Origin of the sequence: Virgibacillus sp. Bac330, from assembly GCF_003667845.1 — a bacterium.
GTDB lineage: Bacteria > Bacillota > Bacilli > Bacillales > Amphibacillaceae > Virgibacillus > Virgibacillus chiguensis.
In genome coordinates this window covers 4,208,712-4,266,382 of record NZ_CP033048.1, presented here as the reverse complement: position 1 = coordinate 4,266,382, position 57,671 = coordinate 4,208,712, and the positions used below count along the sequence as shown (strand labels likewise).

Annotated in this window: 56 protein-coding genes, 6 tRNA genes and 2 pseudogenes (2 of these 64 cut by a window edge); 10 read left to right on the top strand and 54 right to left on the bottom strand. The window is 38.1% G+C overall.

Annotated features, from left to right (window positions below; genetic code table 11):
* The 11 genes from D9780_RS20005 to sigW all read right to left on the bottom strand — a co-directional run.
* A protein-coding gene (locus D9780_RS20005) for a PadR family transcriptional regulator (protein ID WP_240458737.1) crosses the window boundary here: on the bottom strand, positions 1–3 show its beginning. 327 nt of this gene lie to the left of the window's left edge; only the first 3 of its 330 coding nucleotides appear in the window; its start codon is at positions 1–3; its stop codon lies beyond the left edge, outside the window.
* A 368-nt stretch (positions 4–371) separates the two neighbouring features.
* Positions 372–2,168 (bottom strand): S9 family peptidase, encoded by a 1,797-nt coding sequence (locus D9780_RS20000; RefSeq protein ID WP_121641280.1) that lies wholly within the window; start codon positions 2,166–2,168, stop codon positions 372–374.
* An 860-nt stretch (positions 2,169–3,028) separates the two neighbouring features.
* Positions 3,029–3,688 (bottom strand): ABC transporter ATP-binding protein, encoded by a 660-nt coding sequence (locus tag D9780_RS19995; RefSeq protein WP_121641279.1) that lies wholly within the window; start codon positions 3,686–3,688, stop codon positions 3,029–3,031.
* Positions 3,685–4,722 carry an ABC transporter permease gene (locus D9780_RS19990; RefSeq protein WP_121641278.1) on the bottom strand — a complete coding sequence of 346 codons (1,038 nt, stop codon included), beginning with the start codon at positions 4,720–4,722 and terminating at the stop codon, positions 3,685–3,687. Before D9780_RS19990 ends, D9780_RS19995 begins: the two co-directional genes overlap by 4 nt.
* Positions 4,723–4,785: 63 nt before the next feature.
* Positions 4,786–6,165, bottom strand: coding sequence for a sensor histidine kinase (locus D9780_RS19985; protein ID WP_121641277.1), 1,380 nt, complete (start codon positions 6,163–6,165; stop codon positions 4,786–4,788).
* Positions 6,165–6,854: a response regulator transcription factor gene (locus tag D9780_RS19980; RefSeq protein WP_205601104.1), complete on the bottom strand. Its 690-nt coding sequence runs from the start codon at positions 6,852–6,854 to the stop codon at positions 6,165–6,167. The genes D9780_RS19985 and D9780_RS19980 overlap by 1 nt, the downstream gene beginning before the upstream one ends.
* A gap of 373 nt (positions 6,855–7,227) precedes the next feature.
* Entirely contained in the window at positions 7,228–8,574 is a 1,347-nt protein-coding gene (gene glmM, locus D9780_RS19975) for a phosphoglucosamine mutase (RefSeq protein WP_121641275.1), read from the bottom strand.
* A 51-nt stretch (positions 8,575–8,625) separates the two neighbouring features.
* Entirely contained in the window at positions 8,626–9,867 is a 1,242-nt protein-coding gene (locus tag D9780_RS19970; protein ID WP_121641274.1) for a CdaR family protein, read from the bottom strand.
* Positions 9,860–10,681 carry a diadenylate cyclase CdaA gene (gene cdaA, locus D9780_RS19965; RefSeq protein WP_077706574.1) on the bottom strand — a complete coding sequence of 274 codons (822 nt, stop codon included), beginning with the start codon at positions 10,679–10,681 and terminating at the stop codon, positions 9,860–9,862. The genes D9780_RS19970 and cdaA overlap by 8 nt, the downstream gene beginning before the upstream one ends.
* A gap of 436 nt (positions 10,682–11,117) precedes the next feature.
* Positions 11,118–11,750 carry an anti-sigma-W factor RsiW gene (gene rsiW, locus D9780_RS19960; protein ID WP_073012394.1) on the bottom strand — a complete coding sequence of 211 codons (633 nt, stop codon included), beginning with the start codon at positions 11,748–11,750 and terminating at the stop codon, positions 11,118–11,120.
* Positions 11,751–11,765: 15 nt separating this feature from the next.
* Complete coding sequence (gene sigW / locus D9780_RS19955) at positions 11,766–12,329, bottom strand: RNA polymerase sigma factor SigW (RefSeq protein ID WP_073012397.1); 564 nt, start codon at positions 12,327–12,329, stop codon at positions 11,766–11,768.
* A gap of 146 nt (positions 12,330–12,475) precedes the next feature.
* Between sigW and D9780_RS19950 the strand changes: the two genes are divergently transcribed.
* Positions 12,476–12,643, top strand: coding sequence for an aspartyl-phosphate phosphatase Spo0E family protein (locus tag D9780_RS19950; protein WP_077706576.1), 168 nt, complete (start codon positions 12,476–12,478; stop codon positions 12,641–12,643).
* Positions 12,644–12,766: 123 nt separating this feature from the next.
* On the opposite strand, the gene rocF is transcribed toward D9780_RS19950, so the two are convergent.
* The 16 genes from rocF to D9780_RS19880 all read right to left on the bottom strand — a co-directional run bounded on the left by rocF (position 12,767) and on the right by D9780_RS19880 (position 24,391).
* The gene (gene rocF / locus D9780_RS19945; RefSeq protein WP_121641273.1) at positions 12,767–13,669 is read right to left on the bottom strand and encodes an arginase; all 903 of its coding nucleotides are present in this window, start codon (positions 13,667–13,669) and stop codon (positions 12,767–12,769) included.
* Between the two features lie 166 nt (positions 13,670–13,835).
* The gene (gene ltrA / locus D9780_RS19940) at positions 13,836–15,098 is read right to left on the bottom strand and encodes a group II intron reverse transcriptase/maturase (protein WP_121638889.1); all 1,263 of its coding nucleotides are present in this window, start codon (positions 15,096–15,098) and stop codon (positions 13,836–13,838) included.
* Between the two features lie 692 nt (positions 15,099–15,790).
* Entirely contained in the window at positions 15,791–15,919 is a 129-nt protein-coding gene (locus D9780_RS21525; protein ID WP_256359882.1) for a hypothetical protein, read from the bottom strand.
* 1 nt (position 15,920) lies between these two features.
* On the bottom strand, positions 15,921–16,691 hold the full coding sequence (gene surE, locus D9780_RS19935; protein WP_121641272.1) for a 5'/3'-nucleotidase SurE: 771 nt from the start codon (positions 16,689–16,691) through the stop codon (positions 15,921–15,923).
* A gap of 4 nt (positions 16,692–16,695) precedes the next feature.
* Positions 16,696–16,821 (bottom strand): PHP domain-containing protein, encoded by a 126-nt coding sequence (locus D9780_RS21520; protein ID WP_256359881.1) that lies wholly within the window; start codon positions 16,819–16,821, stop codon positions 16,696–16,698.
* A 517-nt stretch (positions 16,822–17,338) separates the two neighbouring features.
* A complete protein-coding gene (locus tag D9780_RS19930; RefSeq protein WP_240458736.1) occupies positions 17,339–18,463 on the bottom strand; it encodes a phosphomevalonate kinase in 1,125 nt (374 codons plus the stop codon).
* A 12-nt stretch (positions 18,464–18,475) separates the two neighbouring features.
* Positions 18,476–19,450 (bottom strand): diphosphomevalonate decarboxylase, encoded by a 975-nt coding sequence (gene mvaD, locus D9780_RS19925; RefSeq protein ID WP_121641271.1) that lies wholly within the window; start codon positions 19,448–19,450, stop codon positions 18,476–18,478.
* A 104-nt stretch (positions 19,451–19,554) separates the two neighbouring features.
* Positions 19,555–20,523, bottom strand: a complete 969-nt coding sequence (mvk, locus tag D9780_RS19920; protein ID WP_121641270.1) for a mevalonate kinase — start codon at positions 20,521–20,523, stop codon at positions 19,555–19,557.
* Positions 20,520–21,809: a hydroxymethylglutaryl-CoA reductase, degradative gene (locus D9780_RS19915; RefSeq protein WP_121641269.1), complete on the bottom strand. Its 1,290-nt coding sequence runs from the start codon at positions 21,807–21,809 to the stop codon at positions 20,520–20,522. The genes mvk and D9780_RS19915 overlap by 4 nt, the downstream gene beginning before the upstream one ends.
* Positions 21,810–22,807: 998 nt before the next feature.
* A complete protein-coding gene (locus D9780_RS19910; RefSeq protein WP_162985948.1) occupies positions 22,808–23,581 on the bottom strand; it encodes a DUF2785 domain-containing protein in 774 nt (257 codons plus the stop codon).
* A gap of 203 nt (positions 23,582–23,784) precedes the next feature.
* Positions 23,785–23,860: transfer RNA gene (locus tag D9780_RS19905), tRNA-Lys, on the bottom strand.
* Positions 23,861–23,945: 85 nt separating this feature from the next.
* Positions 23,946–24,020: transfer RNA gene (locus tag D9780_RS19900), tRNA-Gln, on the bottom strand.
* An 11-nt stretch (positions 24,021–24,031) separates the two neighbouring features.
* Positions 24,032–24,116: transfer RNA gene (locus D9780_RS19895), tRNA-Tyr, on the bottom strand.
* Positions 24,117–24,161: 45 nt separating this feature from the next.
* A tRNA-Thr gene (locus tag D9780_RS19890) sits at positions 24,162–24,237 on the bottom strand.
* A 2-nt stretch (positions 24,238–24,239) separates the two neighbouring features.
* Positions 24,240–24,315, bottom strand: a tRNA-Val gene (locus D9780_RS19885).
* Between the two features lies 1 nt (position 24,316).
* Positions 24,317–24,391, bottom strand: a tRNA-Glu gene (locus D9780_RS19880).
* A gap of 317 nt (positions 24,392–24,708) precedes the next feature.
* Between D9780_RS19880 and fabI the strand changes: the two genes are divergently transcribed.
* Positions 24,709–25,485, top strand: coding sequence for an enoyl-ACP reductase FabI (gene fabI / locus D9780_RS19875; RefSeq protein WP_116278756.1), 777 nt, complete (start codon positions 24,709–24,711; stop codon positions 25,483–25,485).
* A 74-nt stretch (positions 25,486–25,559) separates the two neighbouring features.
* Here fabI and D9780_RS21265 read toward each other — a convergent pair whose 3' ends face one another.
* The 14 genes from D9780_RS21265 to D9780_RS19805 form a co-directional block, all read right to left on the bottom strand.
* Positions 25,560–26,480: an N-acetylmuramoyl-L-alanine amidase gene (locus tag D9780_RS21265; RefSeq protein WP_162985947.1), complete on the bottom strand. Its 921-nt coding sequence runs from the start codon at positions 26,478–26,480 to the stop codon at positions 25,560–25,562.
* 66 nt (positions 26,481–26,546) lie between these two features.
* Positions 26,547–26,771 carry a phage holin gene (locus D9780_RS19865; protein ID WP_101932948.1) on the bottom strand — a complete coding sequence of 75 codons (225 nt, stop codon included), beginning with the start codon at positions 26,769–26,771 and terminating at the stop codon, positions 26,547–26,549.
* Positions 26,772–26,790: 19 nt separating this feature from the next.
* A complete protein-coding gene (locus D9780_RS19860; protein ID WP_116278755.1) occupies positions 26,791–27,063 on the bottom strand; it encodes a hypothetical protein in 273 nt (90 codons plus the stop codon).
* 39 nt (positions 27,064–27,102) lie between these two features.
* Positions 27,103–27,489: a hypothetical protein gene (locus D9780_RS19855; protein ID WP_240458735.1), complete on the bottom strand. Its 387-nt coding sequence runs from the start codon at positions 27,487–27,489 to the stop codon at positions 27,103–27,105.
* Positions 27,490–27,542: 53 nt separating this feature from the next.
* Positions 27,543–31,769, bottom strand: a complete 4,227-nt coding sequence (locus tag D9780_RS19850) for a phage tail spike protein (RefSeq protein ID WP_121641266.1) — start codon at positions 31,767–31,769, stop codon at positions 27,543–27,545.
* Between the two features lie 2 nt (positions 31,770–31,771).
* On the bottom strand, positions 31,772–32,104 hold the full coding sequence (locus D9780_RS19845; protein ID WP_121641265.1) for a phage distal tail protein: 333 nt from the start codon (positions 32,102–32,104) through the stop codon (positions 31,772–31,774).
* Positions 32,104–32,577, bottom strand: coding sequence for a coiled-coil domain-containing protein (locus tag D9780_RS19840; RefSeq protein WP_121641264.1), 474 nt, complete (start codon positions 32,575–32,577; stop codon positions 32,104–32,106). Before D9780_RS19840 ends, D9780_RS19845 begins: the two co-directional genes overlap by 1 nt.
* Complete coding sequence (locus D9780_RS19835; protein WP_121641263.1) at positions 32,567–33,112, bottom strand: distal tail protein Dit; 546 nt, start codon at positions 33,110–33,112, stop codon at positions 32,567–32,569. The genes D9780_RS19840 and D9780_RS19835 overlap by 11 nt, the downstream gene beginning before the upstream one ends.
* Before the next feature lie 10 nt (positions 33,113–33,122).
* Complete coding sequence (locus D9780_RS19830) at positions 33,123–34,712, bottom strand: phage tail protein (RefSeq protein WP_121641262.1); 1,590 nt, start codon at positions 34,710–34,712, stop codon at positions 33,123–33,125.
* Entirely contained in the window at positions 34,693–34,989 is a 297-nt protein-coding gene (locus D9780_RS19825) for a hypothetical protein (RefSeq protein WP_205601103.1), read from the bottom strand. The genes D9780_RS19830 and D9780_RS19825 overlap by 20 nt, the downstream gene beginning before the upstream one ends.
* Before the next feature lie 77 nt (positions 34,990–35,066).
* Positions 35,067–35,432, bottom strand: a complete 366-nt coding sequence (locus D9780_RS19820) for a tail assembly chaperone (RefSeq protein ID WP_121641261.1) — start codon at positions 35,430–35,432, stop codon at positions 35,067–35,069.
* 426 nt (positions 35,433–35,858) lie between these two features.
* Positions 35,859–36,380 (bottom strand): phage major tail protein, TP901-1 family, encoded by a 522-nt coding sequence (locus D9780_RS19815; RefSeq protein WP_121641260.1) that lies wholly within the window; start codon positions 36,378–36,380, stop codon positions 35,859–35,861.
* A gap of 345 nt (positions 36,381–36,725) precedes the next feature.
* Entirely contained in the window at positions 36,726–37,142 is a 417-nt protein-coding gene (locus D9780_RS19810; protein WP_116278748.1) for a helix-turn-helix domain-containing protein, read from the bottom strand.
* Entirely contained in the window at positions 37,102–37,290 is a 189-nt protein-coding gene (locus D9780_RS19805) for a hypothetical protein (protein ID WP_073012464.1), read from the bottom strand. The genes D9780_RS19810 and D9780_RS19805 overlap by 41 nt, the downstream gene beginning before the upstream one ends.
* 261 nt (positions 37,291–37,551) lie before the next feature.
* Between D9780_RS19805 and D9780_RS19800 the strand changes: the two genes are divergently transcribed.
* From D9780_RS19800 to D9780_RS19785, 4 genes are all read left to right on the top strand, one after another.
* Entirely contained in the window at positions 37,552–37,959 is a 408-nt protein-coding gene (locus D9780_RS19800; RefSeq protein WP_240458734.1) for a helix-turn-helix domain-containing protein, read from the top strand.
* Between the two features lie 83 nt (positions 37,960–38,042).
* Entirely contained in the window at positions 38,043–38,501 is a 459-nt protein-coding gene (locus D9780_RS19795) for an ImmA/IrrE family metallo-endopeptidase (RefSeq protein ID WP_121641259.1), read from the top strand.
* Positions 38,502–38,878: 377 nt separating this feature from the next.
* Complete coding sequence (locus tag D9780_RS19790; protein ID WP_121641258.1) at positions 38,879–39,673, top strand: ABC transporter ATP-binding protein; 795 nt, start codon at positions 38,879–38,881, stop codon at positions 39,671–39,673.
* Positions 39,663–41,306: a hypothetical protein gene (locus D9780_RS19785; RefSeq protein ID WP_371413676.1), complete on the top strand. Its 1,644-nt coding sequence runs from the start codon at positions 39,663–39,665 to the stop codon at positions 41,304–41,306. Before D9780_RS19790 ends, D9780_RS19785 begins: the two co-directional genes overlap by 11 nt.
* Before the next feature lie 189 nt (positions 41,307–41,495).
* Here the strand turns inward: D9780_RS19785 and D9780_RS19780 are convergent, their stop codons facing one another.
* The 3 genes from D9780_RS19780 to D9780_RS19770 form a co-directional block, all read right to left on the bottom strand.
* Positions 41,496–42,467 (bottom strand): IS30 family transposase, encoded by a 972-nt coding sequence (locus D9780_RS19780; RefSeq protein WP_121641256.1) that lies wholly within the window; start codon positions 42,465–42,467, stop codon positions 41,496–41,498.
* Between the two features lie 531 nt (positions 42,468–42,998).
* A complete protein-coding gene (locus tag D9780_RS19775) occupies positions 42,999–43,700 on the bottom strand; it encodes a Crp/Fnr family transcriptional regulator (protein WP_121641255.1) in 702 nt (233 codons plus the stop codon).
* A 349-nt stretch (positions 43,701–44,049) separates the two neighbouring features.
* Positions 44,050–45,645 carry a heavy metal translocating P-type ATPase gene (locus D9780_RS19770; protein WP_240458733.1) on the bottom strand — a complete coding sequence of 532 codons (1,596 nt, stop codon included), beginning with the start codon at positions 45,643–45,645 and terminating at the stop codon, positions 44,050–44,052.
* A gap of 479 nt (positions 45,646–46,124) precedes the next feature.
* Between D9780_RS19770 and D9780_RS19765 the strand changes: the two are divergent.
* Positions 46,125–47,323, top strand: a pseudogene (locus tag D9780_RS19765) (IS256 family transposase).
* A gap of 163 nt (positions 47,324–47,486) precedes the next feature.
* Here D9780_RS19765 and ltrA (D9780_RS19760) read toward each other — a convergent pair.
* From ltrA (D9780_RS19760) to D9780_RS19740, 5 genes and pseudogenes are all read right to left on the bottom strand, one after another.
* Complete coding sequence (gene ltrA / locus D9780_RS19760; protein ID WP_121638889.1) at positions 47,487–48,749, bottom strand: group II intron reverse transcriptase/maturase; 1,263 nt, start codon at positions 48,747–48,749, stop codon at positions 47,487–47,489.
* Positions 48,750–49,666: 917 nt separating this feature from the next.
* Positions 49,667–49,858 carry a hypothetical protein gene (locus D9780_RS19755; RefSeq protein WP_162985946.1) on the bottom strand — a complete coding sequence of 64 codons (192 nt, stop codon included), beginning with the start codon at positions 49,856–49,858 and terminating at the stop codon, positions 49,667–49,669.
* A gap of 109 nt (positions 49,859–49,967) precedes the next feature.
* Positions 49,968–50,537 carry a hypothetical protein gene (locus D9780_RS19750; protein ID WP_121641252.1) on the bottom strand — a complete coding sequence of 190 codons (570 nt, stop codon included), beginning with the start codon at positions 50,535–50,537 and terminating at the stop codon, positions 49,968–49,970.
* A gap of 122 nt (positions 50,538–50,659) precedes the next feature.
* Positions 50,660–51,136: a hypothetical protein gene (locus D9780_RS19745; RefSeq protein ID WP_121641251.1), complete on the bottom strand. Its 477-nt coding sequence runs from the start codon at positions 51,134–51,136 to the stop codon at positions 50,660–50,662.
* A gap of 414 nt (positions 51,137–51,550) precedes the next feature.
* Positions 51,551–52,442 (bottom strand): annotated as a pseudogene (locus D9780_RS19740) (transposase).
* Positions 52,443–52,650: 208 nt separating this feature from the next.
* On the opposite strand from D9780_RS19740, the gene D9780_RS19735 reads away from it, so the two are divergent.
* On the top strand, positions 52,651–53,115 hold the full coding sequence (locus D9780_RS19735) for a UPF0236 family transposase-like protein (RefSeq protein ID WP_162985945.1): 465 nt from the start codon (positions 52,651–52,653) through the stop codon (positions 53,113–53,115).
* A 272-nt stretch (positions 53,116–53,387) separates the two neighbouring features.
* Here D9780_RS19735 and D9780_RS19730 read toward each other — a convergent pair whose 3' ends face one another.
* The 3 genes from D9780_RS19730 to D9780_RS19720 all read right to left on the bottom strand — a co-directional run bounded on the left by D9780_RS19730 (position 53,388) and on the right by D9780_RS19720 (position 56,235).
* Positions 53,388–53,615, bottom strand: coding sequence for a hypothetical protein (locus tag D9780_RS19730; protein ID WP_121641249.1), 228 nt, complete (start codon positions 53,613–53,615; stop codon positions 53,388–53,390).
* A 609-nt stretch (positions 53,616–54,224) separates the two neighbouring features.
* Positions 54,225–54,599, bottom strand: a complete 375-nt coding sequence (locus D9780_RS19725) for a DUF2750 domain-containing protein (RefSeq protein WP_240458732.1) — start codon at positions 54,597–54,599, stop codon at positions 54,225–54,227.
* 13 nt (positions 54,600–54,612) lie between these two features.
* Positions 54,613–56,235, bottom strand: coding sequence for a T7SS effector LXG polymorphic toxin (locus D9780_RS19720; RefSeq protein WP_121641247.1), 1,623 nt, complete (start codon positions 56,233–56,235; stop codon positions 54,613–54,615).
* A 234-nt stretch (positions 56,236–56,469) separates the two neighbouring features.
* On the opposite strand from D9780_RS19720, the gene D9780_RS19715 reads away from it, so the two are divergent.
* The gene (locus tag D9780_RS19715; protein WP_121641246.1) at positions 56,470–56,655 is read left to right on the top strand and encodes a hypothetical protein; all 186 of its coding nucleotides are present in this window, start codon (positions 56,470–56,472) and stop codon (positions 56,653–56,655) included.
* A 108-nt stretch (positions 56,656–56,763) separates the two neighbouring features.
* Here D9780_RS19715 and D9780_RS19710 read toward each other — a convergent pair whose 3' ends face one another.
* Together D9780_RS19710 and D9780_RS21260 are read right to left on the bottom strand one after the other, a co-directional pair.
* Positions 56,764–57,135 carry a LysM peptidoglycan-binding domain-containing protein gene (locus D9780_RS19710; RefSeq protein ID WP_162985944.1) on the bottom strand — a complete coding sequence of 124 codons (372 nt, stop codon included), beginning with the start codon at positions 57,133–57,135 and terminating at the stop codon, positions 56,764–56,766.
* Positions 57,136–57,185: 50 nt separating this feature from the next.
* Positions 57,186–57,419, bottom strand: coding sequence for a hypothetical protein (locus D9780_RS21260; RefSeq protein ID WP_162985943.1), 234 nt, complete (start codon positions 57,417–57,419; stop codon positions 57,186–57,188).
* 159 nt (positions 57,420–57,578) lie between these two features.
* Here D9780_RS21260 and D9780_RS21745 point away from each other — a divergent pair, with 159 nt between their 5' ends.
* A protein-coding gene (locus D9780_RS21745; protein ID WP_121641244.1) for a tyrosine-type recombinase/integrase crosses the window boundary here: on the top strand, positions 57,579–57,671 show its 5' end (the start). 357 nt of this gene lie beyond the right edge of the window; the window shows 93 of its 450 coding nt (coding positions 1–93); its start codon is at positions 57,579–57,581; its stop codon lies beyond the right edge, outside the window.

Below are 57,671 nucleotides of genomic sequence, written 5' to 3'. Positions count from 1 at the left end.
CACATCATTCACCTTCTACCAACTATATCGCACCTCGACTGTATCGCAATGTGACATAATTGTCAATAGTGATTATATATCTCAGAAACGGGTGCTTAGATCCCTCTAAGCACCCTGCGTGAATGTTTCTTTTTAGGGTAATTTCTTAATTAGATACACAAGCTCTTCAATGTTTTTACGCCTTTAGACTATTCACTACCCCATATTTATTTCCATCGTTTAAATCACAAAAAGCGCAGATTCCCATCTACGCTCTTCGTGTATTCCAAATATAAGGTAGTGTAAGACGCCCATTTTCATCATTAGAAGACGTCAGTCAGGGGATAAAACCATAAAGCGAAGACCCACTCTAATTAAAATTCCACTTCATGCTAGCTATCTCTGTGCTGATCTAAAAAGTCAAGCATACGTTGATACACTTTCATTTCGTTCTCTTTTTTAGAAAAGCCATGTCCTTCATCTTCAAGTACAAGATAGTCAACATCACGACCTTTTTCCTTCAATTTAGCGACAATTTGGTCCGATTCTGCTTTTACGACTCGAGGATCTTTCGCACCTTGGATGACGAGCATTGGCTTTGTCATACCTTCTAAGTACGTAACAGGGGAATCCGTAATGAATCGTTCTTTATCTCGTTCTGGATCGCCAAGCCAACGATCCATTATTGGTTTCCAATGCGGAGGCACCGAGTTTACAAACGTAAATAAGTCAGACGGTCCAAAAATATCTACAACAGCTTTAAAGTACTCAGGATGGCGACCATGCAATAGTAGCGCCATATAACCACCGTAGCTTCCACCAACTAAAAATAATTTTTCTTTCGTAGTAATGTCGTTATCAAATAACCACTTTATTCCTTCCAAACAATCAAGACGCGGTCCTTCTCCCCAGTCTTGTTCGACCATTTTTACAAATGACGCTCCGTATCCAGTACTTCCTCGGAAATTAGGGGCAAATATCGAATAACCACGGTTTAGCAATGCTTGAAACATGGAACGGAATTCTTTTCGTTCTGCCGCTTGCGGTCCACCATGCGGCCAAAAAATAGTATAGCCATTATCATAGTGTGCGTGAGCTTTAAATAATAATGCTTCGATTTCCATTCCATCATAGGACGCGTACGTCACAACCTCAGGCACAACCATTTCTTCACTGGCAACACCGAGAACACGATTATTCGTTAGCATCGTCCAATTTCCATCTTCGTATGTGTACCGATAAATATTCGCCGGTGATGTCGCCGTTCTACCTAACACATAAAGATTGCCTGACTTCGCTACTACCAATTGATCGATCGTGTCCGTTGGCGCATCTATCGTAAGCAGCTCTTTTTCTGTAAGATCATATTGATATAGCTTATCCGTCACCCCTTTTTCTGTTACGAAATAAAAGCATTGTTTTTCCTTGTTCCATTTTAGGAAATTAATACTTTCTTCTTCAACGGCAATAACTTTAGCAAATGTTCTGCTATTCACATCGAACTTGGCTAAATACGTATATTCATCCTCATAATCCGTTAAAAAGAAAATCGTCGTTTCGTCTACAAATACTGGATCCATGACAACATGCACTTTCTCCGTGTCAGGAGTTAACGGGATCTGTTCTGTGCCCACTTTTACAAATCCTATAACATATGTGTTGGCATACGTCTGTGTAAAAACAAACGCCTTTTCTTCTTCAGAAACAGCTTCTAAAAAAGTTGGGCCTACTTCGCCCACATGAAGCAAGGTATCTTTTCCCTCCTGCAAATGGCGAACACGCGTATTTAAAAATGATGCATTTCCTTCCGATGTCATATAATAAATACGCTCACCGTCATCACTCAAGTGCGCAATAAAGTACTTTTCTTCCGAGTCTCCAGTAACAAGCGGCTGTGGCAGCCCTCCTTCTGATGGTATAGCATAAATGTGATGATTTTCATCACCATCCTGATCGAACCCTGCTAACACATAACGATTTTCCGGATCACATTTTAGAAAGCTACACGATTCTTCACGATGAGCAAATAAATATGGGAACGTATTTGGCAAGTCCATCGCCCATACGTTCATTTTTCCATTTAAATTGGAGCTGAATAGAACCCTTTTTTCATTAGGAGTTACAGTAAAATTAGTGATGGCAAACGTGCGAAAGAACTGTTCCACAGTAGGCTTCGGAAATGGTATCATTTTATTTTCTTCCCTTCATTTAAGTTAGACTTAGTAGAATGCAAATGAGAATAAGGCTAGAAAACCTTGGCTTAACGCCTTTCCTTTATGGAGAAAACGGTAGTTTTGCTTATGCTATGTATCTTAGAATCTTCTAATTTTCTGTACCACAAAAGGCCTCCCCTAACTTATGACTTATGAGCATGACGTAAAAGCAATTGAAAAGAAATTGCACTTTGAATTATTACATAGTGGAAGCACTTTATTTCCACCTTCATTAATCTATGTCTCTATGATCTGCTGAAAATGCTATTATTTTTAGACTAGTTTCAAAATTAATCTATGTCAAGTTTTTATACATTTCATGTTACCACCCAGGAAGTCAGAAAAGATCGGATGTTCACCAATTTTAGCGAAAAGCACCATCGTTTGGCATAAACTATAAATTCATAGTACTCGATACGTTTAAATGTATATTACAATTTAATAAATCTGTATGTGCTAATTAGAAGGGGACGATTTTAGGGGAAGAAATAGAAATGATAACGAGAAAGATAAATTTGATGTAGCATTTATTGGTAGTCCTGCTTTTATGATCGTACTAGTAATAATAGGCAGTATGACCTTTAATTACTTTAAATAAACACACTTTTTAAGTAAATCACACGTAATGCCGCCTCGATTCTTTCATCTAACGTATGTTTACTTCTTCTTTTAGACATAGAAAATGCCCCCAATATCGTAGTAAAGAGTTTTTATTATTTCTCTGTCTACCATAGTGGGAGCATATCATGCAACGGGATGGGTTTTCTTTAATGATTTATGAACAGGGTTGCAATTTCATACCTGAGTAACGAAATAAAAGACAGTGCCCCTAGTCGTTAACCCAATTCCACTTTTCCATCGCGAATAGTAATGATTCTGTCAGCATAGCCTAAAACGCGCTCATCATGCGTTACCATAACACCCGCTTTATTACCTTCTTTCACCTCATTAGCGAGTAGCTTGACTACTTCCTGCCCGCGACTAGAGTCGAGGCTTGCTGTCGGCTCGTCCGCCAATATAAGCTTCGGGTCATTCACTAATGCTCTAGCAATAGCTACTCGCTGCCTTTCCCCACCAGAAAGATCATTCGGATAATGATGAATAAGGTGCTCTAAACCAAGATGAGCAAGTATGTCTGTTTTTTGCTGCTTCGGTTTATGAGCAAGAACAGATATAACATTTAATTGATCCTTCACTTTTAAATATGGAAGTAAATGAGCGGCTTGAAAAACAAACCCGATTTTTTCCAACCTGCGCTTCGTTACTTCTTTCTTAGATAGCGTTGCAATATTTTCCCCATCCAGTAAAACCTTACCGCTAGTAGGTGATAATAATGCGCCTGCAATAGATAACAGCGTACTTTTTCCTGATCCTGAAGGACCAACGACTGCTACAAATTCTCCAGCCTGCACCTGTAAAGAAGCATCATTTAAAGCAACATACTCTTTTGGTCCGTCTTGATATACTTTATGGACATGTTCTAATACTAACGTCATGTTGCCACCCCTTCAATCGCTTCTAGTGGATCAATTTGGATCACTTGATAAAGCGATACGACTGCCCCTAACACAGATACCACGATAATAACGATCGCTGGTTGCACAATTGTTGCCATGTTTAAAATAAATGGCATATCAGCTGGGAATAATGCGCCGATTCCAAAGCTAATCGCTGTAGCAATCCCTACACTAACGATAGAAAGAAGAATAACCTGGGTGATTAATCCCGAAATTAAATATGTATTACTCGCACCAAGCGCTTTTAAAACACCGAATTGGTCTCGTTTTTGTAACGTCATTACATAGAAAAACACGGCTAGAACAAATGCAGTAATAACATACAAAAAAATAATCATCATGTTAAGGGAAGCTTGTTCTTGTGAATAACTTGGAATACCAGCTAAAGCATCGTTTTTAGGAATAGTGGAATAAGCACCCTCTGCTGCTGATTCCCCTTTTACCGCTACCGCATTCACTTGTTCCAAATCATCGCTTTTAACAAACACAACTGGTGTATGGCTATAACGTTGCTCTGTTGTAAAACCAGCTACGACATAGGTCGTTTCCTCACCCAACTGTAATTCATCACCTAATTGAATGCCATCCTGCTTTAGACTTTCATCCGCTAGCACTTCATTTTCTTGCTTAGGAGACCTCCCTTCCGTTACTTCCGGAATTAATATACCATCACGTTCTGTCGCAAATAACGCTAGGCTAATTTGCTTGTCTCCACCACCGACTGTTGCATTCATCATTTGGATAGAAAGCGTGTTAGCCTCCTGTTCTTGATCATTCATTATTTCCTTTGCTTGTTGCATTGGAATAAATGAGCTGCCTAACTCGCCTTCTGCTTCCGCTTCTAAGACAAGGGAGTCGGCTGCTAAACCTTGAATAGAAGATGCATTATCTGCAGATAAGCCTTCAGCTAAACCAGATACAATAAAAATAAGACTTACCGTTAACGTTGTAATTAAGCCGATTAAAATATATTTTGTTTTGGCAAAAAAGAGTTCTCTAATGGCCAGAAACATGTTGTTCCCTCCCTTTCTGACCATAGTATAGCTCCTATATATGAACAGAGGATGAACGAATCGTTACACTTGTGGTAGGATGACGACTACCTTCGTCCCTTGACCGAGTTTGCTATCCACCATAATTGTCCCCTTGTGCAACTCCACAATCTTCTTGGCAATCGCTAATCCGAGACCCGTACCTCCTTCTTTCCTCGTTCGAGCCTTATCCACTTTATAAAAACGGTCAAAGATTTGACGCAGATCTTCCTCAGCAATACCAATCCCAGTATCCGACACCACCACTTGCACGTCCGCTTTTCGCTTTTGTACATGGATGAAAACATCTCCGCCATCTGGCGTGTAACGAATCGCATTCGTCAGCACATTCATCCATACTTGATAAAGGAGCTTTGGCTCACCTTTCATCCATGTATCTTGGTTATCAAATTGTATCGTGATATGTTTTTGTCTCCATTGCCATTCCAATGTGGATATAATATCTTTCCATTGTTCATTAACATGAAACGTTGTAAATTCCAACTGCCCCTCCGTTTGGTCTAGCTGGGATAGCGTTAGCAATTGCCTACTTAAAGCAGATAGCCGTTTACTTTCTTTCTCTATAATGGATAAGTAATAACGTCTCGCATCCTCCGTTAATGCTTCTTCTTGCAGCGCTTGAGAAAATCCTTGAATCGAGGTAAGTGGAGATTGAATTTCATGAGACACACTGGACACAAAAGCTTGTCTTTTTTCTTCCGTTTGCTGTAGACTCTGACTCATGATGGAAAAGTCTTTGGCTAAACGACCAATTTCATCTTTTCGATGAACAGATAGCTTAATATGATAATTTCCGGCGGCTATTTTTCTTGTTGCTGCCTTTAGTAATTGAATTGGTTTCACTATCCATCGTGTACTAAACAAAATAAATAGAAAACTAAGCAATAAGATTAAAACAATAAGCACAGCAAAGAAAAGCCGCATTTCTCCAAATTGCTGCGCGGAATTAGGGCGCACAAATAGTGCATGTTCCGATCCCTCATTGCTTTCAATAGAAATACCAATTGTATTTGCCAGCGTATGATCAAAAAAACCTGTTACAAATAAACGCCACGGATAGTTTTTTATACCATGATAGATTTCGCCAGCTAATACGCGATCTACCACTTCCCTAGAGGTTTGCTCTTCATCGAATGGCTTCCCAAAGGATCGATCATTTCCATGCGAATCAGTTACATAAAATGAATAACCTAAATCCGTTATTTCGGACAAATAATCATCTAGTGGCTGCTCACTATTTCTATATAAATCCACAATATTATGCGCAATTTCCGTAACTTTGGCGTCGTTTTTTGGCTTTAAAACATATTGGTAATAGCCATTACTCACAATAAAAGCAATAATAGAACTGGCAATCATAATAATGAAAGTGGTTACTATAATACGAAAATATAATGTTCGCATTAAGACTGTCCTCCCGCCTTTAGCGTTTCTAGCTTATATCCAACCCCTCGCACCGTTTGGATCGTAAAATCGCTTTGACAATGGGAAAACCGTTTCCTTAACCGTTTAATATGTACATCTACTGTACGATCATTTCCTTCATATCCTAACCCCCACACATGCTCAATTAATTGCTCTCTCGTAAATATTTGATTAGGATAACTAGCTAATTGTGCTAACAGCTCAAACTCTTTTAAAGGCAGAATAATCGTTTTTCCACTTACTTGTACTTCATAATTTTTACGATTTATACACATCGTGCCAATTTGAATCTTTTCATCATGGATCATTTGAAATCTCCTGAGCAATGCCTTTAAACGAAAAAGCACTTCTTTCGGCTCAAACGGTTTCACAATATAATCATCTGTTCCAGCACGATAAGCTTTTTCCTTATCTGCAAGCTCTCCTTTTGCCGTCAACATAAGTACTGGAATATTATAAAATGTACGCATATGTTTACATAGATCAAATCCGTCCAGCTTAGGCATCATAATGTCGACAATAGCTGCTTGTACATCTGTTTGTTCCATGATGGCTAATGCTTCTTCCCCATCCTCCGCTTCCACCATTTGATAACCTTCCTTTTGTAAATACAATCGTAATAGTTCTCTAATATGCGCATCATCATCTACAACTATTACTGTAATCAAGTTTTTCACTCCTACTAACAAATATTTTGCATCTACTTCTCCATCTATAAGTAAATTGAACCATTTAATTATAGTATAAATAAGCGAAGACCTCAGCCAATGATGAAGTCTTAGTTTTTCGCTAAATTTCACGGTAATAAACATTTTCTTTTTCTATAATCCAGAAAAAAAGCCGAACAATTGCATGATCATTGTTCGGCTTTTTGTATAAAAATTGCTAACCCTCGCTACAGCACATCACTTCGATTCCGTGCCTGTTCCTCAACAAACGCTACTCGCAAAGTGTTCTACCAATTTGGCAACGGGAAAGCAAATAGGCTTCGTTTTGCATTCGTTCTCTGCGTTATGTCCTAGCTTTTCTTATACCTTTTTATTATTCATCTCTTCCAAGTAGCTTTTCAATCACATCGACAATTCGCTTCACATATAAATCACATTCTTCTTTAGTTGGGGATTCAACCATGACACGAACAAGTGGTTCTGTACCTGAAGGACGAACGAGCACGCGACCTTGTGTACCTAGCTCCTGCTCCACCGCATCAATTGCTTGCTTTATGTCTGGATGATGCATTGCTTTATCCTTATCTGTTACACGAACATTTTTTAGTACTTGTGGATAAATTTTCATTTCATCGGCAAGTTCTGACAAAGGCTTGCCTGTCTCTTTCATAACATTGACCAATTGTAGTGCGGATAACATTCCATCTCCGGTTGTATTATAGTCTAGGAAAATAATATGCCCTGACTGTTCTCCACCAAGGTTGTAACCGCCTTGGCGCATTTCAGCCATCACGTAACGGTCACCAACTTTTGTTTTGTCGCTACGCATTCCATTTGCCTCTAATGCTTTATAAAAACCAATATTGCTCATTACTGTAGACACAACGGTACTATGACGAAGCACGCCCTTTTCATTCATGTACTTCCCACAAATAAACATGATTTGATCGCCGTCAACAAGTTTCCCTCGTTCATCTACAGCAATTAAACGATCACCGTCACCGTCAAAAGCTAAACCAACATCTGCACCTTTTTCAAGGACAAATTCCTGCAATTTTTCTGGATGAGTCGATCCTACTCCATCATTAATATTTAGTCCATCTGGGGAAGAACCGATAGAATAGATATCTGCTTCTAAATCAGCGAATAAGTGCGTAGCAAGGGCTGAAGTAGCACCATGTGCACAGTCAAAAGCAATTTTTAAACCATCAAATTCATTATCAACCGTATCTTTCAAATAAGAAAGATACTTTTGTCCGCCTTCAAAATAATCATTAACCGTACCTACTTCTGCACCTATTGGTCTAGGAAGTTCATCCTCACCATCCAAAATGGCTTCAATTTCTAATTCCTGCTCATCCGTCAATTTAAATCCATCTGGTCCAAAGAATTTAATCCCATTATCTTCTACAGGATTATGAGATGCCGAAATCATAACACCTGCTTGTGAACTAGTTGCTTTTGTCAAATAAGCAACTCCTGGCGTGGAAATAACACCTAAACGCATTACTTCTGCTCCAATAGATAGCAATCCAGCTACAAGTGCTCCTTCAAGCATATGACCAGATACACGGGTATCGCGTCCTATTACGATTTTGGCACGTGGTGTTTCTTTCGTTAACACGTAACCTCCAGCTCGTCCAAGCTTAAAAGCTAACTCTGGTGTAAGATCTTTATTTGCCACTCCTCGTACACCATCTGTTCCAAAATATTTTCCCATGTAATTTCTCTCCTTTTTATCAATTCCACCAATTCTTAAATAAAAAGCTAATCACGAAGTTTCATTAATTTCTATGGATGCTTGCTCAAATTCTGGTTCAACCGACAAGCCATCTGGTGATTCCACATTAATAGAAACGTCATGTGTACCTGGTTCTAAATCTTTAACATCAATAAACACTCGAAAGTCTTCCCGATTTAACGCTGCTATATCTGATTGTTTTCCTGTAACGGTTAATTTCATCTCTGGATTAGCTGGATCTTTAAATGCCACTTCCAGATCATCTTGTAATCCTTCTATTTCAATTGGTACTCCCTCTAACACCTTTGTCTGTTCCAATTCAACAGTAACTTCAACCTTCTTTCCATTAGAAACAGTTGCACCATCAGGTAATGCTAAGTTTGTTTCTATTGTACCTGATTTCTTAATGTCCGCTAAATCAATTTCCTCCGTAGAAACCTTTTCTAAATCTTTTAGTATACTGCTTCTCGCAAACACTTCCACTTCCTCTACATTAGCAGAAATCGTGGATAATGCATACCCCTTAGGAGGCTCACCAGTTGTCTGGACGCTAACCGGTACTTTTTTACTTGGATTAGTAATGTTCGCCGAAATCACGACATTTTCTGGCTCTACATTCACACTCAATTCATTACCTTGACTATCGTATACATTGACTGGAACTTCTCGATTATCAATCGCTTCATCTAAGCCACTTACATCGACATAAGCTTTGACAATACCAATTTTTTCAATGACGCTTTTGGCACTCGTAATCGTTACCTTCTGCGGACTTACTTCAAAATCACCAAGCTCATACCCATCTGCCATTGAATCTGTATTTATAAAGTCAACTTTCACTTGAAATTCTTGAGTTGATTTCTCTTCAATCACCACATCTACTCGCTTTGGCTCAATAAATACATCTAATTTATCAGAAATATCATGTTGAAGCTCTACGGTATGTTCACCAGCCTCTAACCCTTGTAAATCTACCCACACATCAAAATTCCGATTACGTAGGGTTGGTTGTAAAACAGCCGCTGATCCTTCTAACGTGACAGAAACAAACTCTGGAACACCACTAACTACATACTTTTCACTATCAATATCTATATTAACCGGAACTTCATCCAAAGTTTCTAAATTTTGCGTCTCATCTCCAGCAGGAAATGTGGATTCACCATTATTTGGTACGCTATTTTGATCAACCGTTACAAAGATATAAAAGAAAACGGCAAACGCTAATGAAACGACACGGACAAACCACTTACTTCGAAACCAACTATCCATTTTTGTTTGCCCTCCCTTTTTTTGACTTTTTTTCAGGGGCTTTCAAACTTAATGATAGGTTCTTGTGTAATAAATCTCTTAGGCTTTCCTGACTTAGCTCTCTATGTAGCTCGCCATTTTTCGTGCAAGATATATCACCCGTTTCTTCGGATACTACAATGGTTAGCGCATCTGTAACCTCACTAATGCCCATTGCAGCACGGTGCCTTGTTCCTAACTCTTTGGAAATAAAAGGACTTTCCGACAAAGGCAAGTAGCATGCTGCAGCAATGATTTCGTCACCTTTTAAAATAACAGCACCATCATGCAATGGCGTGTTTGGTGTAAATATATTTGTTAACAGTTGATGTGTTAGTTTTCCATTAATGGGAATACCTGTTTCTGCATAGTCTCCGATTCCTGTTTCACGCTCAATGGTGATCAACGCACCAATCCGACGTTTAGCCATGTAATTACAGGATTGGATAATGGCATCAATATTCTTTTCAATAATTTCTTCTTCCGAGCGGGCACTTCGTCCAAAAATATTACCGCGCCCTAATTGTTCCAATGCCCTACGCAACTCTGGTTGGAATAAAATAATAATCACGATAAGACCCCAGTCAATCGCCTGGCTTGTAATCCAGCGCACTGTTTGTAAGTCCAAGACAATGCTTAACAACCACACTGCTAGTACCACTGCAATCCCTTTAAGAAGTTGAATAGCCTTCGTACCTCTTATCAGCATGATTAATTTATATAAAACATACCAGACGAGAGCGATATCTACGCCTATCCTAAGGAGCTGTATTAGGTCAAATCCCCCATCAAGCATGATGTACACATCCTCTACAGTAATTTCTTATTGCACGTTATATGCAAGCATATAATATAATGCTTCATTTCATCTAATTTTGTTAGAAAAACTTGGCTTGTCGCCAAGTCTTATAATATAAACCCTAGACACCTTTATGCTTTCCTATAGTGTAAAACTCGATTCTATTAGCGAAGTTTTAATATAAAAAAGGTGTAATTTCCTTCTGCTATAGCGTTACATTTTACACTTTTCTTATAGTGAAAAATAAGACTATATAGCATTCCTATTGTAACATAAAAGATCCAATAAGATGTAAGATTTTATCAGGACACTTTTAGAAAAACATGTCTATGGATAACCCGAGTCTATATGGCGGAAAAAGCCATCATTTACTATACTTATCGTACAATAAAAAACCTGAATTCGGTTTTCCGTTTTCAGGTTCATCATCCTTTTAAAATGAGAAGATATTTTCGAACAATTCCTTAATGGAATACCACACCCACTCAAACATTTGATCTACATGTTCTATCTCTCCATTGATTTCACCAACAGAAGCCATCAAGCCATCACCTTCTATCGGTTCTTCAATGAGCTCACCATTAATTAACGTAACATTTCCATCAATCGTCCCATTAATAATGAGGTCGCCATTTTTTACGACTAAGTCCCCTTCAACCGTCACATCAGCAGGTACAATTACCGTATCCCCTTGAATAACTAAATTATCCTGTTTAGAGACACTTAACTGATTATCTTGATTCCATACTGAAAACATACCGCTAATCATAAAAATAAAAAATATCGCTGCCGCAGTTAAAATTGGATGGGATTTAAACCATCTTCTATATTTAAATCGCTTCCGCTCTGTCGGAAGGTTATTCATCACATTTGCAGTGAAATTAGCAGGGGCTTTTATTTGTTCTGTGCTTTGCAAAAGTGTAATCGTACGTTTCAATTCGTGAAAATGTTTTTGACACGCCTCGCAATTCTCCAAATGCGCACTGAGCGCCTGCTCCTGCTCTTTTGTAATATCTCCATCTAAATAACAATGCATCAATTCTACTGCTTCTTTATTACAATTCAAGTGAGTCACACTCCTTTACACGTGACGAAGCTTTTTCCTTAAGGTTTCCCTTCCACGATGAATACGGGTTTTTACAGTCCCAAGTGGAATATCCAGAATTTCACTAATTTCCTGGAGGGAAAATTCTTCAATATACCGCAACATTATGATACTGCGATACTTCGGAGGAAGCTGTGAAATTTCGTAATGAATATAGCGTTTAAGCTCAATTCCTTCGACTTCTTCTTCTGGTAGTCTCCCCTTATCGGCTATCTGGGAATACATATTCAATCCTTCCGTTCCTTTTACCTCTGCATCTAGATAATGATCTGGTTTTCGTTTACGAATACGGTCTATCGTTAAATTCGTTGCAATTCGATATAACCACGTCGAAAATTTCCTTTGATCATCAAAAGAATGGATATTGACATATGCACGAATAAAAGCCTCTTGCGCTATATCTTCCGCCTCGTGTGCATTACCAAGCATGCGAAAACAGTGCTGGTAGATCCTATTTTGAAAGAATGAGACCACATCTTCAAAAGCGGATTGATCTCCTTTTTTCACTTGTTTAATTCTATCTTTAATCATTTCATCCATATTGGTACCTCCGCTTTACTATGCGGTAATATTGTTACGATTTAACCGATCAATAAGTTTCAAAAAAAAATAATAAAATGTAAATATTTATGATTGCAAATTTCCGGCTACTATCCTACCATTATACTAGATAGGAGGATAGATTTGTGAGTAATTCTAAATTATTGGAAAGAATTGAAATGAAAAGAGAAAAAATGCTCTCTCTCAGTAACTCGCATGCATTGACCTCTGAAGCAGTAATTAACTCAAGTATTGAATTAGATGCATTAATCTTGGAATATGTAACAACAACGAACTACAACAGGAAAAATTAACAAAACACGACTACAAAAAAATAACACTTCTTCGTACGATTATGAAATTTAAAAAGAGAGACTATAGGGTAAAAAAGACATGAAAAAATCATGTCTTTTTATTTTAACATATTTTTACAAACTTCACTTTAATTTTTCACCAAATAATGATCCCATTAAACCGACAGCAAGCGCTGCCGTTTTATTTTTCTCATCTAGAATTGGGTTGACTTCCACAAATTCGGCGGATGTAATGATGCCTGCCTCTGCTAACATTTCCATAGCTAAATGGCTTTCGCGATAAGTCATGCCACCGATAACTGGTGTACCTACTCCTGGCGCCTCAGACGGATCAAGACCATCTAAGTCTACACTTACATGCACCCCATCAGTACGAGGACTTAAATAAGCAACCGCTTTCTCAATGACGTTCGACATGCCTATTCGATCTACTTCATGCATAGTATAAACTTGTATTCCCTTCTCGTGTATTAACTCTCTCTCTCCAGGATCAAGGGAACGAGCTCCAATAATAACAATGTTTTCCGGCTTTACCTTAGGTGAGTACCCTGCAATCGACGTTAATTGTTCATGACCGAAGCCTAAGCTTACAGCAAGTGGCATTCCATGAATGTTACCTGATGGAGATGTCTCCGTCGTATTCAAATCCCCATGCGCATCATACCAAATAACTCCAAGCTGTTCATAATGTTTAGCAATCCCAGCTAAACTTCCAATAGCAATGCTATGGTCACCCCCAAAAACTAACGGAAAATGCCCTTTTTCTATTGTTTGATCAACCATCGTTGCTAATTTTTCATTTGCTTCAACTACTTGAGGTAAATTCTTTAGTTGATAACTTTGTCCGGCTGCTTGTTTGTCAGGTCGAGTAATACCAATGTCACCATAATCATGTAACGTATACCCCAATGCTTCTAACCTTTGCACCGCTCCAGCATAACGCATTGCACTCGGCCCCATATCTACCCCACGTCTGCTCTGCCCCAAATCCATCGGAACCCCAATAATTGATATCGTTGATTTCATGAAAAATGCCTCCCTTCTCCTTTATTGTAGACAAACGAAAGGTTATGACTCAACTCAACAAAAAATTGCATATATATGCAATTTTCTTATAATCGAGTAGGAGGGGGCGACTAACCCCCGACCTCTCACACCACCGTACGTACGGTTCCGTATACGGCGGTTTCATTTAAGTCCAACGCATCGTTTGATATCGTTTATGTAGACTCTTTAAGCCTAGGTTTGACCAGTATCGATCACCTAATGCTCTATGTAAGATCGGACTTTTAGCTATACGCCAATAAGCCTTTCTCGTGTTTGCCCACTCCCATGCTTTTCCTTTACTAATTCCAAGTTTTATTAAATTCTTGTATTTTGTTTTGACTTTCTTCCATTCTTTCCAGCGTATCATTCGCATCCTTCTTCGAATCCAGCTATCCAAAACTTCAAATATAGAGGGCGTCTCTGCTAGCTGATAGTAGCCTAGCCAACCTACTAAGTATCGATTTAGCTTTGCGATTCTATCCTGCATATTCATAGACTTCTTTCTTGAGGTTAGTTCTCTGACACGCTGTTTAAAGCGTTTGATACTTTCTTTAGAAACCCGAATCTTTGGGTTCTCTTTATGGAATGTGAAAGAAAATCCTAGGAATTTACGCTTCCATGGGCGGTCTACTGCACTTTTCTGTTCATTTACTTTTAATTTGAGTTTTCCTTCGATAAATGTAGTGATACTTTTCATCACTCGCGATCCCGCTCTCCTCGATTGAACATATATGTTACAGTCGTCCGCATAACGGACGAAATGGAGCCCCCTTCGCTCTAATTCTTTATCTAGCTCATCTAAAACGATGTTGGATAGCAACGGACTTAATGGTCCGCCTTGAGGGGCTCCTTCTGTGTTTGGTTGAACGATTCCGTCCTCCATAATGCCAGCTTGGAGATACCTACGTATAAGTTTAAGTACTCTCGGATCTTTGACCTTTTGGCTCAGTTTCCTCATTAATCGGTCGTGATGTACTTTATCAAAGAATTTCTCTAAATCCATGTCTATAACCCAGCGATAGCCATCTTTCATATAGCTTCTCGCTTTCCTAACCGCGTCATGTCCTCGTCTGTTTGGGCGAAAACCATAACTATGTTCAGAAAATGTTGCGTCATAGATGGTTGTTAGAACTTGTGCGATTGCTTGTTGGATGAAACGGTCTAGCACGGTAGGAATTCCTAGCTTCCTCACTCCGCCGTTTGGTTTCGGGATTTCGACACGGCGAACGGGTTGAGGATAGTAGGTACCTGATTCGAGTTGTTCTCGAACGGAAGCCCAGTGTTCCATGAGATGCGCTCGTAGGTTTTGTACGGGCATTTCATCCACACCGTGGCTTCCTTTGTTACGTTCGACACGTTTCAGTGCACATATTAAGTTTTCTCGTGATAGAATGCTTTCCAACATGATATCTAACTCCTACGTGAATGGCTCTTTCTTCTTGTGTGGCAATTTCTCTCAGCCCTTCTAGTGTCCCCCACGGGATTCACCGCTTCCTTCACTAGGAAGGTTTTCTTGTTTCTGCTTCATCAAGTATTGCGTACTCCGAAGCGACCATTCTTCTTCAATGATTCAGCCCTTCCTAGAAATATCTAGTACTACGGCTTCGGCTGACTTCTGACAGTTCAGCGAACACTTACATGTTCGGTTACGGCGTGTGCACCGCTTTTCTGTCAGATCTCCCGGGGTAAGCACACATTCTTCCTCTCCATATCCCCACTTCATTTACTCTGTGTACCCTTTGGCAGTAAGGACTTTGACTTGTTGTGCAGTCTCATCCAAGTACACCTAGCCTTCTATGAAGTTCGTGTTCCTAAGGGCGGAGATTTGCCGCCGACTTCCTTCAGATTCTGGGTCACCCCAGACACCCTTGTCTTAGGCTAACCACTACTACTGCCTTCGTGGTTCGGGACTCGAACCCTAGAGAATGTGTGCATGCCTGGCACACACAAACAACGAGCAACCATCATGTACATGGCTGCTCGTTGCTATTTTATAGCGTATAATACTCTTTTTTCACTTACGTCACTTTTATTAATGTCAACTCCCCTCTGAAACAATTGCTACAAGTACCACTTCCTCACCTACATGATATTGTTCTCTTATTCGAGCATGACAATAATGACCTGCCCACTTACTTCAATGGAATAATGATATTCTTTTCCTTGAAATTGCTTTGTTTTAATTGTACCCGGCGATAACTCCTTTACTCTATTCCCCAATCTTTCCAAGTTACCTTTCCTTAAAATACTGAAACCACCGAGTAAGTTGATCAATCCTTCTTTTCTTTGTATGTACTAACTCTATAGGAGAAATGGTAATAAACCCTTGCCGCAGCAGATCATAATCGGTACCTTCATTAAGCTCTAATTCATGGTAATTGTCTTTTAACCAGTAATAAATTTGACCATGTGAGTCATTTAACCCCGTAAAGTTATATCGAGAGACGGTTAAATCCATGGGAACAACGCGCACTCCTTTACACAACTCTTTCGATGTATAAGGAAGATTGACATTTAACATCAAATTTTTTGGAAGCTTATTTTGAATAATCACTTCTAGGACTTGATAAAATAATTGTTTAACGATGTCGAATTTTATTTTTCTGCTATCAAATGTCTCTAACGATACAGATATTAAAGGCGATTGATATAACATCGCTTCTTGTGCAGCAGCAATTGTTCCTGAGTAATATAAATCCCTACCGACGTTAGGACCAATATTAATACCAGAAAATACGATATCTGGCTCACCTTCTAACACATCCATCCCAATTTTTACACAATCTGCGGGCGATCCATTGACGGCATAGGTTTCTGCCGTAGAGGACAAGTCTACTTTTTTTAAATTTAATGGTTGACGTAATGTGATTTTATGACTATAGGCACTCTTTTCCGTTTCTGGACAAATTACGATTACCTTACCGAAATGGGAAAGCAACTCAGCTAACGCCTTCACACCTGGTGCAAAAATGCCATCATCATTTGTAATTAATATGTTCAAACATCTATCTTCCTTTCAAGCCAGTGATAAAATTAAGCTCTATTCCTGGGATCAACGATATTCCTACATGCTTTTCTTCAGTAAAAGCAGTATGATACGCACCGATGGCGTCATGATCTGTTATCGACAAAATTCGCACCCCTTTTGGAGTTAAAGCACCATCTGAAAAGGTGGAATGTATATGTAGCTCTGTCTTTATCTAACTTCCTACCTCGTTTAATGCCTACTTTAAGTATAGTTAACAATTATGAAGGAAGATTAAAGACAAAATTAAATAACAACTACATTTGTGTAAACAAACGTTAACATTCCATGATACCTCCTAAATAATGGGATTCCTCCACAAAGGCATGCCTGCTGGATTTTTTACCTTTATTCTATATTGGAGATTTTTACTATTAAATGAATGTAAATCTTTTACAAAAAATTAATATCACGCTATTTTTTTACGCTTTGAATGTAAATTTTAAAATGAGGTTGTAAACATGACAAAGTATGCCCTATTGTAGGAAAGTAAAGAAGGATGATGCATGAAGAAAACACATGTAACTCATGCGATTCTAAGTAGGTTTTATTCCTATATAGGAATAAAATACGAACACAAAAAGCGCATGGTGTTGTCCACGTGCAACATCCATGCGCTTTTATCATTTCATTTCATTTATATGTTCGGTGTCACTAACCATTGCTCCATGCGGATAGGGATGTAACGCGAGTGGCTTTATCCCTGCTTTTTCCCAAGCTACTAATACAGCCTCCGCAGCTTGTTTAGAAGGCATAAAAGCAATGCCACAATCGCCTCCACCAGCTCCAGAAGGCTTCCCTGAACCTCCAAATTGTTCCGCTATATCACAGAGTGTCGTTAATAACGGCGTTTCAATAGCAACATTTGCATCCCTTCCAACAGTCGCTAGCGCGTGACGATTTTCTTTTATCCCTTGAAGTAATAACTGCGGGTTGTTTTGCTTCATTCCTGCCAATACATTCGCAATCGCCTGCTCACTATGCCTAATAAAGCTAGTAAATTGTTTAGAATTGGTTGTCTTTAACTTTAAAATTTGCTCCACCAGCTTTTTGGTAGAAGCTGGTTTTCCTGTCCAACCGATACAAACATGAACAGAATCCGGCAATGAAATAGGCTCCAAAGAAGCATAAATCCAGTCTCTATAAATGAGTTCCGTTAATGTTTGTGATTCCTCGTAGGCTTGACGAAGCCATTCCGCTTGAAATGAGGAATAGTTTAGGAAACCTCCATAAGAGGAAGCAGCGACATCAGCTCCCGAACCGTTACCTTGCGTTACAACATGAGCGATCGCTGCTAATTGATAAATGAGCTTTGCTTCTGGTTTCTTAGGCATAAACTTATTTAAAATGGCGGAAATAACAGATGTAGAGACAGCAGCGCTTGAACCTAAGCCATATTTCACCCCTGATTCATCATCAAGTTCGCTTTTGATCGTTAATTCAAAAGGGGGTATCGCAATATGCTGTTCATTTAAATAGTTACATGCCGTTGTCATAGATGCTTGAACAAATGTCGTTCTTTTATCTTTAGAATAAAGTTCAACTTTATCCCCATTATATTCCCAACCTATATTTTGTAATTGGAAATCCATTAAATGTAAATCGTTTGTTGCACTATCTTTTATCGTTGCATAAACAAAACGATCTACAGCCATTACAACTAATTGTTGATACGGCTGTAGTACAGCAAACTCCCCCGCAACCATTAACTTTCCGGGGGTTTTAATTATCATAGATGATTGTGGCAATAGATTCAGCCCCTATATATACGTAATCCCTTGACCTGGTTTACTCAAACGAATATCTGTAACACCTTGTAATTCGCCCAATGTTTGCTCAATATATGCTTCATGCTCAGGTAAATAAAGCACCTTTACATTAGGGCCAGCATCAATCGTAAAATAAACAGGTATACCTTGTGAGCGCATTTCCCAAACTTTTTGCATCACTACTAGCGTCGTGTCATGCCAATATGTAAATGGGGGTTTTGCACCTAACGTCGTCGCATGCATCTTCATACAGTTTGCCTCAGCAATTTCACCGACTTTTTGAAAATCACGCGCTTTAATTCCTTGTTTTATTTCCGCTAAATCATAGGAAATACTATCCAGCCAGCCTTGAAAAAATGGCGATGTTTCAACTGTTCTTCGCATTCCTGTACGACTCGAAACACTTTTTTTCGTCGCAGATAACACCACAGCCGCTACACGAATATCCCAATAATTTGCTGGAGCAATCGGTACAGCGTAAGAATCTTCTCCGTCTTCACGCATCCCCATTTCCCACTCTGCAAAACCACCATAAATGGATCTACAAGCTGACCCGGAGCCTCGACGAGTTAATCTAGAGAGCTCTTTCTCGGATAAATGTAAACCTATGGCTTTCGATCCGGCGGCTGCTAACGCGGCAAAACCAGAAGCAGAGGAGGCAAAACCGGCGGCAGTCGGTACCTCATTCACCGATGTTACATTAGCAAATAGCTGTTTACCTGCCATTTGTCTTATAATATCAAGAAATGCCGTTACCCGATTGTACTGCTCTCCGGATGCGATTTGCTCATCTAATATGAATTGATCTTGGGAAAGCGACTCATCAAATTCCACTGTCGTTGTAGTATAATAGCCATCTAAAGTAAGTGACAAACTATTATTCGTAGGTAAAATAATCGCTTCATTTCGCTTTCCCCAATATTTAATAAGGGCAATATTTGTATGCGCCTTTGCAGTTGCTTTCATGGTCATTCCCCTTCTGTTTACGCTCTTCTTAGAAAAACTTGACTACTGCCATAGTTTTTATGCTGATAAAACGCCGATACGATAATATTTTCCTATAGTGGAAATTAATGATCTTGGCTCTCTTTCAACACAAATGGCCATACTGCATGTGCGCCAAATGTTCTCAGTTTCTCCGCTAATTGTCTGGAATGAACTTCATTTTGGGCAAGGGCAATGATACAGCCACCATTACCTCCGCCTGTTAACTTAGCTCCGAGCGCGCCTTCTTGTCTGGCAAAATCGATTAAACGATTTAACCCAGTGTCGCTCACACCTAAAGCTTCCAATTCTTTTTGCGCTTCATTTAGCATATGCCCCAAGATATGCTTTCCTTTTTTCTCCAAAGCCTGTTTTGCATCATGCGTCAGTTTTCCGATTCGTTCTAGTTTACGCTGAATTCGTCTTGGCGCGGTTTTTAATAAATTTGCTACGGACTCCACTGCTAGACGCGTATCTCCTACACGACCAGAATCCGCTACAACAAAATGAAAGTCCTCACTTAAGTGAATAAAATCAATCGGGTGTTCCTTTTCATACCAGACAGGGGACTGTGATGTGATTGTCAATGTATCAATCCCTGACGGAGCCCCGTGTGCAAACGTCTCCGCTATATTCGCCAGTTGCAGTAATTCTTCATCTGTATAATCCTCATCAAAATAAGCAAATAAGGATCGGACAACGGATATCGCCACAGAAGCACTGGAACCTAACCCTTTACCAGGTGGAATCGTTGATGTAATGCGTATAATCATATCCTCACAAGCTATATTTAAATACTCCATCGTACCTTCAATGCATTTTACAATACCCTCTAATGATTCTGGAGCATCAGCAATAGAGCCATGATAGAAAGTTGTATCAATCTTGACCGGTCCTGGGAAATGTTCAACGGCAGTCTCTACACCTACCAATGGAAATGGAATAGCAATAGCCGGTTGTCCGTGTACAACTGCATGCTCTCCAATTAAAATTAGTTTACTATAAGCTACACCGATAGCTGTTTTTTCTGTGGTTGTTACTTTTTCTGCACTCATTTTATATACTCTTCCACCAGTTCTTTAGCTTTTCCAACACGGATTTCGTTTATTTCTACTAATTTTTTCGACACGATATCAATCAACTCCCCAGTAGCTCCTGCTGCTATGGCAACAGAACGAGAATGTAAAGCCATGTGGCCTTTTTGTATACCATCGGTAGCTAACGCTTTTAATGCGCCTAAATTCTGTGCGAGACCGACTGCAACAATTACCTGTGATAGCTCTCGGGCAGACGATACATGTAATATATCTAACGCAGCCTGTGCCATTGGGTGAACATTGATAGAACCGCCAACGATCCCAACAGACATCGGCAACTCCAATTCGCCTACAAGATTTCCCTCTGCATCAACAGACCATGTTGTCATTGAAGTATACTGTCCATCACGAGCTGCATATGCATGCGCACCTGCTTCCACCGCACGCCAGTCATTTCCGGTTGCAATAACAACCGGATCAATCCCGTTCATAATTCCTTTGTTATGCGTAACTGCTCGATACGGATCCGAAGCAGCAAATTCGTATGCGTGAATGACGCCGTCTCTTACTTCTTCACCAGAGAAGTCTCCTGTTTTCAACAAATGAGGCGGGATTGTACAGGTAGCACGAGCTAAGCATCGATCGGCTAAATTCGACAATATACGCAAATACACCTTCCCACCAGTCAATTCTTCTACAGTCGGAGCAAGCGATTCAACCATTGTATTAATAATATTCGCTCCCATAGCATCACATGTATTAATGTACAAGTGAAGAACGAGCATTTGCTGGTAATTTGACATACTGTCTTCATTAAGTATCCGTACACCGATTTCTTTTGCGCCACCACCACGTTTCACAATGCTTGGATAAGACGCATTAGCCTGTTCAATTAATGCGTCTTCCGCGTGAAGGAGAGCAGCTTTTGCTTTATGAAAATCTGTACATCCAATTACTTGAATTTGTCCAATCATTACTCTTTCCGTAGCTTCCGTAGTAAAGCCTCCTGCTTCACGTACAATCTTAGCAATATGACTAGCAGATGCTACAACAGATGGTTCCTCAATAACCATCGGCACTATATATTCTTTCCCATTTATAAGAAAGTTCAATCCTGTTCCTAAAGGAAGGGGAAAAGTTCCAATAACATTTTCGATCATGTTATTAGCTGTATCGAGCGGAAGCGGTTCTGGTGAAGAAAGAACATGAAAAGCTTCTTCCGTAAACGCCTCCACGTTTTTTAGCAATTCTCTTCGCTTTGTAACTGTTTGCTTATAGAAACCAGGAATTCTGGAAGTCTGCATCGCCGCTCATCCTTTTATAATAATATACACAACATCATATCTTAATTTTAATGTGGGCAGGTTAAGAAAACTTGCTTACTACTAAGCAATGATTAACGTAAACACTTCATTCTCCTAATCATGTAAAAGAAGAAAAAAGGAAATATATGCTTAAGTTTGTAACAGCCATCCTGTACATAAATTCAAACAAACGTTTGAAGAAATTACAATTTTAATTCTCCAATCCTTTTAATTAGAATTGGTTATTACGTCAGCCGCTAAATAAGCTATTAGCATGCCCTCAAATATTTTACCATCTTTATGTCCTCTCGCCAATCATGCCCTACGCATAATAAATAGTATTTCTATTATATAAAATTTCAATTATCCACTAAAAAGGATGGACAATGAAGCATGTATATACCCTTGTCCAGAGCGTCTCTATTTTCTAGGACGACCAACATTTATATATGCTTTTAACAGCTCATTGTTATGAAGAATAACGTACATAGAGCCTAAAATATATGAACACGTTTTTATAGATATACATTTCTATAAAAAGTATATCATGATTTTGTACATTATATTATAAATTTGATTAGTTGTAGTGTAAACAAACACATAATACCACAGTATTGTTATGAATTTAAAGTAAAACTAACCGTTGTATAATAGCAACTATGAACAACAGCATATAAAGAACAAAGGCTCGGGGCGCCCGTGGCAACGTAGCGACTGGAACGAATCAACGAACGTTTTAGGAATCATGCTCCTGCAACAGGAGTATGCCGGCGCCCTCCAGCAAGCACATCTTTAGTCGGCCTTCCTATTTATTACAAAACGATGATGACTTATCGTAAGGCGATTCATGAAGTCGCCTAGTTGCTGGGCGATGGAGCTGAGCGGGGCTCATTCGGTTATTTGGTTACGCCATAGCATCAAATTTTATACTTTCTTACCTTTAAATATAACAACGCCTTATTACTAGCTATGCTTTTGCCCATCGATTCTATGCATTTTTAATTATTTTGCTGATACTTATCCAAAATGGCTTGCCTAGATGCTGAAAATTCTCTATGTTGTAACAGAGTTATGTATAAGGAATAACAAAAACGTTTTACATTCCATTCAATACGGTATCTTTCATGAGGGAGATGGAGTTCTACTTCTAAATCTGCAATCCAATTGCGTAATTCTATATCTTCCATACCTTTTTTAATTAAAGCTTCCATAACTTGAATAAGACGTTCGTCTTCTTCATCAATATAAGGATACTCAACCAAAACACATTTCCTTATTGCGTGAAGACATGCTTTCGTTTGGCTCGCATCAAATTCAGGATGTAATACACAAGTAGCCAGCAGATCACTACCATGCGCAATGCTATGTGCCCACCCCTTTTCTTCAACATAACCACGATAGTCCTGTTCTAATAACAAGTATTCTATACCTACATGAATGGCGTACAATACGAGCTCACTAGATAAGTTTCTAGTTGTTGCATCCTTATATAAAATTGTAGCTATTACAAGCGCTGAGAATGAGCGCGTAAACACGCTATCTCCTATCGTTTTATCTTCTATATTAAAAAACAGATACTGTTCACTCATGCACTTTTGTAAAATATATATTGTTTGCTCTTTCGTTACGTAATCTTTCAATATCAGTTTAACGAAACTATTGTAAATAAGATCGTCTCGTATTTCAGGATCAGTATGTCCGATGTTTTCAAGCATTTCTTCTAGTAAAGAATCTAATTGATCATCTGAGAAATGATACGTATCTATATCCAAAAAATCCTGCATTCTATGAAGGTATGTACCCACTCTCTCACCACGCATATACAATATTTGCTGTTATTTTTCCCATCCCTAATTTAAATTGTTGACATAGCTATAGATAATAATAGAGGGGTTTTTTATATTAAAAAAAACAAGGTCACTAACATGTCGCAACCTTGTTTGTAATTATGTAGAAATATGTTGATTTAAAATATTGGTGAGCCATGGAGGATTCGAACCTCCGACCCTCTGATTAAAAGTCAGATGCTCTACCAACTGAGCTAATGGCTCCTATTCAATGCATTCCAATTATAATGTCCATTCTAGCCAATTGCTCTATTATATATAGGTTAGAAAAGTCCCTTAAAATAAAAAATGGCTGGGCCACCAGGATTCGAACCTGGGGTACACGGGATCAAAACCCGATGCCTTACCGCTTGGCTATGGCCCAACAATTTTAAATGGTGGAGGGGGAGAGATTCGAACTCCCGAACCCTGAGGGAGCGGATTTACAGTCCGCCGCGTTTAGCCACTTCGCTACCCCTCCAGTAGTATGAACACATACAATAATCTTTATTCATTTTTTTAAAAGTGGTGCCGGCCAGAGGACTTGAACCCCCAACCTACTGATTACAAGTCAGTTGCTCTACCAATTGAGCTAGGCCGGCAATGGTGGAGGATGCAGGGCTCGAACCTGCGACCCCTTGCTTGTAAGGCAAGTGCTCTCCCAGCTGAGCTAATCCTCCATGGTGACCCGTACGGGATTCGAACCCGTGTTACCGCCGTGAAAGGGCGGTGTCTTAACCGCTTGACCAACGGGCCAGGATGTTTTCATCTTCCAGTTCCCTTTTCGAAACTGACGAATTTTATTATACCTAGTTCTATATCATTTGTAAAGGGAAAATGTAATTTTTTTTAATTTCTTTTTTAAACCTTGTCAAATCAGCTTTTATCTTGTCAAAATAACGCGCATAGCTAACGGTTTCTTTCAAAATGAAAATTAGGATATAATAAAAACATTAAAGTACATGTAATGAAGCATTTAAGTGCCATGTACTATTTTCTTTGTGAAAATAGTTCCTTATGATAAACTTGAGGCACTTTCATGCTCGATTAAAAAGGATATTGGAGGTACGTTAATGAGTAACTTAGTAGAAGGTAAAAATATTGTCATCATGGGCGTTGCCAGCGAACGAAGTATCGCTTGGGGTGTAACGACTTCATTACATAAAGCCGGTGCAAATTTAATTTTCACATACCGTCAAGATAGATCTTACGGTAAGCTAACAAAATTGCTCGACAAACATAACATTGAAGCTAAAGGTATTGTCGAATGTGATGTTGCAAGTGATGAAAGTATTACAAATGCATTTGCTTCTATTAAAGACAAGGTAGGAGTCATTCACGGTGTTGTGCACTCTGTAGCTTTTGCCAATCGTGATGAGTTAAAGGGAGAATACGCAAATACGTCCAGAGAAGGATTTCTATTAGCACATGAAATTAGCGCTTTTTCATTAGTTGCTGTTACAAAAGCTGCTAAAGAGCTTATGACAGAAGGTGGTAGCATCGTCACACAAACCTATCTCGGTGCAGAAAAAGTCATTCAAAATTACAATATTATGGGCGTTGCCAAAGCTTCCCTTGAAGCAAGCGTCCGTTATCTTGCTGAAGACATGGGGAAATATGATATTCGTGTCAACGCAGTTTCTGCTGGTCCTATCCGCACATTATCCGCGAAAGGGGTTTCCGGATTTAATGAAAAACTAGGGCTTATTGAAGAAAAGGCACCTTTACGAAGAAATGTAGACCAAGATCAAGTGGGCGACGCAACATTATTTTTTATGAGCGAGCTATCACGCGGCGTAACTGGAGAAGTCCTCCATGTAGATTCTGGATATCATATTATTGGTGGCTAATAGAAAATCAAAAATATGAAAAGAGCGGAGTTTTCTTCCCCGCTTCTTTTCATATCCTATCCACTCTATTCCATCTACTTAGAAAAATAACGTACATAGTTTGAATTTCCGGTAATATATAACCCAGACTTTAACTTATACATTTTAGATCCATTTACATATAATGCATCATTTACCGTAAATACCTCTCCTTGGTGCACTATTTCGTATTTTGCGTCCCAGTCAGGAACATCATACACCCATAAACTTGCAGTAATTACTTCTACAAAACTTGCACTTCCTGAAGGAGATCCACTAATGACTAGTACTTGTCCAGGATAAATGTTGTCATCGGTAAGGTTGTTTAACGCCTTTAATTCGCTAACAGTCATACTATGTGCCTGTGCAACCCCCCATAAGGTGTCTCCAGCTTTAACCGTATACGTAGTCCCGCCTCCCTCTGGCTGTAATCCCAAATACGCGCCAATAGCATTTGCTAAAGCTTTTCCAGTAAGATCCATCGTCGTATTATTGCGCATTTTAACAATATCAATGGTAGAATCCATAAATCCACCTTCAATGAGAATAGCAGGCATGCTGGACTCCCGAAGCATATGAAAATTCGCTGATTTAATACCTCGATCACGTAATCCCATCGCCCCGACAATACTTGGATGAATAGCTCTTGCTAAAGCTAACCCACTAGATGACCCCGGATAGTAATACGTCTCTGTTCCTGTCCAAGAACCCCATTGCCCGGTATTCGCATTGTGATGATAGGATATTAAAATATCCGCATTAGCATTATTTGCCACATTCGTTCTTGTCGTTAACGGCACATCTGTATCTCCTGTAGGATCGTCCATCCGTATAACAGTGGTATTTGCATACCTATTTAAATACTTGATAGCCGCAGACACAACTTTATTATTAAATGTCCACTCCCTTTCTCCAGCAGGGCTTCGTTTGCCCGGCGTATGCATTCCATGCCCAGCACCAATAGCGATTTTTGCCATTATAAATTCCTCCTTTTAATATAATGTATTAAAAAGACAGCTTGCCCGATTGGACTAGCCGTCTGTCTATTTGGTAAGGTTTGACCTTTGTAGCACTTCTTTTTGTTGCCTTCCCCTAAGCGTAATATAATTATTTTTAAACCATGTCCACACAGAGACTATAAATGTAACTCCATATGCAATAACTTCCTCTTCCAACAGCGGTATAGGCTGTAAGTTGTAATTCACTAAAACGGCATTGACCCAAACTATCGCTAACGCTATTGTTCTAACCACCGTACCTTTATCCATATGTTTACCTGCCTTTCGTTTAAATATATTGCCCAATCAAAATTAGCAGTGTAATAAAAGCAAAAAGCCACCCACCCCAAAGGCGGATAGCTTCCAACACCGTAAATTTTCCTTCTGTTTTTGCTTCTATTCTCTCTACCTTTTCTTTCACAACCCCTAGCTCTTCGCGTAGACCATTATATTTTTTAATCATATTTCGCGTCTCTTGCATCTCATGTCGCAAATCTTTAAACTCACCTTGAATAGCCGCAATTTGCTCAAATAATTCTTTATTTGTGTACCATTGAGACATAATTACCTCCTTTCATGATGCAATAAAAAGCATAGTAGCTTATTCTTCTAAATGGTTACGGTCTGAAGATTTATGGTTTTCATATTGTTGGCAAATGTAATCGTGGATAAACGCATCCTTATTATTCAACTCCTCATCATAGTCAATAACCAATTTTCCAACGGTTTGTAGTGATTCATCTAAATTTGTATCGTTTATTACAAATTGCTCATTGTATAAGTCATCTTGTTGTTTTTTAAACTCTTTAATATCTAATATATCAAAGGATCCATCCGCGTTACGAATAAGTTCCCCATCCTCATCGAGCTTTGCATACTCTTTTAAAAGATTTATTTCTTCTTCTGCTACATTTTGGTTCTGTTCATTAAGAACGTTGACAATTCTCATGCGATGACGAGATTCTTTTCCTTTTAACGATATACCCAATAAAAATTCTCCAACATCTTTTAAATATTTGTGTTGTATTTTTATCAATTTTTTCACCCCAAACCAGACATTTTTTTATTAATCTTGTGAAATTCTCGATCAACATACTCTATTATATCTTTTAATCCTTTTGCAATAAACGTTGTATAGGCATAGAGAGAAAAACTGTCTTCAGAATCAGAATAAACAACTCTAGGCATTTCGTCTAACATCATGCCCAGTTGAGGATTGTCAAAATCATTGTCATCCTTTCTTTGATATAAATAAATATATGCTTTCCTCCAAATATCTAAAGTGTTTTCAGAATAAATAGCAATATTCTTTTTGTTTTTACGTAAAGACGTATCAGTTATAAAATCTCTTGCCCGTATTGGCCTATATCTAATAGAATGACCTCCGTTTGCTCCCCTTCTATTTGTTACTCTTACTTCACCACCATTATCCTTTCCCGTACCTAGATACAAATTTGTGAATTGTGTTCTTATTCCGCCTGCTTCTAAAGCTGTACTAACATTAAAAGAACCGCCACCTGATCTATTAAAATAGACGGAATATTTGCCTCCTCTGGATTTAAAATCATTTGCATACATTTCATTAGCATTAAAATCACCCGTACCAAAATCACCATTATTATTTGTGGCATAAATAGTGTTTTTATTTGGTTCTTTAGAAAATCGCAAACCTGCTCCGTATGAAGATGAATTACCATATGTTAATACACCATCTGTTTTATGGTTAGTGGGCAAGTCTTTTATCCAGAATCGGAAATCATTAAAATTACCAGGACGCGAATTTAAAAAAGGTCTTAAATATATTGAGTAGAGTCTCGATTCAATATTCACTGTATCTTGTGCATCTATAACAATACGATTTTCATCTGATTTTAGAGCTACTACGCCAAATGTTGAGTGTATTGTTAATCCACTTACACCTTTATGGTATTGATCATCTCGAAAACGTAAAGTCCCTGATGCATCATTATTTCCTTCAGCATCTGAATAAGTTGAAATTCCATAATCTGAAAAATATAGTGATTGATTTAAACTATCATTTCTTGCTCTCAAATAACCATTTTCTATCATAATTTTAACATTTTCTGTTTCTGTATTACCTAGCCAACTTCGTGTATGTTTTCCTTTAAACTCAGCGTGAGAACCTTCAATAACAGAATAATTAACACCATTTCCACCTGAGATTTTAATGTTATTAGTATTTATAGTTCCAGAGGTAATTTTACTAGCAGATAAACTAGCTATTTTAGCACCGTCAATTTTTGCATTTCCTGAAATTAACTTATCGGTAATAACGCCATCTTTGACATAGACTTTTCCATTTCTAACGGCTAAATCGCCATCGATTGACACGCGTTGCGCATTAATTTTAATTTGCTCAGGGGATTGATTAATACTGGACAAAACACCATTTTTGCTTACTTTAGAGACGATTTCATCTGCATTTTGTTCGATGCTCGATTCAGCCTCGCTGACACGCATGGTCATATCTTCCATATCAGTGTTATAAGTGGTTTCCGTTACCCTTAAAGCTATTTGGGTAGCTTGTTGGTCGAATGTAGAATTGGCTTCTTTTTTGAAAGTTGAGTAATCAGTTTCTAGTGAGTTAACATTTTGCTTAATACCTTTAGCCGTTTGTTCAATTTCTGACGCATATTGTTCAATGGATTGAATTTCGGCTTGTGTATCCTCAGGTGCAGGAGTCCAATCCGTAGCCTTATTACCTTTTTCTAGTTTTATCCTTGTTAGTTTAAGGTTATTTCCAGCCGTATTTCCATTCTCACCGGCATAAACGAGCAAATTATAGTAAAAGCGATTATCTGTTTGAAAAGTTACCGACATACGATTGGTTTGATAAGGCATATTAATAACCGCCATACTTTGTCCTGATTTTATATACGGATAAATGGATATAACATCAGAAGCCCCTTGAAAAAACTCAGCTTGAAAACTCAATGTGTAAGTCGTATCTTTTTCCAACCTATTATACAAAGTTACATGCATGAAATTGTTGTCGGATGCCGCCTCCATCGTTCTCTCTTCACTGTCTTGAATTAAATTTCTCCCACCAACTTCAATCTTCCCCAGCTCGCCTTTAACATATGTCGCATCAACCTTACTTCTAATACTTTCGGCGTTCTGCTCAATGCTCGACTTATTTGCCTTAATGTCATTAATAATGCCTTCTTTGTCCGTTCGATATTCCTCATTGGACACCTTGGAAGCAATCAATTCCGCGTTTTGTTCAATGCTGGATTGATTTTCGTTGATGGAAGTACGCAAACTCTCCTTATCCTGTGTATATTGGTGATTGGAAACTTTTGATTGAATATCTGTTTCCGTTTGACTAATGCGAGATTCTTGATCTTGCAAGTCGGTAATAATCCCTTGCTGATCAGATTCGTAAACCGTTTTGGATACCACATTATCAAACTTGTTATCTAATTGCTCTACCGTATAAACATCCGCTTTATTCGCTTTGGCAACTAGCCGACCATCAACCCATTCAGCATCTACTTTATTCTCCAAATCCGTAACCAATTGACCGACTTGTTCTTGATAATCTGCTATAGAAATGGCGCCTACATCTGCTGCATTTTTAGGTGCTAATGGCTTCCATGATTCGCTTTCTTCATCCCAATGATAGAGAATATTAGGGTTTTCACTTGTGTTTAACCAGTACTTATACTCACTTGGACTAGGAGACGCTTCCCCTTTACAAATCCCGTATTCGATAAAGTCTGGGACAATTTCCTCTAAATCTGACAAATGTAATTGTACCGTTGAAGCACTAACCTGTTCGGAGTACTCGCTTGCTGTTCCATGTGTGTTCACGGCTCTTACTCGAAAATACCATTTTTCGTCTGTATTAGCATCAAAGCTATATGCGCCTACTTTGCCACGGAAAACAAGATTTGTAGAATCTGGGACAAACCCGTTTATTTGACTTGCATAAATCTCGTAAGCTGCTATCGCATAGGTAGATTCAAATGTCCATGACAGCATAATCTTTTTAAATAACCCTGTTGCGGAAACATCTTGTGGCGTATCAGGAACAATATCAGGAAATCTTCCATCTGTAATTGGTCCACCACCAGCATCCCAACTTGCGCTATCCTCTTTTACTTTATCAATGACCCAATCCATATCACGCTCATCTGGATGTAAGTCTAATATATTTCCTAAGACAAGGCTCCCGTCTCTCGGGTTGCCAATATCATATTTCCAAGACATAATTCTTGCTTCCACTAACACCATCGGCTTCATATCTTTGTCCCTAGCAATGCCTGTATCACCTAAGAATACGTGTTCATGTTCGTAATCTGCTATACCATAAAATGTAATGATATCCATTTCGTATTGAACCTTTGGAGCTTTTTCAGTTTGAACTGCCTCCCATGTCTTTATGAGTAACTTCTCGGGGTCTTCCTCGTCATTATCTTCAAATAAGCCAAATCGATGCATAAGCTCACCTGTTTCATGATTGAACACCCCATGGGTTTCCAGTGCTACCGGATCGCCAACCCACGCTTGCCCCTTTGGTTTATCCGTGGGATCGCCCTTTGCTTTTACCCACTCTACGTCACGAAAAGTCACTTTCCCAGCGCCTTCCTCACCGGATTGTAATGATTTCCCTTGACCATATAAAGCTGTTTTCGGATAATATAGAACCGTCCTCGTCAAATTCTTTATATCCTTATCCATTTCAAACCGTTTTCCGGTATCTGAGCCTTTACGCTGAACAATATCAATATAGCGACCGGTTATTTTGTTTCCCGCTACCTCGATGCGATCTACAATTTCACCGCCCCAACGTGATGTTAGCTTTCCTAAACAATCGTAGGCATTTTGATAGGAAAAGTTGATGTCATATAACCCTAAATCAGCTACATGACCGACTTTCCAGCGGGAATACTGTAAAATAATACCTAGCACAGCTTCAGCGGTTTCATTTACCGTTTCACCATCCGTCACAATAACATCTGTTAATTCTTGCATCGCTGGCATACATTGGATGACCTTTTCCGGAGCTTCTCCGTCGATATCATCCACTTCACGGATGGTAAATAAACGAAGGTTTCCTTTTAAATCCTTAAACGCAACTTGGTTTCCACCTACGAAATAGGAAGCATCCTTATCGGACATAGGAAAAGTAATCGAAAAAGAGACGGGCTTTTCAACCGTCTCTTCAAAAATGGCTTCCACATAGTGGTTAGTGATGGCTAATAGCTCATCATGCTTATTAAAAATGAAAATCCTTTCTTTCATCTCTACAACCACCTTTCCGTATACGTTACTTCTAATTGCATGGCGGGAATTGTTTTTATTTCATTTTTCCCTGGTCTTAATTGAAAGAAATCTGCATATACAAGATCAATAGCCTCCATTTGTAACTGCCCATTAATCCATACCTTTCTTTTTGAAAAATCTACCGTCACCACATCATTCACTTTAAATGGATGGTGCAGGCGTAATTTTTCATCAGCTAAGCTGTATTCTACATACGGTATTCCTTCTTTTAAAACAGATGTAATCATAGGCGACGCGGGAACGGTTCCATTCACATATACTTCATTTTTTTGTGCCATCTCGATCCAACGCATTATGCTTCACCCTCAGGCGGTGTTCCTTGCTGAGCTTCTAGCGCTGTGATCCTCTCTTTAATCACTTCTATTTCATCTAAAATTGCTGAAATATTCGCTTGATTTTCTTGTCCAACCGTTGCATTATTGCCAATACTTTCGTGAATCGATAAAATATCTTCGCTTAACGCTGTGATATCTGCTTTATTTTCCGTTATACTTCCAGTGTTCAGTTCAATGCTTTCTCCGTGTTTCTCTAACAATTTTTGATGGTTTGTTACTTTTGCACCAACCGCTGTTACTTCGTTTTGTAATGTTGTTACATGTTCATGCACATCATTTAAACTCGTTTGTAAAGCTTCATCCTTATTTTGTAGCCGTTCTACTTCTGCATCAATTTTATCTGCATTTTGCGCAAAGTTAGCAATAGAAACATCTATTTTATCTGTTATTTCTGGCTTTACCAATTGCAAATTTGGTGTACTAGTTGCCAATAAAATCACCCCACTTGTTATTTTTGTATGCTTCCCACGTATATTTTTTCAACGCAATCGATTTGTATGTTTCCCCGTATTTAAAAGGATCGGAACATAAAAACACGAGCTCAGCTACTATGCTATTCGCCGTTTCTTTTGGAACATCATTTGCCGATAAAGTCGCATAAAAAAAAGCCGCTTCATCAGTAAAAGCTAACTTCTTTTGTGATTCTTGCAATAAATTATTTAGTTGGTTGTACCGCCTTCTAAACCCTTCTTTTGTTTGATCGGTTAGCTTATATTTCACCGTAATTTCTTTCGCATTCCATGTCGGTTCATTTGCTTCTAACACCCCGTGCATTCCTGGTACATCTACTGTGGAAATTCGTTGTTCCAGATTGCTTCTCCCAGATATGACCAATGTGGTAAAACTCCCTGATGGATCAGATAAATCATGATCTAAATTAACTCCATTAAATATCGTCTGCAATCCCGGGGCTCGTTCGCTGTTATCATCCGCTTCCTTCGTTACTGTATCTACAAACGTATACATCCTACACCTCCTACCAACTCTGCTGTCTTGTTAGATTGGATTTTCTTGATTGTGCATTCGTAATATCTTCTACAAACGCACTAAATTGCTGCTTGCCAATAGAAACATGGACTACTGCAGGCTGCTTTTGTGCACCCCATTCATTTAAAAACGGTTGCGTTGGTTGAACATTCACAGCTTGATGAAGACTACGAACCTCTCCAGCTATACGCGGTAATGTAAACTGCGGGTTAAAAGAATCCTGTACTTGATCCGATACCGCACTCGCTGCAGTAACAACATTTTTTGCCATTTGCTGAATCCCCATAGCAAATCCCGCCATCGTGTCATCGCCAATATCTCGAAATAAACGGGATGGTGATTTAATGCCTAAAAATTTCAACACACCACCGACAGCATCTTTGGCAGCATTTAACACAGCATCGCCTACCTTAGAAGCATTATCTGCAATACCTTGTATCAAGCCCATAATTAAATCTTTTCCTGCTGACACCATGTTGCTAGCAAACTCCATTACCTTTCCAGGCATTTTACCAATTTGCGTCCCTACTTCTGTTACAGCTTCGGTAAGCTTGGATCGTATCGCTTGGAACACTTCCTGGAATTTTTGTCGCACTGCCGTTACAATCGCCTGTGCTTTCTGTACTGCGCTCGATACCATCGTTAAAAACCCTTGTACGACAGCATCTTTCGCACTACCAATTAAGGAAGAAATGGTTTCTTTCACTTGCGTAAATTTTGTTTTTATCGTTTGCCAAATGGTACTAGTCATCGTGGAAACAAATTCCTTCATGATATTCCAGATGTTCATAAACGTGGACTTAATTGTTTCCCACGCCCCAGACCAATCTCCAGTAATTAGTTGCATCACTGTTCGAATAATACCCATTACTAATTCCATAGCTATTTTTATCGTTGTCTTTATGATGTTCCAAACTAATTTAATATGTGTTGAAATGAGTGTCCAAGCTGCGATTAAAAATGGCTTTATGATATTCATCACTGTCATAATAACCGTCTTAATTGCTCCCCAGACAGATTGAAAGATTTGTAAAAGCAATGCCTGGTTTTCCGTCCACCACGTGGTCAATGACCCCCATAGTGTCATAACAAACGTGACAATTTCCTGAACCACCGGCATCATAAATGCACGTATCGATTCCCACACACTCATGACAATATCTCGAAACGTTTGACTATTCGTCCATAAATAAGCAAACCCTACTGCCAGTAAAGTCACTAACGTTATAATTAACGCGAGGGGATTGGTAGCTAAAATAGAAAATAAGCTCATTACCCCTTCCTTCAATGCCAACATGGTTGGCAAAAAGTTCGTCATCACGGAATTAATGGTCTCAAACAAGACAGGCATACCGCTTAATATCCCCATAAACGGATTCAGAACAGCCTGCACTTGAGCGATTCCTTCTGTCATTCCAGGGATAAACCCTAATGATTCCTGCATTTCTCCCAGCTTCGTAACGACAGGGTCCACATTCCCTTGCAATGTTTTAAACGCATCTCCGGCTTCATTTAACCCTTCTGCTTGTGTTATAAAGCTTTGCATAAACCGACCCGGTTCATTCGATCCTTCCGCCATAAGGCACCTCCTTTTCCATATTCACCTGTTTAGCAATCGTTGCTAAACGTTTCATTTTATCACTCACCCGCTTAGGTTTGGTTACTTCCTTCAAATGTTTTTCATAATCAAAGAAATCTTTAAATCGCTTGTAAATAGGTACTTGCTTTTTACCTTGTTCTTTTGTTAGTGTGACTTGGTGATTAATCCATGCTTGCTTATACATCTTGTATTCCTTATCTACTTGCTGCAATCGAAATGCACGTATTCGTAAAGCATACTCCCCTAACGTGAGCACTTCAATATCTTTAAGTTTTGTAAACGCTAAAAAGCGGAAACAGTTAATAATGATATCCTCATATGCTTCTTTTGAGGTTATCCTTTCTTGTGATTGGTTGTTGCTTGCATTTGTTTGATCGTGTCCTTCATGACTGGTGACTTCCCCAATGCATCCTTTAACGCTGCAAATAATTCCTCAAGCCCGTCATTTTCTAAAGCGTACTGTTCAATCGCTTTTTCAATTTGATTGTTACTTGGGGTTGTATCCAAATAAGAAATAGCTGCTTTAATAACGGCATGGATAGCAACTGGATTCCATTGCTGCAAATTCATAAACGCCATGTTCACACCCATTCCAAATTTCATCCCTTGATAATCCACTTCATACACTTTGTCCAGTTCACGAATAAATTTTATACCAAATTTCAATTCATACACTTTTTCATTAATAGTAAATTCCATGTCTCTTCAACCTCCAAAATTTAAATATAGTAACCAATGAATATAGCTGCATTCATTGGTTACTTGAACAAAGGCTCGGGGCGCCCGTTTAGCAACGTAGCGATTGGAACAAATCAACTAAGATAAAGGAATCACGGTGAGGAACGAACCGATGATGACTTATCGTAAGGCGATTTCGTGAAGTCGCCTAGTTGCTGGGCGCTGGAGCCGGACGTGGCTTGTCACCAATTTCTTACGGTGAAAGCCGTAGTTTTACTTACTATAAACCCTTAAAACGCTAAACATTTCTATAGTGCAAAAAATCGTCGGCTTGTTCTTACCCACGATCATTACATACGTATTTATCATATAATTTTTACACCAATTCATTATGCAAATTTTATACAAGATCGATTACATTGACATAAATAGGATCAGTAAGATTTATTAACCCTCAACAGGAGCTTCCGATTTTGTATCTTGGAATGCATATTGAACTGCTGCTTGCTGCTCCTCTGTGAGTGTTGCTTCACCAAATTGTGGCTCCAGTTCTACGGTAAAGTTAGCTGAAATGGCAGCATTTTCTTCTGCACTAGCTGGATCTTCCCATGAATCTAAATAGCCTTGAGCATAAATAGCTGGAAATTTATTGTCAGCTGTTTTTAGTTCTTCATCTACAGTTACTTCCCATAACTCCAGCTTTTGTCCATGAATGACTGACTGTCGAAGCATGTTAGCAACTGGATCATCCATTGCTTGAATAGCTTCAATAGCTACTTCTGATTCCAATCCTCCGACATTAATGAGAGAACCATCTTTCGTAATAATTCTTTCTAATTCACGAGAATAACTAAACGTATGCTCGGTTTGAAATACTAATTTAGCTGCTTCTTCTCCTTGATTCTCCAATAAACGGAATAATAAAATCTTGTTTTTACCTGCTTGCATTTTCTTTTGTGTATCTGTCATTTTCATGACCTCCTAATGATAATTTTTGATTGCTTATGCTATGGACTGACTGCAACGAAACAACTTATTTATCTCCTATACCATTTGCGAACACCTCCTTAAAGCAAACTAAAAAAGCCTTACATACCCTTCATCATGTGGGGAAGAAGACTTCTTAGATAAACGTGGCTTCCCGTCAAATCTTAATGGCGGAAAAACGTGCTTCTATTTTATTTAGTTTAACGTCATTTCGGACAAATTCCTTAAATTCTTAAAGGTACAAACGTCCGAATCAATTGCGCTTTATCTATTTCAGATCGTATGTTCGGTAAACCTAGTATACAATAGCTTGTTATGTGTTGTCATCTACTGGGAAGACTGTGTAAACTGTAACATCCTATCTACAATCGTCTCTTTTATCTTATAGATATGTTTTCTGGAAAGGCCCATATGTTTACTAATTGCACTTATTGTCATACCATCCAACATACATTCTAAAACAGCAATTTCTCTCGGTTCCTCTATTGCTGATAATCTTCCTTGAATAAACAATACCTTTTTCTCTAATTTAGCTAACCAACTGCTTTTTTTATCTCGTCGTATAACTTCTTTGCCAACAGGGTCATTGATGGCTCCCTTTACTCTCGGTAACGTAGCTTCCACTCCTGATGCTGCAACAAGTTTCGAGCCGATATCTTCTTCCAACATCATTCGTTGACGATTTATTTCTCTAATCATCCAGCTATAATCTTTTATTGCTCTCTCTAACTGTTCCTTGTTCATGAAAACCAGCTCCCTTGCTAAATAATTCCTCTACGTATCTACTTCTTATTATTGGAGCTAAAACACCAGCCCTTTGGTCTTTTCGATATTCACTTATCACCCATCGAATACAATTTTGTTCATCAAATGACATGTTTTTCTGTTTCATTCCTTCCCTCCTTGCATTCCATAATTTAACTAAAGAACACTTGTTCCTATCATACATTTCTAAAACAGAAATGTCAAATTGTGATCTTGCTATTTAAGAAATAATTGTTTGTGAACTCGTTTAAATAATGATATGATGAAATTGCTTAGAAAAAATTGGCTTATCGAAAAGTCTTTACGTTAACAGCTCTAGTCTTTCTTATAAGATAAACCTTATAAATGAAAAAACTTTCCGTAAGTTAGAAATTTATTTTCATGGTAGATGAATCGTTCGATGCGAGTGATGATTGTTTCCTATCGTGTAAAAATGAAAGTGGTGTTGGCATTGAATGTAGGCAAGAGAATTGTGCAATTAAGAGAGAGACAAGGTTGGAGTCAGCGTGAGCTTGCGAAACAATTAGACATAAACGTTAGTGTGATGAATCGGATTGAATCGGGTGAAAGACCGATAAAAGACCACGAGTTAGATAAGCTTGCTACTGCTTTACAAGTTACTTCTGATTACTTACTAGGAAGATCTAATAATCCGAATTTAACAGAAGAGGAAGCGTTTGTAGCTTTTCGTAATGACCCTTCCCTAGAAAGATGGTATAAAGAATTACCAAACAATAAAGAAGAAGATCTTAAACGTTTGAAGCGGATTTGGGAAGCTTTTAAAGAAGAAGAATAAACGTTTATTAGTGTATACGTCTATACACTATTTATTTTTATTCATCTTAGAACAAATGTTCGTTTTTGTTAAGGGGGTATTTGATGTATCTTTCTCGAACAGAAGATTATATTCAGCAATTTCTTCTGGAACGTCATATTCGTAAACCAAAAGATTTAACAATCGAAAATATTGCCTCTTCGCTCGATGTATCTGTCTATTATTGGGAATATAGCAGTGAATGTGTGTATGTAAATGAGAAATGCCTGATTTTTATAAATTATAACCGTACTCCACAGGAGCAATGGCAGGAATTTGGGCATGAAATTGCTCATTATCTTTGGCATGCTGGTCGCCAAGAATTTCTACCCACACTTTTTACAGAATTACAAGAATGGCAAGCCAATTATTTTAGTTACCATTTATGTGTTCCTACATTTATGTTACAACGCTTAAAACCAAAAATAACACCTAACATGATCGTAAATACTTTTCAAGTAGAATACCATTTTGCTTGTAAACGCTTAGAGATGTATCAAAGCAAACAGCTTGCTTCTATTTAAGTCGGAATTAAATGGTGGCTCTCCCTACTGCGTTCTATTAGAAATTATAACCTATGAAAATTGCTGCTATTGTCTCATACGATTGTATATGTTGCTACCGCACTTTCGAATGCGAAACACCTTTTATGAAAATGGAGTATCTAAGTAAAACGGGGGCTTCCTATTTAGGATTAATATATTTCATCCTTACCTTTTTGAGTAAACGTTTCATTTTAGATTATCCTTCCCATAATTTTAAATTATTAGATGATAAATAGATTGTATTATCGTATAATTGGCACAAGACCCCTTTCAGCTATTTATCAAGCTGTTCACAACTTTAAATTACAGAAAAATGTAGGTGTGAAAAATTTTTATAAGGGTAGGTGAAGGTATTAATGTGTCAAGAAAAGGTTTTATCATTACAAAATTTATCCATGAGTTATGGAAGTAAAAGCGTATTAAATAACATTAATCTCGATGTATATGCTGGACAAATCATTGGGTACATTGGGCCTAACGGTGCGGGAAAGAGTACTACACTTAAAATCATGCTCGGGTTAATAGAAGAATATAGTGGGACGGTAGAACTTTTTGGAGTAGATATTGCTACAAGTGGTTACTCCTACAAACGTAAAATTGGTTATGTCCCAGAAAATGCAGAGCTCTATGATAATTTAACAGCTAATGAATATTTGACATTTATCGGTGAGCTTTATGGCATGGATAAAAGTAAAGCAGCTGCTAAAGCTAAAAACCTTATGCAACAATTTGACATGGAAGATGTTTTACATACGCGTATTTCTTCTTTTTCTAAAGGAATGCGGCAAAAAGTATTACTTATTTCAAGCCTATTGCATAACCCTGATCTAATCTTTCTAGACGAACCACTAAATGGGCTTGATGCTAATAGTGTCATCATCATTAAAGACATCTTGGAACAGCTTGTTGCAGAAGGAAAAACCATTTTTTACTCTTCGCATATTATGGAGGTTGTAGAAAAGATTAGCAATCGCATTGTTCTATTGAAAGATGGAGAAATTGCCGCAGATGGTACATTTGAACAATTGCGCAAACAAAATAAGCAAGGCTCTTTAGAAAGCATTTTCAATCAAATAACAGGATTTGATGAACATAAACAAACCGCAGATAAGTTTGTTCAAATCGTAACAGACGGTGATTATGATGAGTAAATTCGCTTTAAAAACCCTTGATCTGCTCCAGCCATTTTTTCGTATACTGCGAATTGATTATGCTATGATGCGTAAAATTCTTGAGACAAAGCTTACAATGGATGAGCGCAGAACACCAACAATATTCGCTTCAGATGCTTCTAATAAAAAAAAGGATAGCAATCAGTTTGTAAAATCGCTACTTATTTATGTGTTATATGGTTTAATACTCGTTCCTTTTCTATTTTTTGGAAATAATTATATTTTCCAAATCAGTCTTATCTTCGGCATTTCCATGTTCATCTTAATGACATCCATGGTATCAGATTTCTCAGCAGTACTTTTAGATGTTCGCGACAAAACCATTCTCCATACGAAACCAATTGATTCAAGAACCATTAGTGCTGCAAAAATTACTCATGTTGCCATTTACATGAGTATGTTAACAGGTGCGTTTATTAGCATTCCAGCCGTCGTTATGTTACGCGTTCATGGAATTGCCTACTTCATGCTTTTTTTAGTAGCAATTATATTGTTAATCCTGTTCATTATGACTATCACAGCACTCCTATACATTTTTATTTTACGTTATTTTAGTGGGGAGAAATTAAAGGATATTATTAACTATGTGCAAATCCTATTGTCTGTAGGTATTGTTATCGGTTATCAAATTGTCGCGCGAGCTTTTGAAATAGTTGATTTTAATTATATCTATAATTTCAGTTGGTGGAATGTTTTTATTCCTCCTATGTGGTTCGGTGCACCTTTTGAACTTATACTAAATCGCGATACGTCCTTGGGAATGGTGATCCTTTCTTCTTTAGCAGTCATCGGGCCGATTGTTTCGGTTATGTTCTATTATAAATTAATGCCGGCATTTGAGCGTAATTTGCAGAAACTAATGGGAAGTACAGAAAAAACGAAGCCGAAACGATGGAATATGAACGCTATGTGGGAGCATCTATTTTGTAGAAACAAAGAGGAACGACAATTTTTCCGGTTTTCATCGCTTATTATGGCAAGAGAACGTGATTTTAAGCTAAAGGTGTATCCAACCTTAGGATTTTCTCTTGTTTTTCCGTTTATTTTCCAATTTAACTATTTAAATCTTCATACGTTTGAGGAACTTTCTCATAGTAATATGTATTTCACCATTTATTTTTGTATGATGTTTATTGGGCTTGTAGTGATGATGTTACAGTTTTCCAGCAAGTATAAGGCTGCTTGGGTTTTTCAAGTTACGCCAATCGTTCATCCTTCAGCTGTATACAGTGGTGCTCTAAAAGCTTTTATTATAAAATTGTTTTTGCCTCTTTATTTAATATTATCGATCATATTTTTATTTATATTCTCTATACGAATTCTCCCTGACCTTGTTGTTGTCTTTATAACCGCTATTCTACACACTTTATTCAGTTATAAAGTACTAAACAATCAGAAGTATCCATTTTCGAAACTATTTGAATCTACAAAACAAGGCGGGACGACAATGATTTCGTTCCTACTCATGCTTGTAGTTGGTTTGTTCTTTTTAGTACATTTATTTTTCAGCCAAATGCATTACGGTGTTTATATATATATCGTTATTTTAATCATTACCACTATAATACTTTGGAGGTTCGTATTTAAAATGAAATCATTGTCTAATGAATAATGCCTGTTAGAGAAACAATGGTACAATGCGCGCCCCATTAGTAGTGAAAGGATCAAATCAACAAAAATTTATAAATTACGCGAGGAAACGAATCAACGATGACATATCGTAGGACCATTACGTGAAGTAAGACAGTTGCTGGGCGGCTGATGCGGATGTGTATACAGTGATTTCTTTTGTTTTGATTTGTCAAATTAAGCGAGACAACATGTTTTGATCAAATTCTTTATCGACATGGGACATGAAACACTCCATCGGTGTTTTGTAACCTAATGATTTTCTTGGAATATTGTTTCTTCTAAGTGCTACTTCAGAAATATACGTTTGGGTTATGGGGTTGAAATCCATATCCTTTGGTAGCCCATTTCTTCGAAGCAGACCGTTGGAATGCTCATTCAATCCTCTTTGTGAAGGAGTTCCAGGGTCTGCAAAATAAATATCAATATCTTGCTTATTACTGATAGATTTCCAATTAGAAAACTCTTTACCACAGTCGAAAATAATCGATGTAAACAAGTGTTTCGGCAGTGGAGCGAGCCAGTCATTAAGCGATGATTCAACATTAGCAGTTCTTCTTCCCTCTGGCTTAATGGCAATGATACATTTTGTTAATCGCTCAACCAATGTGATGACAGCACTTTTATGGTGGCGACCAACAATCGTGTCTCCTTCTAGGTGACCAAATTCTTTCTTGTAATTCGGATGGTCATTGTCTCGGTCGTGAATGCTGCGTCTAAAGCTTTGTTTCCCTCTTTTTTCCTTGTAACCATTTGGCTTGCGCTTGCCTTGCATAGGCAAAGTATTTACATCAAATTCGCCTTTTTTAAACTTACGGTAAAGCGTGCGCATGCTACAGGAAATAGGTCTTTCATTCCGACCGATGATGACATCAGGCGTCCAACCGTCACGGGCTTTTTCTTCAATGTAGGCTCTTTCTTCATCTGTTAACTGCGTTCTTTTTCGACCACATTTAGCTTTGTTCGCTTGATAGTTCAAATGAATGTCTATCGCAGTTAGACCGTTTTTCAATTCGCGAATCACACGATATATAGTTTCATGACCACGCTTTAATTTTTCAGCAATTTTTCGACCTGATAGACCAAATTCAAGATATTCCTCTATGAATATGATCTCTGTTTTGGTAAGATGGGTATAGGACATGTCAGATACACTCTCCTTAACTTTGGTAGGTTTTGATTGAGTATATCATGGCATGTCTTTTTTGTATTGCATCTCTTTGAAGTCACAATATCACACTAACCACAGCTTTAGCTGCCTGCCCTTGACCGCCGTGCCCATTCTTAGTAATCGCTGGAAGGGGTCGGGTCCCCACCAGCGGAGCTTAGAATGGATTGTCCGTGGTACGCTATTCATGCGGATGTTGCCTTAAGGCATTTTTTCAACCATCCGCCGCTTACATCTCACCACGGACACAAACAAGGTCAAGGGTGGTGGTAGGGTGACTTCACTTAAAGCACCTAATCTGATGACAATATTTTATGTGTCTCGCTTAATTTTACAATCTAGGTGTATAAAAAACCAAAACCGCAACTTCCATTAATATAATTTATTTTAGACCGTTTATTAAGAAACGAAATAGGATATTGCACATGTTTCATTTTTTCATCATTGATGGTGGCTCGCGAATAGTGCGAGCCATGGTCATTTCTTATTTTCTAGAAATTCCTAAGCTCAAAGCATTAATAAAGCATCTACATTTAATATATCAATTCGCTGATGACTTTCTTTTCTAATATAACCCTTCACTTGTAGTTCCTTTAATACTCTGCTAACTGTTTCCGGCGTGGTTCCTAAATAAGAGGCCAAGTCTTTATAACTCATTGGTAGCTCTACGCGCTGATTATGAACGTCCATATTTTCAACAAGAAACAGAATTAGCCTTGAATCAACGGGTTCTGTGGCAAAACGAGTGGTCTGTGTTTCTGATTGTTCCAATCTATTAGCAAATTCCTCTAATATTTTCAAAGAAACAGAGGGATAGTTCATAATCAATTTTTGCATGGTAGTACGGCTAATCATACATACTTTTGTTTGTACCATGGCTTCAGCATAAGCTTCGTGAACCGAATCCTTAAAAACGGCTAATTCGCCTGTGAAATCACCAGGCAATAAAATACGAACAATCTGCTCTTTCCCTTCATCAGACAGTCGATAAATTTTTATCTTACCCGTTTGCGTAATATACAACGATGTAGCTTGATCACCTGCGCGGTAAATAGTGTCCCCTTGATTAAACGTGACAGCATGCACATGATGCATGACATCCTCCATTTGCTGTCGGTCTAAATGGTTAAAAATTGGGACCATCGTTACACAATTAGCAGGATGTTTTTTACAAGTATCTACTTTACAGGCTTTACCTTTAGAACCCATACAAATCTCCTTTCTATAAAAGAGAATATTCAATCAGTGAGGTTTGCTTTCATTTTCCCACTGATTGTTAGTAGCCAAGCATCTAACATAAAGATCTGTTAGGAGAAAGGGTGATTTAGGTGCTTTTATCTCCCATTTACACTTGCTCCATGCACATCTGCCATTCAAATGAGAGTCTTAGTCTTACAGCCTTTCTGGAATAAACACGCCAGTAAGTTAATTAAAATATATATGGCTGTTTTCAGCAGGTCGTTTTCTTTTTGGAACAAGCTCTTTAGGGGCAAAAAAGACAAACATCACTATGATAGAGCCTCATTCATAAGCTCCTATTGTTGAGATTTTTTCCGGCTTATTTTTGCTCCATACCTGTACGAAACTTCATAAGACGCATACCATTTAATATAACTAATAATACACTAGCCTCGTGAATAAACATACCAGAAGCTAGATGAATTGAACCATTTAATACGCCAAATAGTAGAAAGGCAACCGTCCCTAACGCAATCCACGTGTTCTGCTTCATATTACGAACCGTCGCTTTTGCTAGGGCATAAGCATGAGAAAATTGAGCCAACTTATCTGCCATAAGCACAACATCCGCAGTTTCCATAGATATATCTGTTCCGCCATCTCCCATAGCTAAGCCGATATCAGCTGTTGCTATCGCTGGTGCATCATTAATCCCATCTCCAGCCATCGCAACATAATCTCCAGACTGATTTAATCGTTTTATATAGTCTACCTTAGCTCCCGGCAACAATTCCGCATGATAATTATCTAAATGTAAGTTTCTTGCCACTAGAGATGCAGTATAGGCATTATCCCCCGTAAGCATAATCACTTTACGAATACCGTTTTCTTTCATATTTTGTAAAGCAACAAAAGCGTCTTCCCTAATTTGATCAGCAATCGATACAGCTCCTACTATTTTTTGATCGATAGCTACCAAAATAACGGTATTGCCTCTTTTCTCTTGCATGTCCTTATACTGATGCATTTCTTGAAGCAAAGGAATAGCTTCCTGTTTCATAAGATTTTCATTACCTATAACTAGCTTCTTTTCCCCTACTTCTGCCTTGATCCCCATTCCTTTTATAATCTGTCCATTTTTTACATTTTCATAAAGCAATAAATTTCGTTCATTTGCTTCTTTAACGATGGTTCTTCCTAGATGGTGTTCAGAAATCACTTCTGCCTCAGCTATAATTTGTAGCAACTCATTTTCTTTTAAATGGTAATCCCACACTTTAATTGCAGTTATCTCTGGTTTCCCTTTAGTTAATGTTCCTGTCTTGTCAAAAACAATCGTATCTACTTTGGCTAAGCGCTCCATTACTTCGCCACCTTTAACAAGCACCCCGTTTTTTGCTCCATTCCCGATTCCTGCTACATTGGAGACGGGAGCACCGATGACAAGCGCACCTGGGCAGGCAATAACTAAGAATGTGATTGCCATATGGAGATCCTTCATGATAATAAAAACTAGTATAGACAGAACAACAATAGATGGTGTATAGATTTGAGAAAATTTATTTAAAAATTTTTCTGTTTTTGACTTGGCTTCCTGCGCTTCTTCTACTAATTCCATAATTTTTGCAAACGTTGTGTCATCTCCAACTCTTTCTGCAATCAATTCGATGTATCCCTGATCAATAATGGATCCACAAAAGATATCATCATTCCTTTGTTTGGAAATGGGTATAGATTCCCCTGTCACTGTAGACTCATTTATGTGAGCTCTTCCCTTGACTATTTTTCCATCTACTGGAATTTTTCCACCTGAATGCACAGTGACTCGTTCTCCAATCTCCACCTCTCCCACTGGAATTTTAACAGTCTTCCCATCTCGAATAACATTAGCCTCTTGAGGCACCATATCCATTAGTTCACTTAAAGAGGATCTTGTTCTTTCTAACGTACGTGCTTCCAGATAATCGCCGAACAAAAATAAAAATGCCACCACAGACGATTCAATTTTGTGCCCCAAATGTGGAAAAAACCAGTACAGTTTTTGAAAAACTAAAATAAGTTTATTACAATTAAAAAAATAACTATCACAGTTATAGGTCGGTGTGATGCTTCTGTTAACCTTTTAGCATGTGAACTAATGCCAAAAACTGATAAGGATTTATGCGAAACAATAAAGTTTGCACTTGTTATCAGTTTAATAGAACCGATAGATGATGTAATAATTGAACTTTATAAAGATGATATAAACGCACCTAAAGATTTCACTTGAGCTAAATATGACATTGAATTACTTGAAGTAAAAAAATTTAAAGAAATAAATCACATTGTTTCTGAACAACTAGACAATATTCTGCAATCAAATGATGTTAAGAATCAGTAAAAACCAATATAAATTAGAGAGTGTAAAAAGTTTTGTGTAAATGGATATACTTTCCAATAAGGAGATGATCATTTATGCAAGACTTTTTTCATGATAAAACCATTAAAGATTTGGTAAAAGAATGTCGTACTGTAGAAGATGTACAAGAGATGATGAAGCTTTTATTTAAGGATACCATTCAACGGGTATTTGAAGCTGAATTAGAGGATGAACTGGGTTATCAGAAACATAGTACCACTGGCAATAACACTGGAAATAGCCGAAATGGGTATAGTAAGAAAACGGTAAAATCTAAATACGGAGAGACCGAAATGGTGACTATGAACCAAAGATTATTAAGAAGTATGAAACGACTATCAATGGAATAGAAGACCAAATACTGGGACTTTATGCAAAGGGGATGTCAACAAGAGATATTGAAAGCCAAATGCAGGATTTATATGGGCTTGATATTTCTCCGACCATGGTTAGTAAAGTAACCGATAAGATTATGCCTCTCGTCAAAGAGTGGCAATCACGCCCTCTTCATCGCGTTTATCTAATTGTTTATTTGGACGCAATCCACTTTAAAGTACGAGATGGAAATAGGATCGTAAATAAAGCTGCATACAGTGTTTTAGGAATTAATATGGATGGTAAAAAAGAGATACTCGGCATTTGGATAGGAGAAAATGAAAGTGCTAGTTTTTGGTTGGGCGTATGCACAGATCTTAAAAATAGAGGTGTAGAAGATATTTTAATTGCATGTAAAGACGGGCTTTCAGGCTTTTCAGAGGCAATTAGTTCTGCGTTTCCTAAAACAGAAATACAGCTATGCGTCATCCATCAGATACGCAATTCCATGAAATATGTCTCCTATAAGGAACAAAAAGAGGTAATGAAGGATTTAAAGAAAGTCTATCAAGCATTAACCTTAGAAGAAGCCGAATTGGCCTTCACTGCTTTCAAAGAAAAGTGGGAAAAGAAGCATCCTATTATTATTCGATCCTGGGAACAAAACTGGTTAGAATTAACCGCCTATTTCAGTTACCCTAGGGAAATTAGAAGAATTATATACACGACGAACATTATTGAAGGGTATCATAGACAACTTAGAAAAGTCACAAAAACAAAATCTGCTTTCCCGTCTGATGATGCATTAAGAAAAATGATATATTTGGCAACCATGGATATTACTAAAAAATGGACTATGCCAGTACAAGGATGGAAAGAATGTATATCACAGCTAGCCATTCATTTTGGAGAACGTCTAGAAACCGAACTTGCATTATAACTGTAGTTTGGTTCCGGCTTGACATGGAGCCTCTGCGGGCGTGATGAATTGGCGATGGAGATACCTTTATAGAACAAAGCTATCGCCAATCGAGTAGGAGGGGGCGACTAACCCCCGACCTCTCACACCACCGTACGTACGGTTCCGTATACGGCGGTTTCATTTAAGTCCAACGCATCGTTTGATATCGTTTATGTAGACTCTTTAAGCCTAGGTTTGACCAGTATCGATCACCTAATGCTCTATGTAAGATCGGACTTTTAGCTATACGCCAATAAGCCTTTCTCGTGTTTGCCCACTCCCATGCTTTTCCTTTACTAATTCCAAGTTTTATTAAATTCTTGTATTTTGTTTTGACTTTCTTCCATTCTTTCCAGCGTATCATTCGCATCCTTCTTCGAATCCAGCTATCCAAAACTTCAAATATAGAGGGCGTCTCTGCTAGCTGATAGTAGCCTAGCCAACCTACTAAGTATCGATTTAGCTTTGCGATTCTATCCTGCATATTCATAGACTTCTTTCTTGAGGTTAGTTCTCTGACACGCTGTTTAAAGCGTTTGATACTTTCTTTAGAAACCCGAATCTTTGGGTTCTCTTTATGGAATGTGAAAGAAAATCCTAGGAATTTACGCTTCCATGGGCGGTCTACTGCACTTTTCTGTTCATTTACTTTTAATTTGAGTTTTCCTTCGATAAATGTAGTGATACTTTTCATCACTCGCGATCCCGCTCTCCTCGATTGAACATATATGTTACAGTCGTCCGCATAACGGACGAAATGGAGCCCCCTTCGCTCTAATTCTTTATCTAGCTCATCTAAAACGATGTTGGATAGCAACGGACTTAATGGTCCGCCTTGAGGGGCTCCTTCTGTGTTTGGTTGAACGATTCCGTCCTCCATAATGCCAGCTTGGAGATACCTACGTATAAGTTTAAGTACTCTCGGATCTTTGACCTTTTGGCTCAGTTTCCTCATTAATCGGTCGTGATGTACTTTATCAAAGAATTTCTCTAAATCCATGTCTATAACCCAGCGATAGCCATCTTTCATATAGCTTCTCGCTTTCCTAACCGCGTCATGTCCTCGTCTGTTTGGGCGAAAACCATAACTATGTTCAGAAAATGTTGCGTCATAGATGGTTGTTAGAACTTGTGCGATTGCTTGTTGGATGAAACGGTCTAGCACGGTAGGAATTCCTAGCTTCCTCACTCCGCCGTTTGGTTTCGGGATTTCGACACGGCGAACGGGTTGAGGATAGTAGGTACCTGATTCGAGTTGTTCTCGAACGGAAGCCCAGTGTTCCATGAGATGCGCTCGTAGGTTTTGTACGGGCATTTCATCCACACCGTGGCTTCCTTTGTTACGTTCGACACGTTTCAGTGCACATATTAAGTTTTCTCGTGATAGAATGCTTTCCAACATGATATCTAACTCCTACGTGAATGGCTCTTTCTTCTTGTGTGGCAATTTCTCTCAGCCCTTCTAGTGTCCCCCACGGGATTCACCGCTTCCTTCACTAGGAAGGTTTTCTTGTTTCTGCTTCATCAAGTATTGCGTACTCCGAAGCGACCATTCTTCTTCAATGATTCAGCCCTTCCTAGAAATATCTAGTACTACGGCTTCGGCTGACTTCTGACAGTTCAGCGAACACTTACATGTTCGGTTACGGCGTGTGCACCGCTTTTCTGTCAGATCTCCCGGGGTAAGCACACATTCTTCCTCTCCATATCCCCACTTCATTTACTCTGTGTACCCTTTGGCAGTAAGGACTTTGACTTGTTGTGCAGTCTCATCCAAGTACACCTAGCCTTCTATGAAGTTCGTGTTCCTAAGGGCGGAGATTTGCCGCCGACTTCCTTCAGATTCTGGGTCACCCCAGACACCCTTGTCTTAGGCTAACCACTACTACTGCCTTCGTGGTTCGGGACTCGAACCCTAGAGAATGTGTGCATGCCTGGCACACACGCAAAAGCGAGCGTATCACGCCCGCTTCTCCACGTAAAGCCTGTATATTTTATTGTGTGCAATTCCCATTTACACAAAATAGTTTATACTCCCGAATGCCACAAAAAAACATAGGCTTCTACTCTCGTTAGAGTAAAAGCCTATGATATCAACATTTATAAGAGAGCTTCCAAGCGGACTTGAACCGCTGACCCCCACCTTACCATGGTATAAAAAGAAACTTTCAGTTTATGTCATGGCTCGTCAAAAGCTTGTCATGACAATGTTCAAACGTAAATTGATTTTCAAGTTTATTCATGGTTTATAACTAAAAATACGTTTTAGGCACTCGTTGGTCACCTTAAAAAAAGAGAAGGTTTTATATGCTTTCTCTTTTTTTATCCGTTTAATATCTTATTTTTCTCCTGCTCAAACTCTTCTTGTGTAAAAGTAAAACGAGATAATTTCTCAAGTGTTTTACTATCACATTTTATGATAAGCATTATGTTCTTTTCGGTTTCTTTATTACGCAAGAATAATGCTGCAGTTGATTTGTCCTTTCCTGCTTGTGCTCCGAGTCCTGCTGCCATAGCTCCCGTTCCCCCCCATAGCATACTTCCTGCAAAAGTTCAACCAGCTACGTCTAAAGCACTCTTTTTGATGTTTTCCGTTCTTTCAAATTTCAAAAAGGAAAAAAACTCATCTTGAAGCTTGCCATTTACTATAGACTTCCCCTGATATAAATTGTAGCATCTCATAACGGCGACCCGAATAACCCAACTCGTTTAAACCGTTTAATATTTGCAGTTCCACCTTTTGACTTCTTGCTTCCAATTCGATCAGCTTCTTTTTCTCTTCGTACTCATTATAAATCCTCTGCTTTTTTTCTTCGTATTTTTTGTCAGTTTGCTCTTTGGCTTCTACATTGCTTTTTCTAAAATCCTCTTTAATTTGCTTCATATTCATAGCAAACTTCTCATTAGTCTGCTTATTTTCTTTACGAAAGTCATCAATAATTTTTTTCGAACTTTCTTTGTGATCTCTTTTTATTTTTTCTGGCTTTTTATTTTCAGTATTGTCTTTAATATCTGCCTTAGTCTCTTCTAGACCTTTTTTTAAATCTATCTTAGCCCCTTCTACCCCTTTCTTAAAATCTGTCTTATTTTTTTTATTACCTTCTTTGAAATCTTCTTTAGCTTTATTGGCATCTTCTTTAAATTGTTGTTTGATTCCAGATAATTCTTTTTTAAAATCCGAGAATATTCCCATAATTTACCTCCGTTATTCTATTGCCATTGTTATCCATATCATATTATTTATTATTAATATTTTTTGTAAACTAGCACTGTGGCCCCTATATAAAAAGCCTACTCGTAAGAGTAGGCGATCTGTTATAGTTGTTTTATGATTTCAATATCACAATTTTCCATTGAGAATTTCTGTAAAAAGTCTAAAGCTTCTTTAGTTACTACTAATTCCCCTTTCGAGGAAAGACAGAAATGGTGCCCAGACCAACTTGTAAAATTATCTTTTATCACTTCAATGGAACCTAATGGAATAAATCTACAAAAAGAAGGTATTTTCTTATTTTGGTATAGTTCTTTAAATTCATCAGAAGTAGTGACTAAACATTCTTCTACTTTATAATCTTTAAACTTACTCTTTCTTAATTCATTTTCGACTCTACCTGAAATAATGAAGGCAGGAGTGGCCTCTAAAAGATCATCGCCTAACCAACCTTCGATTTCATAGTGTAAAAATTTTACCTTTCCAGATATACCTTCCATTTCAATATCTTTTTTTGTTCCATAAACAGTTTTTTCACCGTGACCGCCAGCCACTTCTGGTTCAAGAAAATGTAAATCCACTAGAGTTCTTCCTCCCTCTATATAATTAAAATATCTTCCAAATGCTCTTGTTTTCTTAGAATTTCATAAACATCCATTTTGGGTTTGGATAGTGGGGGTGGAGCGGTTATTAGAATACAGAATATTCTAACGTAATTCTAGCCATCCTAACGACCAAATAGGTATTATTTGGTAAAAAGTGGTTTAACCATGCTTGATAACTCCACACTTCTTATGGTCGCTCACCCTCCCATATATCACGGGATTGGTATCCATACATTCCCTCGTCCTGCGTATCCACAAGGTGGAGGTCGAAATAAGCTCCTTTGCTGGATCTGGCCCGAATGGAAAAAATAAGCTCCGACTCCGCATTATTGGTGTTTGTATATTCTAAGTTTCTAAGGGCTTTTTGTTGCTATTTCTTTCTCATACAGCTTAAGCTGCCTGTAATGTTTCTATCTGAGGTAAACCTTTCAATAACTTACTTCCATCAAATTCACACTGTTTTTGGCCAATGGCAAACAAGACACGTAATAACTTTCCACACAACGCAATCAGCGATTGTTGTTTTTTTAACGGGTTTTCCGGACGGGTCGTGTAATACTTGTGCAAGGCTTGAAACGTCGGATTATTCGCTACGAGCGGCCGTATCGCTAAATAGATCGCCTTTCGCAGCTTTTTCTACCAGGCTGGCGGCACGTTTGATGCCAACACCACGCTTCACAACCGTTTTCCATTCTGCCAGTATATCTTCTGGCGTTTTGTCACGAATGTCAGACGGAAATGGAAATGCCCGCAACGTATATAACGCAGTTTTTCCATCCCAGTCTTTTAACACATCGTTAAACTCCGGAAAATAGCGCTGAATATTGTTCTGAATGCGTCCTTCTGTAATACCCTGTTGCTTGATGAGTTGATCTCGTAATTTGATTGCTTCTCTTAATTCAGCATAGATGCCATCGAGAAGGTTTGGTATAGAGTATCTCCCATCTTTCACCAGCTTGGCAATCACACGCGCATCTTTGGTGTCATTTTTTGTTGGCGAGTTATCATCCAATTCTTTGGATTTCTTGACATGCATTGGATTGACCAACACAAAATCATAGTCCTTACTGGCAAGATAATAACCTAAACCCATCCAATAATGTCCTGTTGGCTCAGCTCCTATAATCACATGCGTTTTATCATTTTCTTTTTGGAGCTTGGAAATCCAATCGATTAGTAATCCAAAGCCTTCTATTCGGTTTTCAAAGATCAATCTTTTCCCAAATTCATAACCTCTGTCGTCCTGCGCTCGCGCTACATGTTTGTCTTTGGCAATATCTATTCCTACTACAAGGGTAGATGGTTAGAGTAAAATGTTTATGGGAGAACATACACCCCCGTCATAGGTGTTGAAGTCGGAAGAGTTCAACACCTATGACGGGGCCAGCAAGCGAAGCGCGGTAGTTCTACTGTCGTTTTAGATGAAAAAAAGGACCTTCTTTTGTATAGTTAAGTTTACGACAACACCAACTATAGAAGGAGGCCCTCCATTGAAAGATACCATATCTACAATCACAATGAAAGAGTTAGAACAAATTACATACCGTGCATTACAGGAAAGTTTTTCAGAGGTGATGTCACAAACGCTTCAGGAATTAGATGAAACCATTGCAACAACAAGGGATAAGAAAAGGTTTTATTTAAAGGATAAGAGAACGTTGAAATTTGAATCTGTCTTCGGGCAGGTCGAGTTGAAAAGGAATTATTATCAAGATAGAGAAACGGGGAACTATGTATTTTTATTGGATCAATATTTAGCTTTTGACGGCACCAAGGGGATGAGTCCGGTGGTGCAGGATTTGGCGATTGAATTGGCTGTTACAGGTGTTTCTTACCGTCAGGCTAGTCGAGCAATGGAAAAGCTTTTAGGTTACCCTGTGATTAGTCATGAAGGCATACGCCAGCAGTTGTTGAATACGGAGGTTGTGCCAGAGAAGTCTGTCCCGCTTGTGTGACTTGAGAAATTTTGTGATTTTGATTATAATTCATTGGTGAGTCCTCCTTGGTATCTTTTTATTTCGGAGTCATGATCATGACATCCTGTACTATACCAAGAGGGCTCTTTTTTGTTCAAACCTCAAATTTCTTCATTACAGGAATGCTCCTTTTTAAATTATCTTTTAACTTGCGGGTTAAATTTATCACCATATTTCCTATCTAACTCAATCATATAATCTATAAAATCTTGTTTTGTGGGATTAGGATTATTTCTATAAAATCTATTCCATTATTTACGTATTTTTGATAAATGAATATCATTATTTAATTCTTTTGGGATTCCTCGCAGGTTGGATAATGCATGAATTTCTTCTTTGAAAAATAGCTTAGGATACCTTTTAAGAACTTGTTGTTCAATAGCATGATGTACCACAACACTACCTTTAAGCTCAGGATATTTATCAAAAAAAGTTCTTCTATAATTTGTAACATTTTTAACCTTTTTTGCTGTCTGCAAATTTAATAACTCCGCCAGCTTTAACTAGCTTTAAGACTTTTCCCGCTGGAATAATAGAAGTGCCAGCCATAATCTTTCACCTGTAGAGGCCTCTGAGTCCAGAACGGTTTTTATATCATCTACAATAACAAAGTCTAACGCTTTTTTGGAAAGTTTTAAGCCCGTTTTTCCTGTCTTATATCCTGCCAAACCTAGGTGTAAACCTGCTTTAGCTATTCCTTGTGTTGTCTTTTCAATCCAATTCTTTTCCGGCTCTTTCTCATTCTGGCAATATCATTTTCGTCTAAACCTGATTTTTTAGACAATTCATTCTTTTGGCGTGGGACATTTTCAAATTATTACATCAAAAAAGTAAATAATTTTAATTTTTCGCTTTTAACATAACACTCTACATGATAAGCCATTCTAGAGTGTTATTTGGGACTACTCCATATCCGACGGTACAAAATCAAAATTATTCGCTCTCTTTTGCTCAAATCCCACAGTAAGCATTTTTATATTATATGGAGCAACTATTTTTTCTGTATCGTACTTAGATTAAAAACGAATGTTCCTATATAAAAAGCCTACCCGTAAGAGTAGGCGATCATAGTTAACTTGAAAAAATAATTAATACTTATCTAATTCTTCTTCTAAGTCCGTGATTAATTTGTCAACATCTAAAATTACTGAATCTATATTGTTCCAAAATATTGAAGGCTTAAATCCATCTTTCTTCATACCTGGTAGCCATTCTTGAATAAAATCTTCAAGTTCTATATGCTTTGCTTTGTAATTATTCCATTCGTTAATAGCACATAAATTTGCAAATTCTTTTTTAGGCCAAAAGGGCATTAAGGGCTCTCCGTTCTCACTTTCTGAAATTGCCCATCCTCCCTCATATAAACCCCAAACTTCTTCAAAATCAACTACTTTCTTAATGAAATACTCATACCTTTTTATCCCAGAGAGATTACTAATTATTTCAATCTCTTTGTTATTCAAAAGAACACCCCCATTATTTTTTACCCTTTCCATAACCGTCATGTTTATGCTGGGTTCTATGGCTCCTTATTGTCTGTAGATCACTATATTTATAACCGTAACCTTTCCGCGCTTCATAACCACGCCTATGGGCTAAATGATAACCTTGAGGTACTCTTATGTTTTGTCTCTTCCCCAATTTTATTTCATTAATATCGCGCCTGATTTCCCCTCTTAATGCTGAAGATACTTTATTATCATCCGCAATTTCTTTAAGTCTCCTTTGCTTTCCTGCTCTTCCAGAGCTATTGACCTTCTTCGCTGTCTGCTTACCCTTGTCCGCAAATTTAATAACTCCGCCAGCTTTAACTAGCTTTAAGACTTTTCCCGCTGGAATAATAGAAGCGCCAGTCCATAATCTTTCACCTGTAGAGGTCTCTGAGTCCAGAACGGTTTTTATATCATCTACAATAACAAAGTCTAACGCTTTCTTGGAAAGTTTTAAGCCCGTTTTTCCAGTCTTATATCCTGCTAAACCTACGTGTAAACCTGCTTTGGCTATTCCTTGTGTTGTCTTTTCAATCCAATTCTTTTCCGGCTCTTTTGGCTTGTGTCTGTCGGCAGGAATAGCATCCACTAATTTATACTCAGCGTTTCCGGATTCTGATTGATATGCCCTTACGATTCTACCATCTGTCAACGTATAGTAAGTTCCCTGATGCACTTTTTTATAGTCCGAGACCTTTACTGTGGAAACTACTTGATGTTCAATGGTAGTAAATTCCCTTGTAGTTAAACTATCTCCTGATGCTGCCACAGCTGCCTGCATTGCTCGGTAGCTATAATCCATTGTTTGTAGCCCGAATTTTTTCTGTAGATAATGCACGAACAAGTTTGCTGGTGGCAAATGCTGAGATAATAGATACTTGCCAACCTCACCAAGCACCGTCTCTAGCCCAACGGCATTTCGAACGGCCTTACTGCTAATGCCGCTTATTAGATCTTTATGAAACCTTTGATCTGCTAATTGCCGTGCTTGGTAACTGCCAATATGTATTTGGCCATTATTTCCTAACTCGCGGATTTGGCTAATGTAGTTTTTCATCATGTGAATATCTTGTTCAATCGGCTCCAGCTTAGCTGTATTATGACGATCCAATTCATACAACTTTTCCAGAGTCTTATGGATCTTTTTCTTTCCATGTTGTACATTATCCAAGAACTCGCTATCATCTATCTTGCGTAAGTCCACAATATCACTTACCGATTGGATAATAGCATTCGCTTCATCTGTTAAATCCATCGTAATTTGTTCCATTCGTTCTAATCCCCGTCGTACATCTTGAGAAATAAAATCTTCTCGAATAACACCGTCTTTATCTGGCTCCATGTACTGAATAGACTTTTTCATTTCTTGTAAAGTATCGGTGTAATTCGTAATAAATCCCTCTAGAAACAACAAAAACGGCATGTGCACCTCTTGATAAAAGGCACGAATAGAATTAGCCAGTTTCCCTTTAAATTCATCCTCCAAAGCTATCATAGCTTCTATACTCTTCTGGATGTTTTTCACTTGTGTATGTACTTGTTCTAGGCGTGATATCGTTTTGTCAATATAGCTATGGAGGTCGCTCACATAAAGCGCCTTAATGAACATCCCCTCCCATCCCCATTGGTAATAATTTCAATGTAACCCCTTTATTCGCATTATACTAAAAGTATGAAATATATGGAATTGTTTATGAAGAATATAATTAGCTCATTCAAAAATAGAGTTGGAAACAAAATATAGAAAAAATAGATATTTGTATAATTTTTTTGTAAAAAAAAGGGTTTTATGGGACTTTTGTCTAATATATAATGTAATCGCGTTTTAGAGGGAGGAACTATTTTGGACTTGATGGGCATAGTTAAAATAATGCTAGGGATAATTCTTTTAGCTTTTATAGTCATTACGATTAGAAAAGTACAAAAAAAGGGAACTTATGAATATGATGGTAATGATGGGCTTCTTTTATTTTTGATTGTATTTGAAATGATTGCATTACCAGTCTGGGGATATTTATTATCACTTTAACTGGGGAAGTAGACGCATTCGACTATTTAATTTATCCTGGATAAACAAGATAAGGATACCCACTCCCCAATTTTAAGTATAACCCCTCAATTAAGAAGGGCTTTTTCATTATTTAACCCGCAATTTCTGTCCAACGTAAATTTTATTTGGATTAGAAAGGTTATTCCAGTTTTGAATTTGTTTCTGAGTACTACCGTATTTAAAAGCTAATTCACTAACCGTGTCACCACTTTTAACCGTATGATATTTCGCAATCGATTTCCTGGCAGTAGAACCTGTTACTTTGATTTTCTGGCCAACATAGATTTTATTCGGGTTCTTTATTCCGTTGATCTGCGTTAGCTTTGCTACTGTTGTTCCGTAACGTTTTGCAATTCCGCTTAATGTGTCGCCAGATTTAACTACATATACTTTTGATGTACTTTCCTTTTTGTTACTAGATTTTTTAGGAGATTGCTTAACGTCCGCGAAGTAAGACAACGATTTATAGCTAATAATACGGTTTAAGTCTAAGTTTCCTGCGTAACCGTCTAATCGACCGCAGTCTGTGTATTGATGTAGGTCACATTTAAATTTTGGTTTGCTTGAACAGTTTTCACCCAATTCCGAAAAATGTGGTGTTTACTTTTTGGATCCATTAGTCGATTTAACACCATAGCAAATATAGCCTCATCATAACGAGAAGCCACTTCAGCATCGTCCATAAGTTTACAAAGCAAACGACCCAGGCCTATTTTATCCCATAGTTTACGAAACAAGTACACTGGCCCGAACTCCTTTAGTAATATGCAAAAAATTTAGCATATTACTAAAGGAAAGTACAGTGGGAATGCTGAAGATATATGTAAAAAACATCTCAATTTTGGTGGGAATAAAGTGGTAATTTACAAAAATTTGAATACGAGGAAGCGCCAGTATATAGCCTGGAAGAAACCATTGAGTTATTAAAATGTCTCAATAAAGAAAGTGAAGTCCCCCACTGGCAAATTGCAATAAAACTCGCCATAACTGCTGGA

What these genes read in the sequence shown, in the direction of transcription:
- D9780_RS19810 (WP_116278748.1), bottom strand. Translation starts at nt 37,142, where the DNA reads ATGAACAAGGAACAGTTAGAGAGAGCAATAAAAGATTATAGCTGGATG.
- D9780_RS19785 (WP_371413676.1), top strand. Translation starts at nt 39,663, where the DNA reads ATGATGAGTAAATTCGCTTTAAAAACCCTTGATCTGCTCCAGCCATTT.
- D9780_RS19990 (WP_121641278.1), bottom strand. Translation starts at nt 4,722, where the DNA reads ATGTTTCTGGCCATTAGAGAACTCTTTTTTGCCAAAACAAAATATATT.
- D9780_RS19865 (WP_101932948.1), bottom strand. Translation starts at nt 26,771, where the DNA reads ATGGATAAAGGTACGGTGGTTAGAACAATAGCGTTAGCGATAGTTTGG.
- D9780_RS19995 (WP_121641279.1), bottom strand. Translation starts at nt 3,688, where the DNA reads ATGACGTTAGTATTAGAACATGTCCATAAAGTATATCAAGACGGACCA.
- rocF (WP_121641273.1), bottom strand. Translation starts at nt 13,669, where the DNA reads ATGAAATCAACGATATCAATTATTGGGGTTCCGATGGATTTGGGGCAG.
- D9780_RS19915 (WP_121641269.1), bottom strand. Translation starts at nt 21,809, where the DNA reads ATGCAGACTTCCAGAATTCCTGGTTTCTATAAGCAAACAGTTACAAAG.
- fabI (WP_116278756.1), top strand. Translation starts at nt 24,709, where the DNA reads ATGAGTAACTTAGTAGAAGGTAAAAATATTGTCATCATGGGCGTTGCC.
- D9780_RS21265 (WP_162985947.1), bottom strand. Translation starts at nt 26,480, where the DNA reads ATGGCAAAAATCGCTATTGGTGCTGGGCATGGAATGCATACGCCGGGC.
- D9780_RS19775 (WP_121641255.1), bottom strand. Translation starts at nt 43,700, where the DNA reads ATGGGTTCTAAAGGTAAAGCCTGTAAAGTAGATACTTGTAAAAAACAT.
- mvk (WP_121641270.1), bottom strand. Translation starts at nt 20,523, where the DNA reads ATGAGTGCAGAAAAAGTAACAACCACAGAAAAAACAGCTATCGGTGTA.
- D9780_RS19830 (WP_121641262.1), bottom strand. Translation starts at nt 34,712, where the DNA reads ATGGCGGAAGGATCGAATGAACCGGGTCGGTTTATGCAAAGCTTTATA.
- D9780_RS19820 (WP_121641261.1), bottom strand. Translation starts at nt 35,432, where the DNA reads ATGGAATTTACTATTAATGAAAAAGTGTATGAATTGAAATTTGGTATA.
- glmM (WP_121641275.1), bottom strand. Translation starts at nt 8,574, where the DNA reads ATGGGAAAATATTTTGGAACAGATGGTGTACGAGGAGTGGCAAATAAA.
- D9780_RS19720 (WP_121641247.1), bottom strand. Translation starts at nt 56,235, where the DNA reads ATGTTCATTAAGGCGCTTTATGTGAGCGACCTCCATAGCTATATTGAC.
- D9780_RS19750 (WP_121641252.1), bottom strand. Translation starts at nt 50,537, where the DNA reads ATGGGAATATTCTCGGATTTTAAAAAAGAATTATCTGGAATCAAACAA.
- D9780_RS19780 (WP_121641256.1), bottom strand. Translation starts at nt 42,467, where the DNA reads ATGTCCTATACCCATCTTACCAAAACAGAGATCATATTCATAGAGGAA.
- D9780_RS19835 (WP_121641263.1), bottom strand. Translation starts at nt 33,112, where the DNA reads ATGTATACGTTTGTAGATACAGTAACGAAGGAAGCGGATGATAACAGC.
- D9780_RS19845 (WP_121641265.1), bottom strand. Translation starts at nt 32,104, where the DNA reads ATGCGTTGGATCGAGATGGCACAAAAAAATGAAGTATATGTGAATGGA.
- D9780_RS19815 (WP_121641260.1), bottom strand. Translation starts at nt 36,380, where the DNA reads ATGACAGATACACAAAAGAAAATGCAAGCAGGTAAAAACAAGATTTTA.
- D9780_RS19850 (WP_121641266.1), bottom strand. Translation starts at nt 31,769, where the DNA reads ATGAAAGAAAGGATTTTCATTTTTAATAAGCATGATGAGCTATTAGCC.
- D9780_RS19800 (WP_240458734.1), top strand. Translation starts at nt 37,552, where the DNA reads ATGAATCGTTCGATGCGAGTGATGATTGTTTCCTATCGTGTAAAAATG.
- D9780_RS19985 (WP_121641277.1), bottom strand. Translation starts at nt 6,165, where the DNA reads ATGCGAACATTATATTTTCGTATTATAGTAACCACTTTCATTATTATG.
- D9780_RS19860 (WP_116278755.1), bottom strand. Translation starts at nt 27,063, where the DNA reads ATGTCTCAATGGTACACAAATAAAGAATTATTTGAGCAAATTGCGGCT.
- D9780_RS20000 (WP_121641280.1), bottom strand. Translation starts at nt 2,168, where the DNA reads ATGATACCATTTCCGAAGCCTACTGTGGAACAGTTCTTTCGCACGTTT.
- D9780_RS19790 (WP_121641258.1), top strand. Translation starts at nt 38,879, where the DNA reads ATGTGTCAAGAAAAGGTTTTATCATTACAAAATTTATCCATGAGTTAT.
- cdaA (WP_077706574.1), bottom strand. Translation starts at nt 10,681, where the DNA reads ATGCTTGATGGGGGATTTGACCTAATACAGCTCCTTAGGATAGGCGTA.
- mvaD (WP_121641271.1), bottom strand. Translation starts at nt 19,450, where the DNA reads ATGAAAGCAACTGCAAAGGCGCATACAAATATTGCCCTTATTAAATAT.
- D9780_RS19795 (WP_121641259.1), top strand. Translation starts at nt 38,043, where the DNA reads ATGTATCTTTCTCGAACAGAAGATTATATTCAGCAATTTCTTCTGGAA.
- D9780_RS19970 (WP_121641274.1), bottom strand. Translation starts at nt 9,867, where the DNA reads ATGGATAGTTGGTTTCGAAGTAAGTGGTTTGTCCGTGTCGTTTCATTA.
- sigW (WP_073012397.1), bottom strand. Translation starts at nt 12,329, where the DNA reads ATGGATGAAATGATTAAAGATAGAATTAAACAAGTGAAAAAAGGAGAT.
- D9780_RS19755 (WP_162985946.1), bottom strand. Translation starts at nt 49,858, where the DNA reads ATGGCAGCAGGACTCGGAGCACAAGCAGGAAAGGACAAATCAACTGCA.
- D9780_RS19805 (WP_073012464.1), bottom strand. Translation starts at nt 37,290, where the DNA reads ATGAAACAGAAAAACATGTCATTTGATGAACAAAATTGTATTCGATGG.